The sequence below is a fragment of the Chryseobacterium sp. DT-167 genome (genome assembly GCF_058310155.1).
In genome coordinates this window covers 115,343-173,013 of sequence record NZ_JBZEEQ010000011.1, presented here as the reverse complement: position 1 = coordinate 173,013, position 57,671 = coordinate 115,343, and the positions used below count along the sequence as shown (strand labels likewise).

Genomic DNA, 57,671 nt, shown 5'->3' with positions numbered 1-57,671 from the left:
TGACAATTCGGATTGAAACCCACTGAAACGTACTGATTGCCACCATCATCATGACTCCAACCAAAGCAGCCATCGGAATTCTTTCAATGAAAGGTGCGCCAACAAGAATGATTATTAAAATAGTAATGGATGCAATTATCCCTGAAAGTCTGGCTCTTGAACCTGCATTTAAATTAACCAGAGTCTGTGCAACCATCGCACAACCTCCCATTCCACCGAAAAAACCGTTCGTAATATTCGCCAAGCCCTGAGCAATAGATTCTTTATTTGTATTTCCTTTTGAATTGGTAATTTCGTCAACCATTGATAAAGTTAACAGCGATTCAATCAAACCAACTCCCGCCATAATCATAGCGTAAGGAAAAACAATCTGTAAAGTTTCTAATGAAAAAGGAATGCCTGGAATATGAAAACTCGGTAGACTACCGCTGATGTGGGCAATGTCTGCAACTGTTTTAGTATTAATTCCAAATCCTAAAACAATTCCAAAAACGATTAAAATTGCGACTAAAGAAGCCGGAATGACTTTCGTAATTTTCGGGAAAAAATAAACAATGGCAATCGTCAAGGCAGTTAAACCCGACATTATATATAAGGATGTCCCTTGAAGCCAACCGACAACTCCGTTTGCATCAGTAATTTTGAACTGTTCGATCTGAGCCATGAAGATAATAACTGCCAAACCATTCAAAAAGCCATACATAACAGGTTGCGGAATTAATCTTACGAATTTCCCGAGTTTAAAAACACCAACCAATAACTGAAAAATACCTGCAAGAATAACGGTTGCAAAAAGATATTCTACACCATGAGCTTTTATTAAAGCTATCAAAACAACAATCGTTGCTCCTGCTCCGCCTGAAACCATTCCGGGACGGCCACCTAAAACTGCAGTGACAAGTCCCATCATAAAAGCAGCATATAAACCCGTCAATGGAGAAAGCCCCGCTAAGATGGCAAATGAAAGCGATTCCGGAATCATAGTCATTGCAACGGTAAACCCTGCTAAAAGTTCATTTTTATAATTGATCTTTTTTGAAAAATCAAAGAGCGCAACGGTATACTTCATTCTTTTAAATAATTACATTCATAAAAAACAATATAAAGCCGATTAAAATTCAACGATCGTATTTTAGCATTTTTCATGCATTTACCCCGTAATATTTACAATTTAACAGATCATTTTTTATTTTGACAAAGGTAGAAAGTAGCACTTACTTATACAATTTTTTGAAATGAAAGAATTTCGAAGCAAGGTCAATCCTTCATTTTGATATACTTAAATAAACAACTCCATAATGCACAAATATCAAAAACAAACACATTTAAACAACCCAATCTTCAACATAATTTAATTATCATTAACAATAATTAAATTTAAACACTTAGTTTATTGACAATTTTTCTGTATTTTTGAAAATGTGAAACAGATTTTGTTTTTGAGGTTTTTAGAAAATCATAAAATTTTCCTGACCAAACAGATTAACAGATAAAAATATTTAAATAGTACTATGCTGGTTTTAAATAAAAATCATGAATCTGACTCCACTCAGTAAATAAAATCTCAGTTACTGAATGTTAAAAAAAATTTTACTATAAAAAAATGTTATATAAAGTAATACATATCGGTAAAGCAATAAAGGAACTTGTAGATCAGAAAGAGATTGCAATGACAAGAATATGCAATTTCCTCAATAAAGATGAAGACTTTGTAAACAACGTTTACGAAAGCAAATCAATTGATACTGATATCCTTTTGCGATGGTCAAAATTACTGGAGTACGATTTTTTCAGGCTCTACAGCTCTCATCTTATTTTGTACTCTCCACCTTCGGCAGTAAATAAAACGAAAGAAAAAACAGGAAAGACACCACAATTCAGAAAAAATATTTACACCCAGGAAATCAAAGATTTCATTATTAAAAAAATTGATACCGGGGAAATGACCTATGCAGATGTTATCAGAGAATACTCTATCCCAAAGAGTACACTTCACAGATGGCTTCAGAAAAAATAAGACATTATGAAACCAAATTATAGTAAAATTTATCATGATCTTTTGCTTGCAGAACATCCTGAAAAACTGAAAGACGCAAAAATCAAAGAACTTCTGAAAAACATCAACACCAGTGAAGAAGTGATCAGGTTTAACGAAAAACTTTTCAAACAGTCAAAAGAAAGCCAGGAAAACAATCAAAAGCTGAGAACATATGATAAAGAAACAATGCTTAAAATCCTGATGTATCAGAAACAGCACGGTTTTTCGAGCAGTTATATTTCTAAGCAATATAAGATCAGCAGAACAACTATCGCTAAATGGAAGAAGATTTGCGAAGAAGACATTCAACAAAATCAAACAAAAAATACTACGCCCAAAACGTAGTATTTTTTTTGTAATAAAGGCAACAATCGAGAAAAGAACGGGGCAAGTCTGTGCCGGATTCGAACCGGATAACCTTGCAGGAATTGCCTGCTACGCTATTCCTCCCCAAATGTGGACGATGAAACTTTTCTCTACGACACTTTATATTTTAAAACAAGGCAACAATCAAAAAGCGTATTGTCGTGCTCTAACCAACTGAGCTACTCTTCCTATATAATTTTGTGTTTTGAAAATGTGGAAGAGGCAGGATTCGAACCCGCGACCCCGTCGTAATGAGCGAAGTAACACTATTCTACGGCACTTGTTTATTCTTAAACAGATAAGGCAAAAGGCGAAAAAGGTATGCTCTTTTAAGAGCGCCGCTCTTACCCATTTGGGCAGTGAGCCGACAATTCTACATCTACGAGAGACTTACGTTTTCTTTCAAAAACTTTTGTCCAGTTAGTTTTCAACCCAACCTCGCTAGTTCGGTCGCCCGAATTACGCTACCTTAGGACCGTTATATTTACGAAGTAACCTTTCTCTACGACACTTATCTGTAAATTTTTAAATTAAAAAAAGAGGCAAAAGGCGAAAAGGCAGACATGCACCTGATCCCTACTTTTATTCGGGAAATTGCACTTTTTCTTAGATTTTTGAGGTCTAAATTCTGACTCGAAGTAAGCCTTTTCTACGGCACTCTTTTTATTTTAAATCAAGGTAAAAATTATAGAATCCTTTTCAGTTCATTTGCTCTACCAACTGAGCTACTTTTCCTTTTGGGAAAAGACAGGACTCGAACCTGCGTCCCAATGTTTGGATATCGAAGTATGATTCTAGGACGACACTTGATTTTTATGTTTAATAATTTTAAAATCGAGCAAAAATTTAAAAGAGGCTTTTTCAATTTGGATTCGAAGGAACTCTTTCTTACGGCATCGATCGTTTTTTAAAGTAAGGTAAAAAATCAAACAGAGACTTACTGACAGAGCGCTACCAATTACGCCATCCCGAATCTTCGAGAACAGGACTCGAACCTGTATTGCTGTCCCTTAAACGAAGAAATTCTGTTTTACGACACTTACTTTTTATTTTTCCATTGGGTTTTTCTGTATTTTTTCCAATTTCTTTGAAACTTAATTTCTGTTGAATTAATCGTTTCATAGCCATGTGGAAAACACCACGAGCAACCCATCTCGTCTCCATATAAAATTCTGGAAACCTGGATATTTGAAATTTTCTTCGGGAAATCAATTAATCCATATTCATTGATACCGAAAGATTGTCTTAATAGTTTTAATTTTTTCATAAGTATTAAGTATTAACCTCAATACACTGCTTCTTTAAGACATTTTTTATAATTATTCATGGTTATTGTTTTTTGTTGTAGCAAAATTATTACGTTAGTGCGCATTCTTTTTACGTAGTTGAAATTTTTTAAATTAAAAACCAAGTAACAAGTTATAAGAGTTTTTGATATCTATTCAAATGTTAAGTATGACGATGGATCTCTTATGGTAACGACATTGGTTATTTAAAACCAAGCAATTTGCGAAAAGACTCATATTCAATTAAAAGTCGAAGGATTTCTTTTCTTACGGCATTGGTTTATTTGTTAATCTTCGTATTTAAAATAGAGTAGGTATTTATTCTTATCTCCTACTATGAAAAAATATTCGTAGTAAATTCCCAATTCATAGTATATTTCATTGGAATCACTAAACTTTGAAGTTAAAATGTTTTTAATATTTATCAAATTATTTAAATCTCTAAAAAATAATTCGATAAAAATATTTTCTCTTCTCTCATTAATTTCCAATTTGATGATTTCTCCATTTTTGAATAACCATTTTTTTAGAGATTTTTGAAAATCTCCGATACTGATATTTTCAATAGTAAATAAACATTCTTCTGGAAGATGAAATTTATTTCTCAAAAAAAAAGATTCATCCTTGTCTAATTCCATTTCAATTATTTCATATTCATAAGATAAATTACAATTTGGAGTATTTAAGTCTGCATATGTGTATAAAATTCCTTTTATAAAATCTAAAGTATTATTTTTCATGTTATAATTTTTATTCCTAGCCCGATCGAAGCGACATCCTTTTTCTAAAATGGCTTAAAAAAAAAAGCGCTAGCGAAAAAGATATAGCGGAAAACGGGAAATAGCTCCTAAAAAAATTGATTATTAATTTTTATTTTTAAAAGCAGTGCCTTTTACAGCACTACTTTTTTAATCATTTCTACCGCTGATTTTCGGTCTTCCAAAGCATTCAGTACATCGAAAATCTTGTCGGACCAACCTGCGATAAGGTATACATCATTTTTTCTGACATCCAACGGCTGTTTTCCGTAACCTGCCAAATCAAAAATATACAATTTTGCATTCGGGTTGAAACTTTTGTATTGATTCCATGAATTTTCAAAGGAATTTCTACCTCCGTTGCTATCCCAAAGCTGAGTATCGGTGAACAACATTACTTTATCCACTTTTTCACGTCTGTTCAGCAAATCTTCGATCACCAAATAACCGTTTGTGGAGTAACCCACCTCACCTTCACGCTTGTAGAACGCATCTACGTTTCTCAGAATACCGTTTTTAGGCATCGGAACTCTCTTCCAGGTGTCACCAAACATACCTGAAATCACGTTTTTGCACTGTGACTGCAACATCATCGACATCAACAGACCGATATCGTACAACAAAACCTTTGATTTCGGAGAAACAGGCTGTTGCATTGAACCCGAAACGTCTGCCGCGATCACTACCGAAGTATCGAAACCAAAACCTTTGATGTTTTTTGCACTCACCATTACTGCGTCTTCCAAAGCTTCTAAAATTGATGACAAATATTTTGAATCGATCGTTTTCAATTCTCTATACGCCGACAAAAATCTGAATGGCAATTGTTTTGAATTTCTCACCGCTTTTTCATCCGACAGATAGTTGCACACTTTGTACATTGCATCCGATGAAACGTTAACTTCCAAAATGTTTCGCAAGTTTCTCAACGTTGCCATATAACCCAATTTGTTGCTGAAAATCAATTCTTCCCACTTACTTTTGAAAGCTGATTTTCTTTCTGCTTCATCAGCAAATTTTGTCTGACCTAAAACAGAAAGCTCAACTTCCCAAGTGTATGGAGTTTCCAAGGCATCGTTTACGATTTTGTTGAAAATTGCCTGTTGATTTTCATCTTTTGCTTTTGGGTGAACCAAGAACAAAGCATCTTTCAAAGTTACCTCAGCTTTTCTGTTGTATTTTGCGAATTGGTATTCATCAAATTTATTGAAAGATTTTACCAAACCTTTTTGGATTTGCTTTGAAAGCTTGTTCAGTTTTTTTGTTTCTGTTCTTTCGTTGGCTAATTGGTAATATGCCAACAATTCTGTGATTTCGTCTGCTCTTTGAATGACTCCGTCAACGGTTCTGCTTACCAAGTCTGTACCTGAAGTTTGTTTTGCCAATTCGGTTGTCAAAACCAATGGAATTGAACGCAAGTACATATCTTTTCTTGCATAAACCGCCAATTTTGCAACGAATTCCGGATCGTTTTTCAAAATCAGAGATTGGATTCTCCTCAATCTGTCATTTCCTTTTTCATAGGTTGTGTTTGATAATCCTGTTGTAACAACAGCACTGTATAGTTCTTCTGCAGGCGTCATTGTGTACGCTTTTGCACCTTCGTAGTTTACAACTACTTTATTCTCTTTTCTTAAAAAATTAAATTTCATGGTTACTGTTTTTTGTTAAACATTTTGGAGGATTATCACTTCCTCTCTGATTTCTGATGCAAAGTAAGGACGGTACTGCGCGTTGTTTTTGCGTAGTAAAAGTTTTTGTAAAAATTTTATTTTTTTACCTAAATATGTTAAAAAATAAAAGAGACTGTCCTTTGGAGACAGCCTCTTTTTTGTTTCTTAATTTCTATTAAGCATTTCTTTTCTGCTATTCATATTTAGAAAAATCAACCGCAAATATGCATCGATTGACCTGACTTCCATTCTGTGCTCCGGCATTGGGCTCAAATTCCGTCAAGCTCCACAGATAACCATATTGAGATTCATAATAGAGAGATTCTGCTCCATACGGCCATCGGTAACGTACCGTATCATCGGCTCCATCAGTATAACGGGCTAATCTTGCATTTGAGCCATAAGAATTGCTCGGAGATCCGGTACACGAAAGCCATGTTCTGTTCCCTTTTCGAAATACTCCCTGGATTCCATGAGCATGATTATTTGTGAAAAGACTATTTTTTGGAGTTACTGCTACAATTCCTGTATTTTGAAGTGTCCCATTCGTGTCAACAGGAAAACCAAATACCTGAGGAACAATAGAAGCATCGGCACTGCCTGCATAGTATTGTCCTGTCCAGAACTGAGTTCCTTCGTCATTGACCTGAATAGTAGAAAACGGACTGGCATTATTGATTTTTTGATACCCTATCTGAGGCAGTATATATCGATAATTGAAGGCGTATAAATTACCATTGGCATCTTTACCGCATTTTTCATTGGTAGTATCACCTGTACTTACTTCAATTATTTTATTCAAATCAAAAACACGAACACCTAAATTTGTGCTGCTTAGATATATTTTATCCTTAAAATAAGCAATCCCACCTGCATGCACGTTCAATGGAGCGTACGAGCCATATTGTGAATAGGTTGTTGTATTTGCCGGAATATCAGGCTGCACCAACAGAATATGACGATACGTAAGATATGTACTCGAACTCGGACTGATGTCAATCAGAGTAATGCGGGAACCTTTATACTCAGCAGCATCTTTTGCATACCAGCTCACCAAAAGATAACGAACACCGTTTTTGGTGAAACCTGCAATTCCTTGGGGTCTCCAGATCGATGTAGTTTCATCATCGGTATTCCAACGGATTCCTCTTACTCTGTTTTCTTCTGGGATATTGAATCCGTAGACCTCGGTGTATGAATTTCCACCTATAGCCTGGCGGTTTTTATCAACCTGAGTTGGGTTTAGAAAACTAAAGCCCGAATTGATGTAAGTACTTGTATCCACATAAGCATTGACACTTACGTCCGTAGCCGCTTTACTGACGTTAATTTTTGAAGAAAGCTCTTCTTCCATTGAAGCCGAAGTGATTTCATTATTCTGGCATCCGATACCTGTTACTGCCAGCATAAACATCCATCCAAGAAATTTTTGTCTTTGAATCATGATTAATTTAATGTGTTTTAATAGTTTTTAAATTGCTTGCGAAACTATCAGATTCTCTTTTTATCTGGACCACGTCAGCATTAATTATGTATTAAATTTATGATTCCAGCACTACTCTCTACAATAAATAAAATCTATCTATCATTCATTTCAAATAAAGGAATCAACAGTTATGTATTTTTGGAAATCCGTTGTCTAGCTTTGTTTTATTAAAATTAAACTATGATAAAAGGATTATATGAAACTCACATACAGGTAAGCAATCTGGAAAACTCAATACAATTTTATACTGAAGTTTTAGGTTTGGAGTTTGCTCATCATGACGAAACCCGTCCGATTGCCTTTTTATGGATTGGAAAAAATAAAGAATCCATGCTTGGATTATGGGAACAAAAAGAAAATTTACAGACAAGACACTTTGCTTTTTCTGCTGACAAAGAAGATATTTTAAATTATTCCGTTGAGTTTTTGAAAAACAAAAATTTAAAACCTTATAATTTTTTAAAAGACGGGATTGATAAACCTATGGTTTTCGCTTGGATGCCTGCTTTGGCGATTTATTTTAATGATCCGGATGGAAATCAACTGGAATTTATTTCTATTTTGGAAGGTGATGGAAAACCGGAATTGGGAGTAGTTTCTTACGAGGAATGGTTGGAGAAAACTAAGTCATAATCAATAATTCTTTAATCATTTCAGAAAAAATAACGGTTTCACTAATCCACGTTTCATCATAAAAAAAGCAATAGCGATTGGTATAATCGGCGTGATTCATTAATCTGAAACTCAGTTTATTTTCATGTTCATGATTATTAAGAATCTCGCATTTTATTTCATCAGAAAATAAATCTATTGTAAAATGGGCATAGATTCTTCTGGCATTGAAATAATCCGTCTCAATTTCAGAAACCGATTTTTTAATATTGTAAAAATAAGCAGCACCAAGTTCAGTTGACAATGCGTTGGAAAAAATCTCAATTTCCCTATCATCATCTACAAAATACAAACATTCAAAACTTCCGCTCCAGGCCACTTTAAGTTTTGAATTGCTAAACAGCAGATGCGATTCAGAATCTCTATTATCATGTCCTTTATATTTCATGAGCTGAGATTCGAAATCGAAAAAAGGAAAGGCAGGCTTTTCGGGAACTAAACTGTCTAAACTTTTATAATAATTATTATTGACCGGACTTATGTTATAGAAATAATCACTTTCATATTGATCCTTGGAATACAGTCTTACATCAATTCTTTTATCAACATAATTAACAATTTCTCCGTTTTCATTAAAATTGACTTTCACCGAATAGGTTCCAAAGAGCGGCGTTATATACGACTCATGAATTTTAAAAGCCGATATTATTTTTTGAGTTGAAAAATCGCGCATTACTTTGGTGACTATTCTGGCATAATTATCAAAGACTGCTGTTCCTGTAAAAATAATTTTATTGTAATAATCGTAGTCCATCACAACAAAATCATATACGTGGTAATTATTTTCAATCCGGTGATGATAATAAATGACATTTCCGTTTAAAAAGGAATCGAGTTCCGAAACATCTTTCATCTCATGCTGAAAAACTTCCACACGGCTCATGTATATATTTTCTTCCCGTTGTTTCAGAGATTCTGCTGTACGGGTAATTCGCTTTTTCAGTTTTTTATTTTCAAAAATTTCCTGAGTATATTCAAAGAGAGATTTTGCTTCTTTTTCAGGAATACATTCGCCTAAATGATTCTTATAAACCGTCTTATAAGCTGTAACCGGATTCTGAACATCAGGAATTTCCGGTAAACCCGCTGCAAAATATTTCCCATAATCAGATTCGAAAAATCCCTTTCCTGAAATTTCACCGATTGTATAATGTATATATTCCCATCCATCGTCAACCTGAATATCATCCGATAAAATTTTTCCGTTTTCATCATACTCAAAACCATCCCAGGTAGAAAAATCCCTGCTGTGATGATAAGCATATTTTTTTGAAGATTCTATTTTGCCAGTATTCACATCAAGCCATTGAGAAAATATTTTCTTTCCCGTCACATCATATGCCTTTATTTTTCTTTTTTGAAGGATATTCCGCTCATAGCATTCTACATCCCATTTTGTAAATCCGTTTTTTTCTTCATTCAAACGATAGATTTCAACTTCATAATCCTGATGTTGTGTATCAATCGCTTTATTGTCCCGAATGAAATATTTTCTTTTGATAATGTTTCTGTTTTCAAAATAAATAATTTCCTGAAGAATATCTTTTATGTAGACTTTTTTAATGAAATTTTGCTCAAAAAAAGCCTGTTGAAGATCAATTCCTATGTATCCTTTAAAAACAGAATCTGTAAAGTAGCTACAGCTTTCAACTTCGTAGTTCTCCTCTGAAATGATATATGGAAAAAAAGAAAGATAAAAGGTTTTTGAAATTTCCAATGCATGAATTTCTGAAAATTCTTTTATTTTTTTAAGAATTTCTGTTTTTTTGAGTAAAGGCTGACCCGTCGAAAAATATTCGAAACTCAGCTCCTCCCCTTCAACGGAATAAATACTTTTTTTGTGGTAATAATCTTCTTTACTAAGATAAAATTGTGCCCTGCTTCTGTTATCAGGATCTTCAACCTTTATTTCCTCACTTTCCAGTTTAAATTTTGAATATCTTCGGAAGTGCAATAATTTGTCATCTCCACAATTCTTAACGCGTACTACAGTAACTGACGAAATAAAAATATTCAGGAATAAAATTTCCTCATCAAGAATATTTGCATCCAAAATATAAATTTCTAAGTTTAAAAGTTCACCCCTAAAATAAGTTTCTGTTTTCTGAAGCTCATCATTTTGATAGATATGTTTCATATACATTCTTTTTCCTGTGAACTCATCAGTCAATATTGTTTTTCGGTCTCTTGCAGTGTATACAATTCTTTCTTTCATGCCTGATAAAAATAATAAAATAACTTAAGTTTTCAATAACACATTTACAGATTAAACTGTCTCATCAAATACTTTTATAAAAAAATAAGATGGACTTTGCTTTCACAAAGCCCATCTCTATAATGACAGTTATTAGTTTTATTTTGCAAAGATCTCTTTCAGCTGAGAAAGGATATTACTGTTTCCGGAAACGGTGATATCTCCAATTTTGTCGGCGATTTTCTCCATATATTCCATTTCTTTCAGCTTCCAGAGGACTTCATTTTCTTCCATCAATTTTGCGGTGTTCAACAAACTTCTTGTGGAAGCCGTTTCCTCACGACGCATGATGCTGTTGGCCTGAGCTTTTTTCTCGGCGATCAAAACCTGATTCATGATTTCTTTCATTTCTCCGGTCAGGATCACATCACGGATTCCGGCGTCAGAAGCTTTCAGACCAAGATCTTCGGCTTTGTTACCCAAATTTTCAAGGATTTCTTTTCCTACAGAATCTTTTTTCACCAGCAATTCATCCAGCGTCAAAGCTCCAACGAATTCACGCAACGCCAACTGCATCAAAATATATAATTGCTTATCATATTCTTTATTTTCCATCAATGCTTTTTCGATGTTTTCCACCTGAAAACGCACATAGAAATTGATACGAAGCATTGCTTTATCTTTCGTCAAAAGTTCCTGACCGGCAATTTCCATTTGCTGCATACGCGTATCGATGGCTTTTACTTCAACAGAAATTTCGTTGTTCCAGAAATAGTAAGTTCCAGCTTCCAGAACTTTGGTTAATTTTCCGTCAATCAACAACAATCCTTTATATTGATTCGTCACAACAAACTTTCTTGTGAAATTTTTCAACTTCATATTTTCCAGAATTGTTTTAGAGATTTTTTCTGTGATCTCTACTTTCGTCAAGTCGACTTTTTGAAATTCTCTGTTCAAAACACCTTTCCAGAAGGCATACTGACCAACATTCAATACTTCTTTGAAGATTCCGTTTTCATACATCAGAGCTAACTCGCCGTCCTTAACTTCAACAACTTCTAGTAAGTTTTTAAGATTTTCATTTTTCAGTAAAAGATTAAGATCATTTCCCGTTTTAAACTGATCTTTTGTTTCAAAAATTTCTACAGATTTATTCCCGAAAATCCAATGATTACCTTCTTTTAAGATCTCAATTAAGTTTCGGTTTTTGAAAACCAAACCAATTTGATACGCTTTAATTTGTACATTATTTATCATCGTTTTATATTTAATAGTTATTAATTTTCATTAAAAAAGGAAAATCGAGATTCTCTCTTCCAAAAATGGCGGAAGGAAAGTTTTTCACAAAATTCCATTCATTTCAGAATAGTATTCATAAACTTATTTTCTAATGAATCAGATCTTGGGCGTGTCCCTTGCCATCGCTGAAAGCAACAACTCCGGGTCGCTACGTTCACTTCTACTCCTCGTTCATCGCCTTTCGGCTCTTCACTGCGGGGTATCCGTTACCATCGCTCACGCGGTAAATCGTCCTTCTTAGAAAACTCTGTCCAATTATTGACTATTCATCAACCGAATTTCATTTCCAGAAAAAATCTTTTCTTACAGGCTTTTTCAAAATGCTGATTCAACAACTGAAAAAAACTCAAATTTTCCCATGGTGAATATTTTTAACGAGATATTCAAACTCTAATAAAAAATAGATTTTAAGTCTATTTTCAACCTACATTAATAGTGTAGTGCTCTAACCAGACTGAGCTACTTCACCCGAAGTGAAGACAGGATTCGAACCTGTGCTAAAATCTATTGTTCTACCAATTGAACTATATTCCCATTTTGGAAATAGAAGGACTCGAACCTTCAACCTATAGAGCGATGTGAAATTTTTTGGAAAATTCCGAAACCTTCAAGTCAAGTTGAACAGAAAAAAATAATATTTCTCAACAAAATCTTCTGCAATGGTGCTATACAGAAACACTCAACAAGACTTGCCTGATATTTTGACTAAAATCTGTTTTCAAAATTTTAGTATTGTTTTGTTTTGATGATGCAAAGTAAGGTTGTTGTTGCGCAGTGTTTTTGCGTAGAATATTTTAATGTAATTTTTTTGTCATTGCGAACTGAAAGTAAAGCAATCTATTGTTATTTATTGAGATTGCTTCGTCGCTTCGCTTCTCGCAATGACAGGATAACTATAAAAAAAGCTCCCTCTATCCAAGGAAGCCATTGTTATATTTCTATATTGTTAAATTGTTACATTACTACTGTTGCAAACACCAATGTAAAATCTTCGCAATATTTTTCGCATCATCCACACCTCTGTGATGCGTGCCTTCAAGCTTGAAATTCAATTCACCTAAAGCTCTTGCCATTCCGACACTTTTTCTGATGGTCGGATGCGTTTGTCCGAATAATGTTTTCACATTGATATGATCATCACTCAAAGGATAATCGACATTGAATCTTCTTGCCTGATTTTGAAGCATATCCAGATCATAGTTTCCATAACTTGCCCAAGTCAGGTCTTCAGAATTGTATTCTGCTCTCAGAATATCCAAAGCATCTTCTAATAAAATACCTTCTTCATCAAGCATTTTCTGAGTAATGGAAGTCAGTTCCGTACAAAACGGACTTACTTTTGAAAATTGAGGTTTTACTAAAATTCCCTCATTGTGAGAAATCTTACCGGTTTTTGCATCCATGATACAAACTCCGATTTCTATGATTTCACTTTCCTGACCTCTCGGCGGTCGGTCATCCCAACACGTAGCTTCGAGGTCTATAATTAATATGTTGTCTGTTGTTTTCACTTTTTTAAATATTTTAAAGGTTGGAAGTTTGAAGTTCGAGACTGGAAGTGAATGCCATACTGTAAAAACTTCCTGCTTCCCGCTCCCACCTTCCTTACCAAAATTATTATTCCAAAATTTCTCTCAAAATTCTGGCTGCATTGTAAGCATCGTCTGCTCCGCTGTGATGGCTTCCTTCAAAATCCATATTCATAGCACGCAGGGCTCTTTTTAAACCCATCATTTTATGAAGTCCATTATAATGTTTGAATTGATGCATCACATTGATATAATTTTCTGAAAAAGGATTTTCGATACCGAGATGATCACACTGTTCCATTATCTGTTCTTTATCAAAATTTCCAAAACCTGCCCAGGTAAGCGAAGTTGAATCATATTCATCCCTGATTTTCTCACAGGCTTCTTCAAAATGAATTCCTCTTTCTTCTATCAGTTTTGGAGTTATTCCCGTAAGATCTGTACAAAATTTGTTGATTTTAGACCTTTCCGGAATAACATAAATGCTTTGTTTTTTGGAAATTGCTTTTGTTGTTCTGTTTAATTCGCAAATTCCTATTTCTATAATATCGACTTTTTGTCCAGCGGGAATCCTGTCGTTCTCCCAGCAAGTCGCTTCTAAGTCGACGATTAATATTTCGTTTGTTGTTTTCATTTTTTATTGATTTATTCTACATATTTTCTTTTCATCTGCATTCGGTTTTAAAGTTGGAGGAGAAAGCGGGAGGAAATACCCTAAGGAAGAATTGTTGCTAAAGCTCTGCAAAGATAAAACCATCAGTACGCATTCTATTTACGCAGTAAAAAAATAATTTCAAAAAAGCTCCCCGAAAGGAGCATTTTTAGTTTCTCGGAGCAAAAGGTGGCGTCCATTTTTTTGTTTTCATCAATTCCTTGACTTCTTCGTAGGAAACCGGATAAAAATTATGACAATCGACTCCAACATCAATGCTTAAAGCATTTTCATCATCAGATAAAGTTCCGTGTGAGTGACCGTAGAGCTGCCAAACGCCGCGATGTGAACCATTCCAAGTTCGCATGGCGTAGTGAAAGAGTATAATTTTCTGTTTACCCTGAGTTGCTTCTTCATCTTCAATGGAAAGCTCGTGATAATCTTTAATCCATTCGAATCTATCGGAAACCCGAAGAGCAGAATATTCGTGATTGCCTTTTATCAAATGGATTTTACCATTCAATCGATCTAAAATACCCTTTGTAACATCCGGTTTTCCTAAACTCACATCGCCCAAATGGTAAACAATGTCATTTTCTCCGATTTTCTCATTCCATCTTTTGATAAGTTCCTCATTCATGTGCTCCAAAGACTCAAATGGTCTTTCGGAAAATTTTATAATATTTTCGTGACCAAAATGATGGTCTGCTGTAAAAAATATATTTGGTTTCATTTTTTTGATTGTTATTTTAACTACAAAAATTCTACTCATTGTTCGTCATTATGAAAGAATCTAAGCTCGTATTTTTTAATCATTATTTCTACAAGCTTTGCTTAGATCCCTACGGAAAGACAAAGTGAGCGTTTAATAAATAAACTTTTTGCGATTTTTATTGTTCAATTAAACTTATAAAAAAGTTTCGATAATAAATTACCGAAACTATACTTTTAGAGTCATCAACTCTTCTTTTACAACGTCAATGACTAAAGAATTCAACTTTTTGTTGATCCTTTTCTGTTCTTCTTTTTCTATGGTTGTGAAAACTTTCGGGAAATCTTTTTCAAAATCTTCCAAAATATCCTGTGAAAAAAGACCAATCACTTTGCCAATCATCTTAGGTTCAAATTTACCAATCTTGCTAACAACGTTGTTCAACCTGTTTGCAGTTGCATACTTTTGGATTTCTTCCAAAATATTTTTGGCATTTTCACTGAAACGAACTTCTTTTTTAACAGGTCTGTCTTTTCTAACCATTTTAGATTTCTCAGTCCACTTTTCATTTTTATTTTTCAAAATGATCCTTGAACCGTTTCCAAAATATTTGGTTTTCAAAGTTTTGACAATCGTTCCCTCACACATATTATTTTCAATTTCAGGGAATCCCAACCAAGCCGGAATTTTAGAATCGAAAACATTCGGAAACTTCAAAGCCTCGTCCAAAGTACCTTGAAATAAGATCTTTGCATAGAAAAATCCGGTTTCCTCGAAAATTTGGTTGACCAAATCGGTATCCAGATAAGTAGTGCCGTTCAACTTAATGTCGAATGCGTAAAATTCGTTGTGAGGTGCATATTCAACACCTTTTTGAACTTTTATTGCATCTTTTACGGGCTCAACTTCTTTATGTTTGTAACCGCCACCGAATAGTTCACCATAGATCACTACAGTTTCCAAATCCGGATGGATCGTTTTCACTTTTTCGAACAATTCAATTACGTTTTTTCTGTAACGTTCCAACATTTGATGGGCGTTATAGAATTTTTCATCCTTCTCGATGAAAGCGGTTCTTTTTGCTATTTTAATCTCCTTTCCGTCGGTAAAGAAAGAGAAATTAGCACCGTGAACCTTCTCCTGCACGATGAAAACCTCATCCCCAAAACCCTGCAACCTGATCTGATCGATCACGCGGGTTTGGTAAGCATTTTCTATAGAGTTATATGTTTTGAAAATCATTATTTTAATTTTTTAATAGTTTTTGAAATTTTTTAAAAGGCTTTCAATGTTTTCCTTTCCAACAGGATTCATGGAGTGACAATAGAATTGTGGTAAGTCTAAATAATTATCCAAACAATATTCTACCAACCATTTTGCACAATCGTAACCTGTTTTTTCAACGAATTCCTGAGAATCTGGTTTTAAATAATGTTCATCTGCAAGGTCGTGGTCAAAAGAAATCATTTCCGGAAGTCCTTTTTCCAAAATCCTGTTGACAAACTGTTCGTAATTCCGAACAATATGCCAGTCTTTTCTGAGGAAAATATCCTGTTTTGTATAATGATATGCTTCAATAGGATATCTTATATCATCCAGAAATAATAATCTTTTTGTAAGTTCCATTTCTTTATTTTTTTAAAATATCATATAGTAATTTCGCTGTGTTAAAAGCATCATCTGCTCCACTATGCGCACTCCCTTCAAATTCTATATTTCTTGCCTGAAGTTCTTTCAATAGTCCGATTGGCTTTTCTCCGCTCATCAAACTTATCAACACTTTCAAATCAAGATATGTTTTACTAAAAGGAAATTTAACATCAAATTCTCTGCATTGACTTTCCATAATCAATTTGTCAAATCCACCATAACCAGCATATGTTCTTCTTAATGAATTGTATCTGTTTTTGATGTTTGAACAAGCTTCCTTAAAAGAAATCCCTTCTTTTTCCAACTTTTCGGGAGTAATTCCTGTCAATTGTATACAATATTCGCTGACTTTCGATTGTGTCGGCTTTATCAGGTAACTTCTTTTATCCTCAATACTTCCATCCGCCACATTGAGTTTACAGATCCCGATTTCAATGATTTCTCTTTTTTGATTTTCGGGGATCTGCCCTTTTTCCCAGCAGGTGGCTTCAATATCTATGACAATTACTTTATCGTATAAAAACATTTTACTTTAATTTTTTTGAACGGAAGCTGGATGCAGAAAGTTTATATAGGTTTTAGAAAACTTCCATCTTCCTACATCCCGCTTCCTACTTTATTACACCATCATATCAGCACAATTGGAACTTGCAAATGCGTAAGGTTTTGCTTTAAATATATAACCCATTCCCAGAATATATCCCATCGCATCTTTCAAAGCGACGTTGGATTTAAAATCCGGATCGGTGTTAATGTCTGCGTGTACCTCCATTTCCACATCATAATTTTCCAGAATAGAGCAAATGGCGTAGGCGATTTCTACAGATTTGTTAACCTCGTTCAGCATTCGCTCTTTGATACTGATATTCTGTATTTCTCTTTCTTTTCTGATAAAGGTAAACGCTCCTTTTCCCTCACGAATAAAGACAACTGCCGTAGCATAATTAATGGCGTCACCGTAAACGTGGGAGTCTGAACCCACACACACTTTCAGTCGGTGTCCATTTGCCTGTTCGCGGATGATGGCTTCTTCTACCAGCTGTGTGATAGAGTTTTGGAAAATTTTTCCGGTCATGTTTTGCCATGTTTGTTGTTGCGTTTCCATTTTTTCTACATGTTTTAAATTGTTTTATTTAAATTTTAATTTGTTAGTTATGAATCATTAATTTTTTAATTATTGACCATTCATTTTTTTGCACTCCGAACTGGACTCGAACCAATACCATCAGTTTTGGAGACTGAGATGCTGCCATTACACTATCGAAGCAGTTTTTGTTGATTCATCAGGACTCAAACCTGAACAACAAGAGTCAAAGTCTTGTGTGCTGACCAATTACACTATGAATCAATTTTGTGGAACAGACAGGAATCGAACCTGTACCTCTAGTTTTTCAGACTAACGTGCAGACCTGCTACCCCACTCTTCCAAGTTTATTAGTAATGAGTAATAGGTAATTAGTAATATTAAAAATCTTCAACAATTACTTATTGCACATTACTCATTATTTATATTTTGTACTCTATAAGGGAATCGAACCTTGTTTTCTGCTCGAAAGGCAGGCGTCCTGAACCGTTAGACGAATAGAGCAATTAACCAACTGACTAGGAATCGAACCTAAACAACAAGAGTACATTTCCTGCATGCTGCCATTACATTATCAGCGGTGTTTGTGGAAGTAGTAGGATTCGAACCTACTCAGCAATGAAGCAACAGATTTACAGTCTGCCCCGACTCTCCAACTTCGGCGTACTTCCCTTTTTTATGGGTAATAAGTAATTGGTAATGAGTAATTTTTCCAATTAACTTTTAACTCTAAATTTTGTGAAGAAAAACAAAGCCTGTCATTATTTTTTTAGTTTGATATAAGAACTTCTACGCTCGACAAACTTTTATTTTTTCTTCGGAACTAATCTCATTTTAGTTATTTGAGATGGTTATGGGATTCAAACCCACTCAGTTTTCACAACGGTTTTGCAGACCGCCCCGACTCTTCCACTTCGGCGAACCATCGTTTTTATGTGTAATCAGTAATTAGTAATTTTTAAACTAACTTCTAATTTCTAATTTCTAACCTCTAACTTCTATTAAAATAAAGTCTGTCTTAATTTTTTGTTTGATATAAGAACTTCTGCGCTTTGACAAACTTTATTTTATCTAAAAATTTATATTATGTTTAAAACTTCATTCATCCATATTCCAACCCCTTTTTTTGAGTTAAGAAAAAGCCTGTCTATATTGTGTTTTTGGCGTAAAGATCTTCTGCTCTCGACAAACTTTTTCTTTCTCTTTGAAACAATTAACATTTAGTTTTTTTTGCGATTCCGGAAAGGCTCGAACTTTCAACTTCCGGTTTAACAGACCGGTGCTCTACCATTGAGCTACAGAATCATTTTGTAATTTCGGAAGGACTCGAACCTTCAACCTTCGGCTTATGAAACCGATACTCTAACCTATTGAGCTACGAAATCGTTTGCACTCCATAAGGGAATCGAACCCTTATTTACTGCTCGAAAGGCAGCCGTCCTAAACCATTAGACGAATGGAGCAAATTGTCTGGAAAGCAAGATTCGAACTTGCGACCTCCCGCGTCCAAGACGGGTAAACAACCACCGTTATATTTCCAGTTTTGCAGATTCACTTCAAAATTCTTTTCCGAGAGACAGTCGGATCAGAAATTTTTTCCGTGAACCTTTGCGGTCTATGCGAGAATCGAACTCGCAGTGCCTGAGCGACAGTCAGGCAGGTTAGCCATTACCTCAATAGACCTTTTTTGTGACCTCGACAGGACTCGAACCTGTAACCCTCGGTTTAGAAAACCGATGCTCTATCCAATTGAGCTACGAAATCTTTGTAACCCCAGAAAGATTTGAACTTTCAACCCCCGGTTTAAAAGACCGGTGCTCTAACCATTTGAGCTATGAGATTTTATTGTAATCCCAAAAGGACTCGAACCTTCAACCTTCGGCGTATCAGACCGATGCTCCAACCTATTGAGCTATGAGATTTTCACTTTGGGTATCTCCGGGGATCGAACCCTGTTCTCCGGTTCCACAGACCGGCGCTTTACCAAATAAGCTAAAGAAACCATAAAAAAAAGCGCCTCTTTTCGGGAGGCGCTTTATATATTTTGACGTGTCGCTACATTAGCTGACCCATTTATATAAGCACCTTTTATCCACAAATTCACTATCAAGAATACACGCAAGTCCCATCGGCTCTTGTCCGTGTTGTCTTGAATACTGATTAGATATGTTATGTAATTGTTTCATTATATTCTTGTTGTTTAAAATTGTTTTTTGGAAAGATTAAAAACGTGTTGCTTTTAATTTTCGGTTGCAAAGTAAGTATGAAATTTTTTAACTCACAAATTTATTTTTTAATTAACTATCTGTAAATCAATTTATTATACTCTATTTTCAGCATAGAGAATTTCTGTCCGTAATAATTTACAGATATCTTAATTACCTAAATGACTGTCTCTCATCGGGTTATTGATCACGCTTTATTTTCTTATTAATTGTTCATTGTTGATTAAATAATTTTCACTTTTATGGTTATTTTTTTTCATTCTAAATAATTTCTGCTCTAAAAACACAAAAAACGCCCCGATCATCGAGGCGTTTCTGCAGTATTTTGATTAAATTTTTACGAGTTTACAGTAAATAATTTTCAAAGCAAGCACATTTCGCCTCATCCAATATCATCCATTCATATCCAAACGATCCCTTTATTGCTGGGCGATCGCATAGATTTAAACTGATATGTACTCTTTGTATTGTCATAATTTTATTGGTGCAAAGATAAATGTTTTTCTTAATTTTTTAACGATTTTTATGATTGACAGATGAAAAACTATAGCTTTGCGAACTTCAGTCGCATGTTTTATTGATCTTTACTTTTGTTATCTTCTTCATTTATTAATTTATCCAATTCTTCAAGATCAGGAAGTAGACTTCCCTGATAATCATACAAGCTTTTATGTTCTGAAGTTGCAATAATTACTATTTCCTTTGCTTCCATTAAAGAAAGATTAGGAAAAATCTCTCTAATTTTCTTTATTGCAAACAATGGAGTTTTATATTTATTCATAATTTCATCTACAATTTCGTAAGCGTTTTTTCCTTCGTAATTAAGGTGAAAATATTTATTTGAGTTATTCATCTAGCGATTTTAATTAAATTAATTCCTAAACATCCTATTCCTCCCCGTCTTATACCTCGAAATATCTTTCAAAATCACCTCATCATCGGGATTGAAATGTTTTAATTCATTGACGATTTCCGAACGCGTTGCAACTTTTTCCGCAATGATTTCGTAGGCGATATTTCTTGTTGTATTTTGAAGTTTCGGATCTTTTTTAAACTCATATTTTATCGCTTCAAGATAGGTAATCTTCTTATCCGAAGGTGTTTTCTTGTACAATTCCTGAATCTGCTGATCGAGTTTTTTAACATCAAAAATATTGGCAAAATAATTATTCAGGCAATTAAATGCATCACGATCTTCTTCCCAGCCTTTCAGCAAAATCTTCTGTGCTTCATCCGGCATTTCCATTTTTTTACGATAAATCAAAGAACCTTTTACCATCTGATTGTTGCCTACATAATCGTCTACAACCATTTGATAATAAGTATTTGCATTTTTTATGTCATTGATTTGTCTGTACAGATCTCCTACTTTTTCCTTTTGTTCGAGCTCTTTATACAAATCGATTGCTTTTCGATACTGTTTGGCTTTTTCGTAGCAGTTTGCTGCTTCAGATTTATTTTTTAATTTTTTAAGATAAATAACCGCTGCTTCATTATAAAAACCACCGTCTTCCAAAGTTTTTGCACCACGGTAATTGTCCTGAAGAAGATTGATGTACACTTTTGCAGCTTTTTTATAATTTTTTTCGGCGATGTACTTTTGAGCAAGATCTTCATACTTATTTCTGATTCTGTCGAAAAGCGAACTCTCAACATAAGTGCTTCCACCTTTTCCACGACGACCATTTGCACCCTGATTTTGTTTTTCTTTATCTTTTAAAGCCGTAATAACTAAAAGAATAATCACCGCTATGACAATAAAAATCACGAGATTTCCTATCACATTCCAAAACGTCGCATGAAATAACTCGGCCAGAATTCCAATAATTTTGAAGATTACCAGAATAAAAAATGCTGCCATGAATTTGTCTATAAACTTCTGCCTATTCATCTTTATCCGATTTTAAAATGGTTTTGTCTTCGCTGAACAAACGGTAAAGCAGAAGAACAACACAAATAATAAGAATCCACACAAACCAGTTGTAGCCGAACATTTCGATCAAAGGATAGAAAATATAAGCCAGCATCGCAACTAGCAAAATGACAAGAAAAATTTTAATTCCGCCCGGAACATTATTGCCTCCTATATTTAAAGATTTCCTTTTTACAATAAAATTATACAATCCTACAATACCTGTCATCAAAATGATTAACCAAATGATTTCCGAGAAAGAAATATCGTTTTTTGAATATGGCTTTTCACTCACCAATGATTCAGCTTTTTTACCTTTGTTAAGATCAATCGGTGGTTCTGCTATTTCTTTTGTTCCGTAAAGTCTTCCTAAAGAATCTTCAGTTAAAATCTGTTTCTTTTTCAGAACTGTTTTGATAATCCCTTTATCGGCAGGTTTTCCAGAACTTATTTTGGTTAAAGAATCTGTAATTTTTTTCTTTACTTTTTCTTCATTTTGAACTAAATATTTTACGATTCTTTGGCGGTAAACTTTTTTTAAAGAGTCTTTTGCTGTAACAACTTTATTTTCTATTGAATCCGCTTCTTTAGAGATTTTTTCAATAGGTCTTCCTCCATTTTTAATATATTCTTTATAAGTTTCTTCTTCAGTATTCCCTGTAAGAAGCATCAATCTCTCAGTAGCCAACTCTTGTCTTTTTCTTCCGTACATTGAATCGATCTTCATATCAATATCCGTAACTCCTGATTTGTAAGCAATAACAGGATTTATCTGATTCTTATCTTCATTTGAAATACTTCCCGATGAAGCCATCGGAATATTTTTTGAAGTTTCTTCCCTATTAAGATACATAAAAAGTCTACTGACTCCGATCAATATCAGAAACACCCAAAACACCCAACGGTATTTTTCAGAATATGCAGAACTTTCTCCGTTTGAAGAATTTCCGCCGAATAATTTTCCAAACCAACTGTTTCCAAACATAAATTTTGCAAAACCATCTCCTCTTGAAGTTCCCGTTACATCCAGCGGAATTCCAAGATCTACAGCCCGGTCGGGATATTTTTCTATGTATTTTAAATATTTTTCGATTTCTTTTTTATTTCCTGCCATTACTTTTTTCAGATCAAAAGGCAGGTCTTTCATCCATTCTTCTTCGGTTTGCGGCTTTTGAAGTGCTTCTAAAACTTTCTCATCATCCATTTCAACGGTGTAACCCTCAATATTCTGAGGAATTTTCACACCATTTGATGGTTTTCGGGTTTTATCTTTAGATTGATTTGGATTTTGAATTAATGAGATCCAGTCAATTTCTTCATTCAATTTTACGAATCCAAATTCCGGATGCATGATCAGAAACTCCGAATCAATATTTTGCCATTCTTCGGAATTTATTTTTGGATAAAAAGTGGTATTTTCAGGAATAAAAAATTTATTATCAACACATTGAAAATAAGAATTCTTTCCAATCTCAGACGGAGCCGTACTTTGAAAAATAAGGAAACAGCCATATAAAACATTCGGCTCGTTGGAAGGAACCGGGAAAGACTGAACATTATTTAAATCTATCCCTGAAATTTCCATCTCATGAAGCCATGTCAACGGTGAAGAACCCTTTATTAAAAGTCCTTTTTTAGAATAAGTATTTTTCGGAAAAGGTTTAATTCTAAGCTCCATATTCCCAAATTTGATCTATAAATCTTTCCAGACATTCAGCATACATTTCTTCCATTTTTTTTACTTTCAACAGCGTATTTTGAGGCAAATAATATTCAGAACCACCAAATTCTGTGTTGGTCGCCAATGCCAGAAATCCATCATCCGTGGATGGAATATAAAATTCCGGAATGTTTTTATTACTACTTTTAAAAGTCAGCATTCCTCGTGAATCGGTGATAATTTCGCTTCCGTCGGAAAATGTAAATCTGTTTTTATTCTGTTCTGCAAGAATTCTTATCTGATGCTTATTTTTATGCAATGTTATTGAATTATCATATAATTTAGTCAATTCATTATTGGAAATAACGAGATTTTTTTCCGTATTGATGCCGATATTGGTGAAATTGCTCAGAATTTTAATTCCGCTGGTAGATAACTTTTTAATTTCTGCTTCAACCTTCAACGTATTTTTATCCATTTCTTTATCCTTCTCAAATACTTCTTCTAAATGAATATTTCCATCAATATTTAGTTTATAACTATAAGGAATGTCATGCTGATGAAGGTAAAAGCTTTTATCAAAATACACCAATTTATGATTGACAGGAATTCTTTTTCCCGTCAAATTCAGTTCAGAATATTCTTTTGTATTTAAATTTAATTTAGAAATCAATTTTTTATCCGGTTGATACTGACACAAAATAAATTCCTGCTGCTTATTTCTCGCCAAAGCAAACTGCCCTTTCGGTTTTACAGAAATATTCTCAATTAAAACTTCACAGCCATGATGGATTTTATAATAATCATAATAGCTTTTGTTATAATAATTATCAGACAGATACGTTCTCAGCAATTGTTTTTTACTGCTTAAAATGTAAAATTCACCTTCATATAAAAAATTTGCAATTTTATTAACCGGCGCTGGAAATAAAATTGGATAATTAAAAGGGACATCTGCTCTTTTCCTATTGTTGGTGCTATTACTTTCTCTTCTTTGTCTTCGTTGAGGCGGGTTTGCCCAAAGTTCCTGCAACGGAAGCACAATTCTCTGAATGTGTTTTCTCGTTCCTTTATGATGCTTATAAAAATTCAGTTCGCCATCCGAAGAAGTTGTTACTAAAAATTTCAGCCGGCCTCTGTTTTCGTGAATGACTTTTTGAAGATTTTGATTGGTTAAATTTTCCTGATTCGTAATGAAAAAAACTTCCAGATCCTTTTCCGTATGTTCTTCATTAAAGAATTTTTCGAGTGATTGCGAAACTTCCAAAACCGGACTCACCTGATTCAGGTTTTCTATCACCTCGTCTACTTTATCCAGAGAAATCGGGATATTGGTTTGTCCCAACGCAAAAACTTTACATTCCGAATGCGCTTTCGGATGTTTGATCACCGCAATTGCCGATGCAAACGCTAAAACTTTTGGAGTTCCCCAGTTTTTCAGAGAAGTATCGATTAAAATAATTCTTTCAAAAATATTTTCCTCAGGCGGAATTTCCCGCTGAATGTACAACGCTTCGTTATTTGCGACACGATTCATGAAAACATCATCTTCATTGGCAAATTCGGACAAAAGCATTCTGTGAAACTCGCCTTTATTGCTCATATCCGAAATTCCTCCGATCGGCTGTTCACCGGGAGAAAGATGACGCATCGGGATTTTCAGACCGCTCCAGATTCTTTTAATTAAGCTTCCGACCTGAAAAGTTTTTGGCTCTTCAATTAATTCCTGAATAAAATCCTTGTCGGTTTCTACCGTGGTTTCTTCCTGTACAACTTCATCTTCCAGCTCAGGGATTTCCACATCATTTTTCATTGCTTTGATGATAGACTCTGTAGTCGGAAATTTTTCACTTAGCTGTAATAGATTTCCGAGATCATCTGTAACAAAAAGTAATGAGGGAAAAACCTTTTTTATCGCACTTTCAGCAATTTTATAAGGTCTTTTCGCAAATCTTTTTAAAATTAAATCTGCGCTTCCTGCTGAAGTTTCATTATGAGAATTCTTAAAAAGAGTTTGAAGTAAAACAATTTTGGTTTGTCCGACTTTATATGATTTTTGTAAACCATTTAAATTTTCTAAAAACTCTAAAATTAAATTGATATTGTTAATTCTTGAATTTTCCTGAATTTTTTTCAGATGATAAGAAAGACCATCAAAGTTTACATATCCATCCTGCAAAGCATACAGAACCAAAAGTAAAGAACCAAACGGAGGTAAACCTTGCGGTTGTAATTGTTTTAAAACTTCGATCACATAAGGTCTGTAAGCAATTGCCCCTACATTCGGAATTGAAATAAGGTTGTTTTCATGATATCCCGTGTCATCGGGAACATCCTCATCAGTTGTCCATTCCCAAAAATAATCTTTGTATGATTGGAAATATTGTGTTAATTCCATTCTTTTGATTTTTCAGTCAGACGAAATGAGCTTACGGACAATTTTCGGAAATCATTTTTATTAAGATACAAAACACTTCCGTTTTCGTCCCATAAAAGCCATTGATCCTGACCTGCATTATATTTTCTCTGTAATAAAGAACTTAAATTTTTAAACTCAAAATCAAAACCTGTCGGTAAAAGATGTCCGTCTTTCGTCCAATATGTTTTTCCCGGAAAACCAAGCAAAGGATTTCCCAGAAATAATGCTTTATCATTAATAATAATCCAATCCAGTTTTTCCAGTTTGAATTTTGGTAAAGCTATAATTGTGTCTCTAATTTCAGATATTGAACTTAATAAAGCTGCTGCAGGTTGCTCTTCTTCGCTTAGTTTTAATGTAATTTCAACTTTTTCATCGATTCCGAAAAAATTTTGGTTAGATGGAGGAAAAGTTAATCGCAATGCCTTATCAATAGGAGTCCACAGCAAAGCCGTTCTCACTTTTTTACTTGGAACCAAAGCATCTTTTCGAAATAAAAGTCCTTCTCTTAATTCATACAAAAGAAAATTAGGCAACTGCTGAATTTCTGACGAAACGGTCTGTTCATCAGTAAAACCTTTCAGCCAAATCACGCCCTCTTCCAACGCAATCTGAACATTTTTCCAGTCACGAATCGAGCCCAGAAAATCTTCATCTACTCTGGGAAGTTCTGCCCAAAATTCTTTTATACGCTCTGCAGAATCTTTTGCCATAGACTTTCGATTTCTTGTTGAATATACTGTTTCTGTTCCGGATTTTTGATCCAGTCGCAACGTGTTTGAAGATATCTCAATTTATCTTTAATTACATTTTGCTCCTCAAAACTCAGGTTTTCATTATTCCATTTTTCAACCAGAATTTTCACGTCTTTCATCACTTCTTCCGGATTCGGAGTTTTGTTTTGTAAAGCCTGTGGATGCGATTTTGGATTGTCGTCTTTTTCAATCGTCCTGTTGATGATTCCTTCCAGAATTTCGATTTGCTCTTCTGTATCCCAAATATGTTTCAAGACCCATAAATCTGATAGGATCGCTTCATTTCTACCACAAATTAAAGCACTTGCGGCGATAAGATTCTGTAATTTTACCGCTCTACGGTCGGAAATCGCGATTCCTGTGTTTCGGAGATTGATAATTGTATTTAAATAAACCTCATAAATAGGTTTTAAATCAACCGTTTTACAAAGATTCTGAAGCTCTCTGATTTCGTTTGAAAGGATTTCGGGAGCTTCTGTTTGGATGTTATTTTCAAGCTTTCTTCCCGCCAAAAGTACCTGCTGAAGAAGATCGGGATGCACGTAATCTACATTAATTCTGATCAGAAAACGGTCGAATAACGCATTCAAAGCTTCATCTTCGGGAAGAACATTACTTGCTCCCACAAACATCAACGCAGGAAGATTCTTCGTTTCTTTTCCTCGTTTGAAAATCTTTTCATTCAAAGCCATCAAAAGGGAATTCAGAATTGCTGAATTGGCATTGAAAATCTCATCCAGAAAAACCATTGACGCTTCCGGCATCATTCCTTCTGTGTTTGTCAATAATTCTCCTTCTTTTAATTTTCTGATATCAAAAGGTCCGAAAATTTCATTCGGTTCTGTGAAACGTGTCAACAAATATTCGAAGTTTTTGCCGTCTTTTACGGTTTTTGCCAATGTTCTTACAATAGCAGATTTTGCAGTTCCCGGAGGTCCGTATAAAAATGCGTTTTCTCTTGCCAAAAGACAGATTCCCAATAAATCGACGACGTCATTTTTCCCAACGAAAGTGTCTTTAACGTAAGTAAGAACTGTGTTTAATTTTTCTATATGTTGAGTCATTATTTTTTTGTTTTATATTTTTGCTTGCTTCTTTGTTTGACGCAAAGAGCGCAGAGTTTTTTTACAGCTAACTGTTTTTAAGTTCGCAAATCAAAGATTCATCGATTCCTTTAAAATCAATAAATTGATTGAGATAAAGGCGTTTCACTAGCAAAGCAAACAAAGGTTTTTAATCATTAATTATTTTTAATTCTCTCCAAAAAACATCTTTATACATTCCAAATTCAGCGACCAGCAATTGATTGATGTATGGAATTTCCGCCAAAGAATAAGCTTTCTTTTCCACGATTCTTTCAAGATATAATTTTCGGTAGGTTTTGTCTTTTAATTCTTCTTCCCAGTTGATATTTTCCAAATTGAGATCAAATCCGATGGCACAATAATGAAATTGGGCTAAAATATTTTCCAGCATTTTGACCAAAGCATCTTCAGGATCAGCACTTTGTAAAACAGAAATAATCTGCGGTAAAAATCTCAACGATAAATCGGCTGATAATAGGGATGAAACATCTCTTTTTCCTTTAAATAATGGAATTAATTTATTTAAATCTTTCGCCGTATTTTCTCTTATTAAATGCAATTGTGCACTGTGATACACAACTTTTGCCGCCCATACAGCCGTTTCACGGTCACAACTGATCTGATCGGATAAAAATTCTAACCGCTCTTTTTCGAATTCGGATTCAAAATAATCTGCCGCATCCTGTTCTTCTTTTTTGGAGATCACATGAAGATCTGTGAAGATTGTAATGCATTCCTCTTTCCGAAGCAAAAATAAAGTGTCTAAAAATGGGGATTGGTTTTTCATCATCTAACAAAAATAAAATTATTTCTCTGAGTATAAAATTTTTACATGAATGATTGATCATTAAGTTATATCTTTTTAAAAATCTGAAAAATTGAGACTCTTTCGAAGGACAAATATTGTGATTATTTTGAAAGGCTGAAATGTTGTCGAATGTTCTAGCCCCGATTGCAGTGAAAATCCTTTTTTGAAAAAAAAGATTGCAACGGAAAGCGGGAAACAGCTCCAAAAATACATTTTGATTTAGATTAATCAAATGATTTGAAGACATTACATATTTATTATCTTTGCGATTCAAAAAAAATTATGAGTGTTCACATCAGTGCCAAAAAAGGAGAGATTGCCAAAGTAGTATTGCAACCCGGAGATCCGCTACGTGCAAAATATATCGCTGAAAATTTTCTTGAAAATGCTAAATTGGTAAGCCAGACCAGAGGCATTTTTTATTACACAGGCCTTTATAAAGGTAAAGAACTCACTGTCGGAGCAAGCGGAATGGGCTTCCCTAGCATAGGAATTTATTCTTTTGAACTGTTTACGGAATATGAGGTTGACACGATCATCAGAATTGGAACCTGTGGAGCTTATACAACGGATCTGAAAGTTTTTGATATTCTGAATGTGGAAAATGCAGCAAGTGAAAGTACCTACGCAAAATTCGCATGGGAAATTGAAGAAGATATCATTTCTCATCAGGGAAATATTTTTAATATCATCAATGAAACAGCAAAAGAAATGTCTTTAACGGCAAAAGCTACAAATATTCACAGCAGTGATATTTTCTACAGAAAAGATCCGAATATTCCGGCAATTGCTACAAAATATGATTGTCCGGCTGTAGAAATGGAAGCATTTGGATTATTTGCCAACGCAAAACATTTAGGAAAAAATGCGGCAACGATTCTTACCGTTTCTGACATTATTCCGACTCATGAAAATATTTCGGCAGATCAGAGAGAAAAGGCTTTGAAACCTATGATCGAACTGGCTTTGGAAGCTGCCTGGAAAAGCATTTAAGAAAATTAAATTTTAAATCGTATAAAAAAGAGCTTTACATTAATTTGTAGAGCTCTTTTTTATATTCTGAAAAAATTTCGGGCGACTTCTGTAGTTTCATCGGCTACTTCGGAAATGCTGATCTTCTTTAAACTCGCAATCGTTTGTGCAACGTAAGGTAAAAATGAAGGTTCGTTTCTGCGATTTTGCATTCGGGGCATATTTTTCGGAAGCATAAAAGGCGCATCGGTTTCAATCATCATTCTCTCGAGCGGAACGTATTTGATGACTTCTTCCAAATATTTAAATCTATTTTGATCACTAATTGCTCCTGTAAATCCTAAATAAAATCCTTTATCCAGATACGTTTTTGCTTCATCTAAAGTTCCTGTAAAACAGTGAACAACAGCTTTTGGGAGTTTTGATAAATATTCGTCTGTAATTTCATTAAATCTTTTAAAAGCTGATCTTTCATGGAGAAAAAGAGGTTTATTAATTTCGATTGCTAATTCCAGTTGAGCCCGATAACATTTTTCCTGAATGGGTCTGGGTGAAAAATCCCTGTCGAAATCCAATCCGCATTCTCCCATGGAAACGACGTGGTCTTGTTTTAATAATTTCCTTAATTCATTAATGCTTTCATTATTAAAAGATTTTGCATCATGAGGATGAATTCCTGCCGTTGAGAAGAGAACATCCTGATAATGCTCTGCAATTACAGCTGATTCTTTGCTTGCACGAACACTCGTTCCTGTGAGAATCATCCAGTGAACCCCGTTTGCGAGAGCAGTATTAATAATTTCATTGTGTTCATTATTAAATTGTTTATTGGTTAAATTGATACCAATGTCGATAAATGTGTTCATTTCTTTTTTGTTTTATCATTATTTATAAAAAAATATCTTTTTACATTTGCTCTGTTTACACAGTTTCTAAAAGATTTTTCTGAGTAAAAGCCTTTATACTCAGACATTGTTCCTCCATATGCTTCTTTTGTAATTTTAGCCCAGATTAATTTTCGTCTTTTCCTTCTTTTTTTGAAAAATCTGACAGTTTCTTTGAGCTGATCTTCAATTTCGAATTTCTCAGTTCTCCTCCATTTTTTATTGCCGTATTTCTTTAAGTATGGCGGAATTTTACCCCATTCAAAACATCTAAAAGTTCCTTTGTTGTAAATATTTTTCATGAGTTAATTTAAGAATGGTAATTACAGGATAAAGAAAAGTTCTCCGTTTGTTGTCAAAATTTTTGTCAATTGGGCAAAATTAAATGAGGGGTACGCAATCTTTTTACGTAGAAAAAAAATTATTCATTAATAAAAACTTCCAAAAAACCAATCAATTGATTTCCACCATGACTCCAGCGAATTCCATGACCCCCTTTTTCCCTGACTTCATAAACCAGCTCATGCTTGTAATGAAAAAAAACATTCCACCATGTTTTGTTGTTGAGAATGTAATTAATTTTTTCCATTACGATTTGCTGTTTCTGTTGGTTATTTCCCTTTACTTCACCCCAGAATTGATCTTCCATTCTTCCGACATGCTTTTCCCAGGCTCTTTGTGCGATGGTAATTTCATCATTAAAAGGTTTTTGGCAGGCTTCAAGCAGCACTTTTACGGATGGTGGAATTGCATTCTCGTCCCGTATACTTGCAGAAGTCATGCGCTGACCCAAAATATTTAGCCAGTGCTCAAAAGGAATTTCTTCGAGTTGCTTTGTTTTAACCTCATCAGAGTACTGACCTTCAAGAATATTACTAAATATATTGAAGCTTTCAGCACGATCGATGATAATCTCTTCGTTAAAAAAAGGCTGATCCCATTCTAAATTATTATCCTTAAATTTTTGAATATTTTCACTTAAATGACAGAGGTGCTCATCAGTCAGCATTAGATGATATTTTGCCCGCCACTCCCGGGAAAATAAAGGAATATATTTTTGGAATAAATTCATGGATGAAAGTTTTACTTTGAAATAATATTGTTGCTTGCGGTACAAAGATCGCTAAGATTTTTGAACTGTTATTTGTTTTTGTCAATCTGAGCAGGGCAAGGTGGCTTTGTCTCTATATTTTCTACAGTTTTTGTGATATTTAATATACCATTTCAGAAAACAGATTTACCATGAGCTTGTTAAGAAACATCATAAAAATTTACACAAATAATGTATTCATAGAAATATGATATAAAAACTCTTTTAAAATTAAGGTTGTCACGGTTTTGGTATTCATAATTTGATTAAATTTACGACTATATCCTGAAGGAGAATAAACATTAGTCCAGAATACCTATGACAAAAAAAAATGCCACGATTTATGATATTTCAAAGAAGCTGAACGTAAGTGTGGCAACTGTTTCCAGAGCATTGAATGATAACCCGAGAATAAGCCAGGCTACCAAAGATCTGGTAATGAAAACGGCGAAGGAAATGAACTACAAGCAGAATAATCTCGCCAAAGCATTAAAAAGCGGTGAAACCAAAAATGTGGGTATCATTGTTCCTTTTGTAAATACCAATTTCTTTTCATCTGTCATCCGAGGGATTGAAGAAGAACTTTCTCCTCACGGCTATCATGTGATTATCTGCCAAAGCCATGAAGATGTTTTGATCGAAAAAAAACACCTCAATACGTTACTGAATGCTCAGGTTGACGGAATTTTTATGTCGGTTTCCCGAACTACTGTTGATACGGCACATATTGAGCATATCTTAAATACGACCAACACGCCCATCATATTTTTTGACAGGAAAAAAGACATTCCCGGAATAAGTACCGTGACCATTGATGATTACAGAGCCGGCTACATGGCAACCGAACATTTGATTGATGAAGGATATAAAAACATATGTCATTTTTCCGGAGATCAGAATCTTGAGATCTACCAGAACCGTCTGAATGGTTATAAGCAAGCTTTAATTGATCATCAGTTTCAGGTAAAAGAAGAAAATATCATCTCTACCGGAAGCTCGATTGATGCAGGAATTGAAGCCATTAAAACGTTGTGGGACAGAAAATCTATTCCTGATGCTATATTTTCAGCCAGTGATTTTGCGGCGTTGGGAGCCTGCCAGGAATTGAAAAAACGTAAGATTAAAATTCCTCAGGAAGTTGCAGTGATTGGTTTCTCAAACGAACCTTTTACTCAGTTTATGGAGCTTCCGATGAGCTCGATGGATCAGACTCCTCTGATTATGGGAAATATGGCAGGACAGGTTTTTCTGGATAACATTAAAGATAATTCTTCCGGAGTTTCTATTGAAAAGAAGGTCGTGCTTGCACCAAAGATTTGTGTGAGGAAGTCTTCGAAGAGGAAGTGATTTTTTAATGCTTTTTATAATCAGCTATATAGAATCTTTACCATTACGTATAACCGCATCTTTGTCATTCCGCAGAAATCTCAACGATTTAAACCACTTTGCTTAGATTCCTCCGGAATGACAAACTAAGTTTAATTACAACATCCTACATCACTTTCAAAGACGAAAGAGAATATTATTATTTTATTTTTTTTACTTAATTTTTATCATTGTTATGCCGCATTTTTGTCATTCCGTAGGAATCTCAACAGTGCTTTTTCCGAGTATGATTTAGATTTCCGCAGGAATCTAAACACTGTCCATCATACTATGTTGAGATTTCTGCGGAATGACAAATGAGTCGTTGATTTTAAAGGGACAATTAGAAGCGAATAATGATTAATTCTTTAATAGTCTTTCGATTAGTTTAGTCTGCATTTCAATCAGCTGATTCATTTGTTCCTGATTTTTAACTAAGTTTTCCAAAAAGTTTTCACCTATTGTATTATTAATGGTAATTGTGCTAGAAGAATTTCCAACAGCAGAATTATTATTTGTCTCAATATCATTAATTACGGTATCTCCTTCTAAAAAGTATTGTGGTTCTATTTTAAAAAAATCAGAGACTTTCTGCATAAAAAGAAAGTCTATTTTTTCAATAGTTCCATTTTCTATTTTACTGAGATAGCTTTGCGAAATATCAAGCTGATGCGCCATATCTTCCTGGGAAATATCTTTTTGCTCTCTTAATTTTTTTATTTTAAACCCAATCGTATTACTCATAATTATAATAATTGAATCGTAAAGATAATCTTTTTACAGGAAAATTTTTATTCCAAATGGAATGACATTTTATTCCATTTGGAATTGTTGGGTAGGGATGTAGATATTATTTTTGGGGGAAGTTTTCGCGAAATACTTTTAAATCAAAAAAAATATTAATTTTAAATTTTTAAACTATGAAAAAATTATTGTTAGTAACAATGATCGCAGTTGCTGGAGTTGCAAGTGCAAAAGACAATGAAAAGGTAAAAAATGACAAAAAGACTAAAAAAGTTGAACAAAAAGCACCTTTTCAACAGTGTGGTGTTACCATTACCTATTATTCAGGAGGTAAAGTTACAGGTATAAAGACTGTATACTCAGATCAACCAACTTTAGAAGCATGTCAAAATTGGCAAACAGGAGTTAAAGTGGCATTATGGGCACAAGGATTTATTCTTTCCTAAATGTTATAATTAAGTTTAATACCCTTTCAGTGTAACTGGAAGGGTTAATTACATAATCATGAAAAAAATTGTTTTATTATTTTTATTTTTTGTTTCTGTATTTCATTTCTCACAGCAGATTCATGTAAAATATTTAAAAGTTTTGTCTGCATTTGCAACCTCGCATGAAGATCTTTATATAAAAGATGGTCAGACAATATCAATTCACGACTCTATTATTATCAATAATAATTTACATGGACAATGGGAAATGGCTATCAATATTGATAATGGAAGAAAGCCTTCTAAGCAATATTTTGTATCTGATCTCAATAACGAAACTGAAAGAAATTTCTTTTTTACAGCTAATGTAGATACTAAAGATTTTTTTATTTATGATCACGTTCCGAAACCAAACTGGAAGATAGAAAATGATCAAACGAAAACTATTGCAGGATATAAGTGTATAAAAGCCATCGGAACTTTTAGAGGATCAAAAGTTATTGCCTATTTCACTAAAGATTTACCTTACTCAGCAGGTCCTTTTAAATTCTACGGTTTACCAGGATTGATCTTAGATATAAGAACCGAAAGTAACGATAGTGAAATTTGGAAAGCAGAATCGGTTGTTGTAGATGACAAAACAAAAATTGACTTCAAACCAAAATTTCTTAAAAGAGAGAAAGTAAGTGTAAAAGAATATGTGGAAGCAAAAGAAGCTCACATGAACAAAATTTTCGCAAAAACCGACGATATTTTATTAAAATCTGCACCCAATGTGAAGATTGAAACCAAACAAAGATTTACGGTTGAACAGAAATACGAGTGGGAAGAATAACATGTTAATTAATTTTGTTTCATCATTCATCGCTTTACGTTAAAAAAATCCTTAAAATTTAATATAATTTTCTTTTTTGTTTTTATTTTTTTCTATCTTCGTTTTGCTTTTATATTAAAAATATGAGATTTTACTCATAATATATTAACCTTAAAAAACAAAATGATGGGATTAACAAATTTGAACTCCACCCATTTGAGCAGTGCAAAGATCACTGCAGCACAGGATGCCATCGCGGCATTGGAAACTGCTCTTACAGAAATTACAGTCAACCTTTCAGCTGAAGACCGTAAACGTTATGGAAGCATCAACGAGCAAAACAAACTCTTTGTGAACAAAGTCTACGACTACAATCACAGCCAATCTAACCTGAGCTCTCCGGAAGTAGACTGGGAAGAATTTGACAAAGATCACAGCTCCCGAAACAATATGGAAGCCATGATCAGCAGACTCGAAAGCATCATCACAAGATTGAATAATGCCAAAACACTTCACGATTACGACAACTATCAGTCGGCATTGGTCGATTATTCTTTCACAACTTACAAAGCGGGAACGTCAGCACCGGGATTTGAAGACAAGTACAAAGATCTGAAACAGTTTTTTGTAAAAAATTCAACCGCTACGGCTCCACCCGAGGAAAAAAAGTAAAACAGCAACAACCAGCCACCCCTCCCATTGAAACGGAGGGGTATTTTATGCTTCCAAACCGTCTTTTAATATATTCGATACGTTATTGAATACTCGGGAGAGGCTTTTTACTCCTTCCGATACATCTCGGATAGCTTCGGAGACGTCTTTCAGCTATCCGGAGACGTTATTTAATGGTCGGGAGCGGTTGTTGACTTCTCTAGATACGTTCAGTATAGGTCGGGAGTGGTCTTTTACCTGTCCGGACATATGTTTTACCTGTCGGGATAGGTCTTATAACGTGTCTGGATGTATCAATCACCCCATCGGAGGCATTAGTAACCTCGCCGGACTTCTGATGAACGTATCGGAATAGGTTGTACAACGTATCGGAACCTTTACAGAACGTATCTGGACTTCTTCGGAACGTGTTCGGATAGGTTTTGGATGTGTCGGTTGGGGTTGGGGACGTGGAATTTGGGGTCTGGAATGTGAAATTAGAATTTTTTTCTCTGGTTTGAGAATCTTGAATGAATAGGCACGAGCGGGACGCTTGCGACAGCGTGGGGATAATCCATTCAAAAATTATGGTCATAAGGAGTATGGCGTAGATTTTTGGGATGTTCTTTAGCGATTTCAGTTAATTCTTTCTCATAATTAATAAAAAATTCACTACATTGAAATTTCAATTTCTCGACAAAATTCACAATTTCATTTGATGTTACCACTGTTATTACACTCATTCCATTTTCTTCAAAAGATTTATTGGACAAAAAGTTTGAGATATTTTTTTGCTCAATCTCAATTTCATTGTCATAATTTAAGTGTGATTCATATAATTCTCCATCTACAGCTATTATTGGAATATAAATGTTACAAAATTTTTTGTTCGACAAGTTCGATTGATTAACAAGGTATTCTATAGCTTTTAAGACACTTTGACTGGCAGCATAAGAACTATCATTTTTATCTGAAAAAGCAGTAACAACATTGTAACCATAATCAGAGATGTTAGGAAATATTAATGGAGATTGATAATTTTTATTTTTATTTATTTTTTGCAAAAGTTGTAATGCATTTCTACTACCAAAAGTTAAAATTCGTTCCTTTTGAATTTTGTATGATGAAGATTTCTTTAGAACTATCCAGGGCTTACCTGTTATTTTTTTGCATTCTATTACGAATGTAATGTTAAACCAAACATCCTCTACCACTTTAGTTATAAATGCAATAATATCCGTCTCTCTATATTTATCTGTCTCTGAATCCCGAAATAATACAGATTGGCCAATCTGAAATCCCGATTCATTAAACGCTTTAGCTACTTTCATTTCAAAAGGAAAACCTCCCTTATTAAGCCACTCTTTAATATTATTAATCTTCCCGCTCATTTATTTTTTATATCAATCTATGAAATTAATATTCTAACCAGCATCTTCAAAATTAAAATATGATGATGAGGCAATTGAATCTTATTTTAATTTAAAACTTTTTAAATCGTAATTAATAATCTTTTGGTCTTTCAATGTTAATACATAGTCAACTTCAAATAATTCCTCTTGTCCTTTAAAATCACTCTCCAATTCGTAACTTAATCTGGGAACGAACTGAGAATCAAATTCAAAATCTTCAGTAGAAGGATTATAAGTATAACTATGCTCATATTCTGAATAATCATTCTCAATTTCTCTTTCTATTTCTACTAGAAATTCTTGTAATACAGTAAATTTTATATTCAGTAATATTGTTCTATCTTCCTTTTCATAAACAAAATATTTTTCCTTTGAAAATTCTATAAACTCTGATCTATCGATATATCCTGTAGCTTTTTCATTATAGTCTAACGAAACTGTTTCAACAATTCCTTCCTCAAATGTAGAAAGACCATCCCAAAATAAACTTTGCAAAATATTTATATCAACATTTTCATTTATCCAATCATCATTAATAAATTCAATTATTGATGAATGCTGCTCACTAAAATTCGAAATATTTCTATAAAATAATATTTCTACCTCTTCACTTTTAGCTTCTTGTATTAAATCTTTGTCTAAAGAAAATTTATCTGTTCCACAAAAATCAGATGCATTATCTGATATTAGAATCACTTTTTTCTCATCTGTTGCTTTGGCATAATCTAAAGTTGACAACCACAGAATTCCATCTCTAAATTGTTGTCCGTCTGCACCAAGAGGCTTCTTTTTTAAAATAGCTCTATCAACTAGCTCGGGTAAAAAACTATTTTGGAATTCTAAAATATTATCTTCTTGTATTTTTAGTTTATGTTTTAAAAAAATTATATAATTTTCAACTTCTTTTTCTACATCAATATCTGCAATAGGTTCGATTTTAGTTTCAACTAGTGTTGATTCTAATTTTTTTATTCTAGTTTCTATTTCAGTAATTTTTTCAATAAGGATATTTCTATATAAATTAGAAATTTCCTTTATCACAAGTGTCGACAATATAATTTTTGATCTAGTTTTAGTAACATAATCAATAAGAATTTCAAAATCCTTACTTTTAAGTTTTATATCTTTTCTTAAGATATTTGTATCAATAATAATATCCATTTACTTTTATCTTATTATTTTATAAATATACAAAGTTTGCTATTTAAGAATATATTTATTTTAATAATTAATCACTTTTATAAGAAAAAAAAGAAAATGCTCCCTACCGAAGCAAGAAGCATTTTCAACCCTAATATTTAATATAATTAACCCATTACAGAGAGACTCCGCGTCTCCATGGAATGAAATCATTCTGATTAAGAACGTCCGCTTTGGTTTTTACTTCGCCGCTGGCTACGTTGATGATGAGTTCCAGAAGTTCGTCTGCTGCTTCGGGAATTGTTTTTTCTCCGCTGATCACGGTACCTGCATTGAAATCAATAATGTCTGACATCTTTTCTGCCAAAACCGTGTTGGAAGAAATCTTCACAACCGGCGTAATAGGATTTCCCATCGGAGTTCCAAGACCGGTAGTGAAAAGTACTACTGTTGCACCTGAACCAACTAAAGCCGTTGTACATTCGGCATCATTTCCTGGAGTACAAAGAAGATTCAGACCTGGTTTTGTGGCGTATTCTGTAAAATCTAGAACGTCTACAATCGGGGCAGCGCCGCCTTTTTTAGATGCTCCTGCAGATTTCATGGCATCGGTAATTAAACCGTCTTTGATGTTTCCGGGAGACGGATTCATATCAAATCCTGATCCTGCCGCAACCACAGAGGCTTCAAAATCTTTCATCAGTTTCAGGAACTTTACACCGTCTTCATCGTTGATGCAACGGTTGACCAACTCCTGCTCTACACCACACAATTCCGGGAACTCGGCCAACATGGTTGTTCCGCCAACTGCCGCCATAATATCGGAAACTTCGCCTAAAACTGGGTTGGCAGAAATTCCTGAGAAACCATCTGAGCCACCACATTCCAAACCAATGTTCAGTTTGGTAATGGACGCTGGTTTTCTCTCTATTTCGTTGGCTTTTTTGATACCTTCGTATGAATCTTTAATAACACCGGTCAGCATTTCATCGATGGTACCCGATTTTTGCTGTTCGTAAACGACAATTGGTTTTTTATTATTGGGAGCCAATGCGTGCAATGAATCCATGAAAATCTGTACCTGAAGATTCTGACACCCTAAGCTGAGAACCGTAGCTCCGGCAACATTCGGGTTGTTGACGTATCCTGCGAACAGTCTTCCCAACGCTTCAGCGTCCTGACGGATTCCGCCACACCCGCCTTGGTGCGTGATGAATCTTGCATCGATATTTTTGAATATTCTTGTATCCGGTTCTTCTTCTTCCACCTCAACAGTTGCGCCACCATTCAATAAAGAACGCAGTAATAACTGATGTTTGCTCGCTTTATCATGAAGCAATTCTTTTTCAAAAATATCCTTCAGCGTTTCGATATTCTTGTTTTCGCAGAATACCAACGGGAAGAACAACCAAACGTTTTCTGTTCCTACTTGTCCGTCTTCACGGTGATAGCCCATAAAAGTACGGTCTTTCCACTTGTCAACATTGGGTGGAGTCCAGCCCAAAGTATCGGTTTTGCCGACCACTTTTGCACTCTGGTGCTTTACGTTTTCGGTAGTAATCACTTCGCCCTGTCTGATGGATTGGTTGGCTTTCCCAACGATTACGCCATACATGATGATATGGTCACCATCCTCAAAATCTACGGCAGCGAATTTATGTTTTGCTTTAATATCTTTAAGAATCGTATAATCTGTACCGTCTAAGTGCACCGATTCTCCGGCAGGCAAATCCATCAACGCTACAATGACGTTGTCTTTGGGATTTACTTTCAGTACTTTCTTTTGCATGATTGTTTAAGAATAAAATTGAATAAAATTTTTGTAGGCAGTTTCCATATCATTGTGATCGATTTCGTACAATGCTTTTGCTACTGCGGCTTTCAGACCCTCTACGTGTGTAAGGTCGGTATCCCAGAACAGTTTTTCGCTTAATGCCTGTTCTGAAACTACTTTATAATCTTCGCTTTTCCAGATTTCTTTGAATCTGTTCACGATGGCTTCTTCGTCATTCAACGGAAGAGATTTTTCACCAAAACTTCCCTGATAGAATCTGATTAAACTTGCCAGAGAGAATGTTAAATTCAACGGAAGCTTGTTATTTCTTTCAACATAAGTCAGCAAACTTGGAACGACTCTCACTTTAAATTTAGAAACAAAATATAAAGCAATGCTTGCCAAATGATGCTTGATGAAAGGATTTCTGAATCGGTCGAAAACTTCTTCCGCAAATTCCTTCAGTTCAGTTTCGTCTAAACCTAAAGTCTGATTGACTTCATTAAAAATAGAATCGCTTAAAAATGTTCCGATAAACTGGTCATCGATGGCTTCTTTTACGATTTCTTTTCCTGCTAAAATGGCCGGAGCCAACATCAATGTATGTCCGCCATTCAGAATTCTAACTTTTCTCAAACGGTATGGCTGGATATCATCCACCACCAAAATCTGTTCGTTGATTTTATCAAATGGAATTCTCTGCTTTAAATCTTCCCCTCCCTGAATCACCCATAAAAGGAATGTTTCAGAAACTACCATCATCGGATCTTCATAATCCAACTGGTCTTCATAAGTCAAAGCATCATCTTTTGGATAACCCGGAACAATCCTGTCTACCAACGTGTTATGAAAGTAATTACTTTGTTCAATCCATTGCACAAAATCTTCTTCTAAATTCCAAAGTTTTGCATATTTTAAAATAATACCTTTTAAAACAAAAGCATTATCTTCAATCAGTTCACAAGGAATAATTCTTAACCCTTTATCTGCTGCTCCGTTGAAATGCTTGTATCTTTCATGAAGTAAAACTGCAACTTTCGCAGGGAAATTTTTGTGCGGACCTTCGTAGGTATTTTCAGTTTCGTCGTATGTAATTCCTGTTTCAGTTGTATTTGAAAATACAAATTCAAGTTCTTCTTCTTTTGCCAAATCTAAAAAACTGCTGTAATCTGTATAGGGATTGATCGATTTCTGAATGGCAGAAATCACGCATTTCTCATCGATGATTTCTCCTTTTTTGATTCCTCTTGAAAATAAAGTGTACAAATTTCCCTGTTCTTCAAGTTTATGAACTGAACCGTTTGGTGTAGGCTGTATGTTGACAATTCCTGCATTGAAACCTGCTTCTTTATTTAATTTATCAATCACATAATCTGTAAATCCGCGCATGAAGTTTCCTCCCCCGAACTGTACGATTTTGATTGGTAATTTTGTATCTATACCGCTGTTTTGGCGGTTTAATTTCTGTTTTGTCTGATTTTCCATCTTCTTGTTGATGATTTTTTTAACGCAAAGTCCGCAAATGTTTTTTGGACAAAATGCTGTATATTTTTAAGTTCGCAAAGGCGTTTGACTACGTCTAATCTTCGATTTCACTTAAAAAAGAACTCAAAGTTTATTCTTTTTAAATTGTAATTTATTTACTAATCACTTTATACTTAGGAACCAATGATTTCATTACGACCCATGCAATAAGATAAGCGACTGCACAGATTGAGAAAATGATCATATATCCTTTGTCAATTCCGTCTGAAACGACTGCTCCGGACTTTTCTAACTGCTCAAAGAAACCATCCGGCAAACGGTCATTGATATACTGAGGATATTTTTCCAGTAAAGGAACTCCGTCTACTGTTGACCATGCTTTGTGAGCGTGATCAAATAAAACTCCTGAAGATTTATTAATGATAAATGATCCGATTCCTCCTGCCATTCCGCCAATTCCTGTGATGGTTGCAATTGCCTTTTTCGGAAACATATCGCCAACTGTTGAGAAGATGTTTGCAGACCAAGCCTGGTGCGCCGCTCCTGCAACCCCAATAATTAAAACCGGAAGCCAATACGTAATCGTACCTAATGGTTGTGCTAATAATGCCAGTAAAGGGAAAAATGCGAAAATCAACATCGCTTTCATTCTTCCTGTGTAAGCGTTCATTCCTAATTTTTCAACAAAATATTTTGGAAGCCATCCACCGATAATCGACAGCAAAGTAATCATGTACAATACGAATAATGGCAGTGCACTCTGAGTGGAATCCATTCCGTAAACCGAACTTAAATAAGCCGGAGTCCAGAATAAAAAGAACCACCAAACACCGTCTGTCATGAACTTTCCGAAGGCAAAAGCCCAAGTCTGTCTGTAGCTGAAACATTCTCTGAACGTAAATACTTTTTCCGGAACTGAAGTGTCTTCATTCGGAAGATCGTCCTGATCCTGATTGATATAATTTAATTCATGTTCATTAACTCTCTTGTGTAAATGAGGCTTTTTGTACACAAATACCCAAAGTCCCATCCAAACAAATCCTAATGCACCAATGATGATAAACGCCCATTCCCAACCCATTGATTTTGCAATGAAAGGAATAGTTAATGGTGCTGCTAATGCTCCAACTGTAGCTCCTGCATTCCAGATGCTGGTAGATAAAGCACGGTCTTTTTTGGGGAAATATTCTGCCGTAGTTTTGATCGCTGCGGGGAAATTTCCAGCTTCACCAATCGCCAATACGAAACGTGCAAAAATGAATAAAGTTACACTTGTACTGATGATTGCAGAAGTGTTGGAAACTGTTGCAATCAACTCTTTAGAACCATTAAAACCAGCTGTCCAGTTTCCGGTAAGGACTCCTGAAGTGGCGATTCCACAGAATGCATGTAAAACTGCACCGATTGACCAAACTCCGATTGCCCATAGGAAGCCTTTTTTGGTATCCATGAAATCCACGAACTTTCCTGCGAAAAGCATTCCTACTGCATAAAATATAGAGAATAATGCCGTGATATTTCCGTAATCGTTGTTATTCCAGTGAAATTCCGGTGCGATAAAATCTTTCCACGTCAAAGATAAAACCTGACGATCCAGATAATTGATCGTGGTGGCGAGAAATAAAAGAAGACAAATCGTCCACCTGTATTGTGTCGGCTTAATAGATTTAACTGAACTCATAGTCAATGTATTTATTTTAAAGTCTGAATGATATCCAGCACTTTTTTGGTTTCAATTTCTATTGTCGCATAGTCTTTCGCAAGCATCAATTCTTTGCTTACCAGCTTGCTTCCCATTCCTACTGCAGAAACTCCGGCTTTGAACCAGCTTTCGATGCTTTCCTTCGTGGTATCAACACCTCCGGTCGGCATAAATTTCAGATTTGGGAAAACATCTTTGATAGCACTCATAAATCCTGGTCCTAAAGCATTTCCTGGGAATAATTTAATGAAAGTTACGCCTGCTGTTTCAGCTGCAATGATTTCTGTCGGAGTCATACAACCCGGACTGTACAACAAGTCTTTCGGAATTAAAAATGTGGCAACTTCCTGTACAAACCCCGGACTGATGAAAAAATCTGCACCTGCTTTGTAATACTGTTCAGCTTGTTTTACATTTTTGATAGTTCCGATTCCCAAAAGCATTTCAGGCATTTCTGCATTACGAACTTCTACCATTTTTGTGAAATTGCTCAACGCTGCTTCTCCACGGCTGGTATATTCTACTGCACGGATTCCTGCTTTGTAAAGCGATCTCAATATTTCTAAAGTTACCATTTCATCAGCATTATAATACAGAGGCAAAGCGCCCTGATTGATGATGGTGTTTGTAACCAATTGAATTTTTGTCATTTTTTTAATTATTTTATTTGAAAATAATCTTTGATGGGGTTTTATCCATCCTTTGGTATGCTGTCCCGTTGGGGACTTTGTTAAAACTTGATTTTCTTCTACTAATTTAGGTTAAGAAGAAATATTTTATTTGATAGGGTTTTATCCTATCCTTTGCTAAATCGTCCCTTTGGGACTTCAATGCTATTTTTTGAACACAGAGTTCACAAAGATTTTTTCCGGTTAACTGCTTTTAGTTTCACAAAGCCGCTTCGCTTATAAAAGACAATTAAAATTTTAATTGATATCCATTTTTATTTTGAAGAACTCCTTGAGCCAATCGCCAGAAGCCAAAAGCCAACTACCTTTTGATTCTTCCTCCGGAATTTCCTGCCATTACTTCAAGAATATCTTCTGCGCTGCAATAATTGATATCTCCTAAAATCGTGTGCTTTATCGCACAGGCTGCGTTGGCGAATTTCAATGCTTTTTCATCATCGAAATTTAGTAAACCATAAATCAAACCTGCGGCAAAGGCATCTCCCGTTCCGATTCTGTCGACTACGTTGTCTATTTCTAAAAATTTGGTTTCAAAATAATTTCCGTTAATCAAAGCTCTTCCCTGCGTTTGCTGAGAACTTGCGGTAACCCCGATTCTTATTTTGTCGAAAATTTTATGAATTGATGGACATTGTTTTTTTAATTCTTCACAAGCTTCCATGAAACCTTGCTGATCTGATGAAAACTGAGTTCCCAGAATTTCATTAATTTCATTGACTCCACCGATGAAAATCGTTGAGTAAGAAACCAATTCTTTTAAAACCTCGTTTCCGTTTTTGCCATATTTCCAAAGATTGGAACGGTAAGCCGGATCCGTTGTTACTTCAATTCCCATTTCACGGGCGGTCAATAAACCTTCTTTTAAAGTTTCATAAGCGCCTTCAGAAATTCCGGGGCTGATGCCTGTCCAGTGGAAATAGTCGCAATTTTCGAGAGCTTTTTTCCAGTCGATCTGTTCGGGTTTGATATTGGCAAAAGAACCGTTCAGTCTGTTGTAAGCAATTCTGCTCGCACGAACCGATGCACCTACTTCAAGGAAATATAAACCTAAAGGGTGCTCATTTTTATTGATGAAAGTCGTGTCGATCCCGAAACTTTTGATGAAAGACAATGCAGATTCTCCCACAAAATCGTCAGAAACATTACTGATATGCGTCACATCGCAACCCATTGTTGCCAATGAAGAAGCTACGTTGAGCTCAGTTCCGCCAAAGAAAAATTCCATTTCGTGGCTTTGTCTCATCGTTTTGTTTCCGGGAGGTGAAAGCCTCATAATTACTTCACCGAATGTGACTATTTTATTGTTCATTTTCTTAATTTAAATAGATTTTATTCTATTTTTAATTTTGATATTTCTTTTTGGAAGCACAAAGGCTTTTAATTTTAATATTTTTTAAGACGTAAAACACTTCGACAAGCTCAGTGTGACATTCCTAATACTAACCGCTAGTTTCAACGCTGTCATGCTGAGCTTGTCGAAGCATTTCGCGATTTCCAATTTTAATTATTTAAAAATCGAAATAATTTTTAGCATTATGATAACAAATATCGGAAATTGTTTTTCCAATTAACTCCATATCATCCGGTAATTCACCGTTTTTCATTTCTTCACCGAAAAGATTACACAATACTCTTCTGAAATATTCGTGTCTCGGGTAAGATAAGAAACTTCTCGAATCTGTCAACATTCCTACGAAACAGCTGATCAATCCCATGTTTGAAAGGGCATTCATCTGCTTGATCATTCCGTCTTTCTGATCCAAAAACCACCAACCCGAACCAAACTGTACTTTTCCTTTGATACTGCCGTCATTAAAATTCCCGATCATTGTAGCGAAAATTTCGTTGTCGGCTGGATTTAAGTTATATAAAATTGTTTTGGTCAGTTTGTCTTTTCCGTCTAAGGCGTTTAATAATTTAGACAAAGTTTCAGCCTGTACGAAGTCACCGATAGAATCCCATCCTGTATCCGGACCCAGAATTCTGTGCATTCTTTCGTTGTTGTTTCTTAATGCCCCCAAGTGGAACTGTTGAACCCATCCGAATTTATGATATGTTTCGCCTAAGAATAATAAAATGGCAGTTTTGAACTGATTTACCTGTTTTTCAGCAATTACTTTTCCTGAAATTTTATCATTGAAAATTGCACTCACTTCTGCTTCTGACGCTTCTTCGAAAGAAATATTGTTCAATCCGTGGTCGCACAATCTGCATCCGTTTTCGTGGAAATATTCTACTCTTTTTAATAAAGCATCGCACAAAGTCTGGTAAGAATTGATCTCAATTCCTGCTGACTCGCCCAATTTAGAAATATAATCTGCGAAGTTGTGGTTTTCAATCAAAATCGCTTTATCCGGACGGAAAGCGGTACTTACTTTGATGCTGAAATCACTTTTAGCCAAATCCTGATGATAATTTAAAACATCGATCGGATCTTCTGTTGTACATAAAGATTCTACGTTCATCATTTTCAACAAACCTCTTGTCGACTTTTCCGGAGCCTGAAGCTGTGCCGTGATGTTGTCGTAAATATCTGATGCGTTTTTTTCGTTCAATAATTCATCGATTCCGAAATAACGCTTCAATTCTAAATGCGTCCAGTGGTACAGAGGATTTCTCAACGTATACGGAACCGTTTTTGCCCAAGCTTCAAATTTTTCTTTGTCTGATGCATCGCCTGTGATGAATTTTTCGTTCACTCCCATGGTACGCATTGCACGCCATTTGTAATGGTCGCCCGCAATCCAGACTTTAGAAATATTTTCGAAAACCGTATCTTCAGCGATATCTTTTGGAATCAAGTGATTATGATAATCGATGATCGGCTGTTTTTCTGCGAAATTGAAGTATAATTCTTCCGCGTATTTATTTTGTAATAAAAATTGATCTGTAATAAAAGATTTCATTCCTGTAAAATTCTTGTGTTATTCATTAGCAGGTTTCCCGATGGTCGCCAAAATACCTCCGTCCACATAAATAATGTGTCCGTTGATAAATTTACTTGCATCTGAAGCTAAGAAAATAGCCGTCCCTGCAAGATCTTCCGGGTTCCCCCATCTTCCTTCCGGAGTTCTGCTGATGATAAAATCGTTAAATGGATGCCCGTCTACTCTGATGGGTTCTGTTTGGGTCGTCGCAAAATATCCGGGACCGATACCGTTTACCTGAATATTGTGTTTTGCCCATTCTGTTGCTAAATTTTTAGTAAGCATTTTCAGTCCGCCTTTTGCAGAAGCATACGCTACTACATTGTCACGGCCCAGCTCACTCATCATAGAGCAAATATTGATGATTTTACCGGATTGTCTTTTGATCATGTGTTTCCCAACCAATTGAGACATGATGAAAGGACCGGTAAGATCTACATCGATTACTTTTCTAAAGTCTGCGACATCCATCTCTAAAGCCGGAACACGTTTGATGATTCCTGCATTATTGACCAAGATGTCAATTTTCCCATGTGTAGCAAGCATTAATGATACTTTCTGAGCGGCTTCACGTTCATCTGTGACATCAAAAAGATAACCTGTAGCGCTATATCCTTTGCTGTGATAATAGTCTAAGGCTTCATCTAATTTTGAGGGAGTTGTACTTGTGATTGCCAGTTCAGCACCTGCAGAGGCAAGACCTTCAGCCATTGCCATTCCTAATCCGTGAGTACCGCCGGTTACAACGGCTACTTTTCCGGATAAATCGAATAAATTCATGTAGAAAAAATTACTTTAGTTCGTTAGTTTTAACAGCGTCCATATCGCCATAATCCATATTCTCTCCTGCCATTCCCCAGATAAATGTGTAGTTGGAAGTACCAACTCCTGAGTGAATAGACCATTCCGGAGACAAAACCGCCTGATTATTTTGCATGAAAATATGACGGGTTTCCTGAGGCTGCCCCAAAAAGTGACTCACAGTCTGTCCTTCTTCCAAATCAAAATAAAAATAAGCTTCCATTCTTCGGGTATGTGTGTGAGAAGGCATCGTGTTCCAAACACTTCCTTCATGTAACTCAGTCATTCCCATTTGTAGCTGGCAGGTTTCCAATACGCTGTTGACGATCAGTTTATTGATCGTACGTCTGTTGGCGTATTTTGCTTCACCTAATTCTACAATTTCGGCTTCATTTTTAGTGATTTTCTTTGTAGGGAAATTGTGGTGCGCAGGTGCAGAATTGAAATAGAATAAAGTCTGACCTTCATTTCCGTTTTCAAAAACAACATCTTTTGCGCCTTTTCCTATATATAAAGCTTCCTTATTTCCAAGCTCGAAAACCTCTCCGTCAACAGTTACCTTTCCGGCAGCGCCCACGTTGATAATTCCCAATTCTCTTCTGTCTAGGAAGTTTTGTGCCTTCAGATCATCAGTAGGTTCAAGTTTCAATGTGTTTTTTACAGGCATTGCACCCCCTACGATCATTCTGTCGTACATAGAATACACTACATTGATTTGATCTTCATTAAATAAATCATTGATCAAAAACTCCCTTCTCAGGTCTTCAGTTGTATATTTTTTTACATCTTCAGGATGATGGGCGTATCGAAATTCTGATTTTGTCATACTCTAAATTTTAAACTTAAATTACGGTTTATTAAAAACCTGTTAAACATTGCGTAATCGATTGCATTGAATTACACCGAAATTGTACAGAAATACTTGCCGTTAAATATATATATAATAAGTATTCCGTTAACAAAAAATTCATTTAATTTTCAAAATACTGAAAATCAATTTAATAAAACCAACAAAAGAAAGATTTTTAAGAAAATTTAAGAAAATTTGCGATGTAAGCTTTAACGAAATTAAGATCAAACGCTTACAAAAATAAAAATCGTGCCATAAAAATGTAATTCACAGTAGCTAATGCTATATGTATAACAATACTTTGTTTTTTATAATCAGAAGATGTTAAATTTTTGTAATTCAATGTTATTTATAAAATATAGATTTATTCTGACAGGAAAAAGATGATAAAAATCACAAAAAAATTAAAATTAAGACTGTTGAGTATATATTTTGGGAGTTTCTAAGTAGGAAAATCGTCATGTTTTTGCAGTAATTTTAATTGTTTTTAATCTTAAACAGTTAAGATTTTAATTTTTTAGCAAATTGTCTACAGCATACAGAATATAAAATAACCTATTAAATATCAATAACTTATATTAAATCAAGTATCTTATATTTTGTATTCTTAAACAAATTACACAATCAAATTAATGAAAAAATAATATTTTTTTCTTTGTGTATTAAAAAATAATATTAGTTTAGAAGCCACGATAATTATGTTTTGTGAAAATTACGCAATCGATTGCACTATAAAATGCGTAATGACATTTGAAACAATACAGAGTACTTAAAATCCACAAAAAAACTAATCAGAAGGTATGCAAAATACCTTCTGACCATACTTTAAAAACTATAAGGATATAATAATGAATAAAAAAGTACAATCAATTAAGTGGTTATATCTGTCTGTCTTCCTGCTTCCCGTACTCGCTATGGCACAGGAAAAAGGCAAAGAAAAGGAAACCAATATTGACGAAGTGGTTTTGGTAGGCTATACCAAAGTCTCTAAAAAAGATGTTACCAACGCTGTATCATCTGTAAAGGCAGAAGCAATCAAAGATATGCCATCAACCAATGCCGCTGAAGCTATTCAGGGAAGAATGGCCGGTGTAAAGGTAGCGTTAAGCGAGGGTGCTCCGGGTGCTGATGTAGACATTGTTATCAGAGGAGGTAACTCTATTACGGGGAGCAATGCGCCTCTCTACATCGTAGACGGAGTTCAGATGGATAATGCGCTGTCTATTTTATCACCTAAAGAAATCGAATCTATTGAGGTGCTGAAAGATGCTTCTTCCACCAACATTTATGGAGCGAGAGGCGCCAACGGTGTGGTATTGATTACCACAAAAGGGGGACGTAAAAGAGCTAAAACATCCATTAATTACAACGGATTTTTGGGAGTAAGGAAAATTCAGAATACAATTGATGTATTAGATCCTTACCAGTTTGTACTCTATCAGTACGAAGTTTACAATAAGGGCGGTGTACAGACTGACATTGATGCATTTAAGGCCAGATACGGAACATATGATCAGATAGCAACCAAATATAAGGACATTAAAAGAAGAGACTGGCAGGATGAAGTTTTCGGAAGAGAAGCCTTCAACTTTACTCATAATCTTGCTGTTACAGGCGGATCAGACAATTCATCTTTTTCATTATCATTAAATAATGTACAGGAAGACGGAATTATGATTGGTTCAGGATTTAAAAGAAATATGGCCAACTTCAAGTATGATTATGATCTTTCCAAGAAAGTGAGCATGACCCTGAATGCCCGATACAGCAGACAGACAATTTTTGGAGCTGGTACCTCTTCCACCGGTTCACAAAGTAATAACAGATTAAGGAATGCCGTAAGATATCAGCCATTCGAGGGCGGATCTACAGTGAATGTTGATGATTTTGATCCTTTATTCGCCAATGAGACCAATCTTGTAAATCCTGTTCTTTTAGCAAACAACGAGATTAGAGAGAACGGTAGGAACGATTTACTTCTTAACGGAGTTTTGGAATACAAGATCAGTAAATATTTTACTTTCAGAAGTGTTATAGGATATGTACAGAGGGATGAGCAGATTAATCAGTTTTCAGGTACTATTACCAGCCTTGCAAGACAGAATAATGACCAGCCTGTAGTATTTTTAAGCAAAGCTCAAACGAGAAGAATTACCAATACCAATACATTAAATTTCAGAAAAACATTTGGAAATCATAAACTGGACATATTAGCAGGACAGGAAACAGTGAAAACAGACGGAGAATCGTTGGCAATGACAATAAAATGGTTCCCAAAATCCATAAATGCCGAAGAGGCATTTGCCAACATCCAGTTAGCTTCACCACCGTCCGGATTGGTACAGGATGCACCAAGAGCAGGAAGAGCACCTGATAGATTAGCATCGTTTTTTGGAAGAGCCAATTATATTTTCAGAAACAAATATATCTTTACAGCATCCATGAGAGCAGACGGATCCAGCGTATTCGGACCGGGAAACAGATGGGGGTATTTTCCTTCAGGATCTGTTGCGTGGAAAATTGCGGAAGAAAATTTCCTGAAAGACAGCAAAACCATCAGTGAATTAAAACTTCGTGCAGGATATGGGTTGTCAGGAAACAATAGAATCGGGGCATTTTTATATGATACCTTCTTTACAACATCATCCGACTATGGATATGCCTTTGGAACCAATGTTACACCTGGTGCTACAACAGGAAATATCATGGCAAACAAAAATGTAAAATGGGAGACAGCAACTTCTAAAAATATCGGTTTAGACTTTGGGTTATTCAAAGGAAGAGTATATGGTAGCTTAGATCTGTATCAGACAGATACTAAAGACTTATTGCTTTTGGCACAGATTCCTAAAGACAGGGGTTACGAATATCAATATCAGAATTCAGGAAGTACCACCAATAAAGGTATTGAATTCTCTGTAGGAAGTACCATTATCAATAAAGATAACTTTACCTGGAAGATGGATGCCAATATTTCATCAAATAAAAATACCATCAAAAGCTTAGGAAGCAGTGCCGCAGCAAGTGCTTATTCTTATACGTATCCTTCAGGTTGGCAGAATAATTTAAATGACTTCCTTGTACAGGTTGGTAAACCGGTAGGTACTTATTGGGGATATGTAACAGCCGGAAGATACGAAATCAGTGATTTTGATTATAATGCCGCTACACAAGTATACACTCTGAAAGCCGGTGTACCGAATGCTTCCGCAGCAGCTAACGGCTCAAAGGCTATACAACCCGGAGATCTTAAGCTTCAGGATCTGAATGGTGACGGTATCATTGATAATAAGGATATGACCGATCTGGGAAATGCACAACCTAAGTTCTACGGTGGCTTCAGCCAGACTTTCCGTTACAAAAACTGGGACATGAGCTTACTCTTCAATTTCTCTGTCGGGAATAAAGTGTATAATGCCAATAAAGTTGAATATTCAACACAGTATCAATACAGAGACAATAATATGCTGGCTGAAGTAGCCGACAGATGGAGATGGTTCAATGATGCCGGGGAAAAAGTAAATGACCCGACCGCATTGGCTGCATTAAATGCCAATACTACCATGTGGACTCCACCTGCAGGTGCCTATTTTCTCCATTCGTATGCGATTGAAGACGGATCTTTCTTAAGATTAAACAATGTTACATTAGGATATTCTTTGGGTAAAGATTTCATCAAGCAGTTGGGGCTTTCAAATTTCAGACTATATTTTACCATGAATAATGTATTTACTGTAACAGGATATTCCGGGTACGATCCGGAAGCCAATACAAGAAGAAATCCTTTGACACCCGGTGTAGATTATGCCGCTTATCCGCGCAGCAGATTTATCTTATCAGGAGTAGATATAACTTTTTAAACCTAATATTATGAAGAAAAATAAATTTTTAGCTATTATATTCTCAATTGTAGGACTCATATCTTTTAATTCATGTGAAGACTATCTGGATGTAGAAAGCTTATCAAATACTGCTGAAGAACAGCAATTCGATTCCGCCTCTGATACATTTTCAGCGTTGGTGGGAGTTTACAACGCTACTATGGGAGACAATACCTATGGTCAGAGAATGAATCTTATCCTTACACAATCAGGAGACGACTTTAGAACCTCAGGAGATTATAATGCCAACGACAGAAGAGGAATCAGCTGTTTTGGTGCAATACCAACCAATACAGAACTCTTGAGACCATTCCTGGACACCTATGCAGGGATTGAAAGAGCGAATCTTGTGATTAAAAACATCCCGCTTTCCAAAGTGTACCAGACAGGTTCTGCAGCAGACAAAAAACTAATGGACAGGTATCTTGGCGAAGCTTTGACGTTAAGAGCTCAATTTTATTATGACCTTATTAAAAACTGGGGTGACGTTCCTTTTCAGGACGTTCCTTCTGCTGACCTTCCTGACTTGTATCTTGCAAAAACAGACAGGGATGTTATTTATGATAAAATTCTTGATGATCTGTTAGAAGCAGAAAGCCTTGTTCCTTGGAAATCCGAAGGTGGTACAACAGCGCAGAGAATATCAAAAGGTGCCGTAAAAGGCTTGAGAGCAAGAATTGCTTTAGCAAGAGCAGGATATTCTTTAAGAAGAAATCCACAGCAGATGTTAAAGGGTTCAAATCCGCAGAAATATTATCAGATCGCATATGATGAGTGTAAGGATATCATGAATTCCGGTCAGCATCAGCTGAACCCAAGCTACGAAGGATTATTCAGATCATTACATACCAATACTCCGGATGCAACAAATGAAGTGATCTATGCTATAGGAGCCTTTGGAGGAAACTCAAGAACAGACAGTAAAATTGGTTACTACAACGGCTTGAGACATGATGATACAGACTGGAAATCATCAGGAGGAATCAATGCAATTCCTGTATATTTTTACGAGTTTACAAAATATGACCTAAGAAGAGATGTGAATGTTGCCATCTTCAGAGTAAGCACAACAAAACAGCAGGAACTTCAGACATCCATCAACTGGAATGACGGTAAATTCAGAAAATCATGGACGTCTATTACAGGAACCTCTCAAAACCTTGGAATTGACTGGCCATTATTAAGATATTCTGATATTCTGCTGATGTTTGCCGAAGCAGATAACGAACTGAATAACGGACCTTCTGCACAAGCTGTAAACGCAGTTTTAACTGTAAGACAAAGAGCTTATGCAGGAAATTTAGGACAGGTAGGAACGATTCCTACAGACAAAATAGGATTCTTTAATTACATTGTTAAAGAAAGACAATTAGAGTTTGGCGGAGAGGGACTTAGAAAATATGACCTGATCCGATGGAATTTATTAGAAACTAAAATTAATGAAACAAAAGCCAAACTTACCCAGTTCATGAACGGTACAGGAGCTTATGCCACCGTTCCGGAATATATTTTCTATAAAAAAGTAGCATATACTCCTACCAAAACTGCTCAGCAAAACGTTACAGATATAGATTTCTATACCACGACCGGAGTTGCAAAATCAGATATTTTCTACAATCCTAATCAAAGTGTGGCAACACCTTCCGGGTATACAAAGGTCAACTGGAGACTTGCAATGACACAGCCATACATCAGCGGAGATCCTGTGAAAAGCTATGCACATTACTTTCAGCCAAACAGAAAAGAACTGCTTCCGTTGGCTTTAGATGTTGTAAACTCTAACTATAATCTTACCCAAGATTACGGTTACTAGAATAAAGATACATTCATATTAATTTTAATACAGACTTTCTCCTTCACCGGAGTAAAGTCTGTATTTTCCTAATGAAATTAAAATCTATGAGGATTTCCGGTTTTTACAGAAAAATAAAATTCTTATCAATTTTTTCAGTAGTCATCATCAGTCTTCTTTCTTTCAGAATTAATGAGGTCAAAACCATCGTAGTTTCGAAAGACGGAAAAGGTAATTTTACTACCATTCAGGACGCCATCAATTCTGTTGAAGAAGGAAAAACGCTAAGAACAAAAATCATTGTAAAACCAGGAACTTACAGAGAAAAAATTACAGTTTCAGCTGCAAAAAGCCCGATCAGTTTAGTTGGAGAAAAAGCAGAAAATACCATTTTAGTGTATGACGATTATGCCTCAAAACATAACGCTGAAGGAAAAAACATAGGAACTACAGGTTCATCAACCATCTTTATTTTTTCTGATAATTTTTCGGCTAAAAATTTCACCTTTCAAAATGATGCAGGGCCAGTCGGACAAGCCGTTGCGGTTCTGACGACAGGAGACAAAATTGCATTTGAAAACTGCCGATTTCTAGGATTCCAGGATACGCTTTACACAAAAGGAACTCAGGACAATCCTGATAAAACTAAGATTTCAAGAAATTATTTTAAAAACTGCTATATCGAAGGTACTACCGATTACATTTTTGGCGCCGGAACTGCGGTTTTTGAAAACTGTACCATTTATTCCAAAAAAAATGCATCCTATATTACCGCTGCCTCCACTCCAGAAGGAAGTGAATTTGGATATGTGTTTATTAACTGTAATTTAACAGGAGATGCTTTGGCAAATTCTGTATATTTGGGAAGACCTTGGAGACCTTTTGCGAAGACTGTTTATATCAACTGTGCAATCGATTCCACAATCACATCTGAAGGTTGGCACAATTGGGGAAAAATCGATGCTGAAAAGACTACTTTTTACGCAGAATACAATTCTAAAGGCTTTGGAGCAAATGCTGAAAAAAGAGTTTCATGGTCTCATCAATTGACAAAAGAGCAAAGTAAAAAATATACAGCAAAAAATATTCTGTCAGGAAAAGACAACTGGAATTTCAAAAAAGCCAATCAGTAAATCATTCCAAATTTATTATCATGAAAATTTCTTTTTCTTCACTATTACTTTTGGGATTTTTACCTTCACAAAGCTGTACGAGTCAGGTAAAAACTTCAAACAATTTTGAAACTATGGTATCAGGAAAGCTGATCAGTTTTCCCGGCGCAGAAGGTTTTGGAAGATTTACCACAGGCGGACGTGGCGGAAAAGTTTTATTGGTAACTAAATTAACAGATGACGGTTCTGAAGGAACTTTAAGACACGCTTTAGAACAAAAAGGTTCAAGATATATTGTTTTTAAAACTGCCGGAACCATTTATCTGGAATCTCCGCTCAGAATTAAAGAAGGCGACGTCACCATTGCCGGACAAACCGCTCCCGGAGAAGGAATTACTGTTGCCAACTACGAAACTTTTGTCGCAGCAGACAACGTCATCATCCGTTACATGAGATTCAGAATGGGTGATAAGAAAAAGTATGAAGGTGATGCATTAGGAGCGAGATTTATTAAAAATTTAATTGTTGATCACTGTTCGATGAGCTGGTCAACAGACGAGACGGTTTCTATTTATGTAAATGAAAATACTACGCTTCAATGGTGTGTAATTGCAGAAAGCTTAAGAAATTCTGCCCACCAGAAAGGTGCTCATGGTTACGGTGGAATTGCAGGCGGAAAATTCGCATCCTTTCATCATAATATATATGCTAATCACGACAGCAGAAATCCAAGATTGGGAGAATATGCAGGAAGTAAATTCGCATTAACTGATCTGACCGATTTTAGAAATAATGTGATCTACAACTGGGGACACAACAATGTGTACGGCGGAGAAGGAATGAATGTAAATATGGTCAATAATTACTACAAACCAGGAGCTGCATCGATAAACAAAAAAAGGATAGTTGCCATCGACAAAAATGAAAAACCGGAAACTGAAATTTACAAGATCTGGGGAAAATATTACATCAACGGAAATGTAATGGAAGGAAGTCCCGAAGTTACCTCTGATAACTGGAACTTAGGCGTTTTCAATCAAATGAAATCTGCATATAATCTGACTGATGCTGATAAAAATTTAATTAAAATCAATCATCCACACGACATTCAGAATAATGTAATGACGCATTCTGCCAAAGAAGCTTACGAAAAAACAGTAAAAATCGGAGGGGCGAGTTTAGTAAGAGATGCCGTAGATTTACGGGTTTTGGAACATGTAAAAAACGGAACATTTTCGCATAAAGGTTCGCACGGAAGCGACAACGGAATCATCGATTCTCAGGAAGATGTAGGAGGGTTCCCTGATTTAAAACCGGGAAAAAGTCCTGCAGATTCAGACAATGACGGAATGCCCGATGAATGGGAAATCAAAAATAATCTTGATCCGAAAACGGCAAACGCTAACGGAAAAGATTTAGATAAAAATTATGATAATATTGAGGTGTATATGAATAGCCTCGTTAAAAAAATAACCGAAAATCAACGATAGTCGCTGAACTTTAAGACTTAAAGGTTATCTAAAATAAAAATAATGTCAGTACAGATAAAATTAAACATATTTAAAATATTTCTAGCGGGAGCAATTTTCGCTGGCGGTTCATCTTTCGCCCAAAAAAATGTGATCGAGAAAATCCGTAAAAACCCGAAAGCTCCGTTTTCTTACGCTGAATTATCAATAAAAGAAGGCGGAAAATGGCAAGGCAACGAATACATAGGCGGAACTTTTAAAAACGTCAATGAATTAACACTTCCTGCAGAACATACCGACCATTCTTATTACATCAGATACGAAGGAATCGGTTTGGAGAACAATCAGATTGGCTACAGATTATATCTTGACTGGAGAAACGCCACAGATATTTTCGGTAAAAAAGTCAATACTTTGGTGTTGCCGGAAGCTGGACAAGACGGTTTTGAATCTTATCATCACGATTCACCTTGGGGACAGGATATTTTGAAATCAGGCCGTACCATCGGGATTGGTTCTTACGGAAGATATGATGATCAGAATGATTTTGTGGAAACGTTTAAAACTGTAAAAAGCACCACCGCAAAAGTCGTGAACGAAAGCGATAAATCTTTTGCAACCATCGATTACAAAGGCTGGAAAACCTGGGGGAAAGCAGTTGATCTTCAATCGAAGCTGACGATCTTTAACAAAGACCGTTTTGTAAAGGTTGATTTAAATTTAAATGAAACCATTTCAGGCTTATGTACCGGAATTGTGGCATTTAAAGATATTCCCATGAAAGAGGCGGTCAGTAAAAACAAAAAATGGGGTTACATTGCGACTTACGGAATGCAGACTTTAGCCAAAAAAGAAGATAATTTGGGAATGGTGGTTTTCTACCCTATTGAAAATTTAGATAAAATTGTAAAAACCAAATCGACTCACGTGGTAGTTTTCAAAAAGACCAAAAATGTTTCGTATTACTTTATGGGAGCCTGGTCTCAGGAACCCAACGGAATCAAAACCGAAGCAGAATTTTACAAAGATTTAGATAAAAAATTAGAGATTTTAGATAATAACAATCAACTTTAAAATTGACTTACAATGAGTTTTATTCATCAAAAATTAAAAATATACGCTGTTGCCGTTTTAGGCTCGGGAATGTTTCTGGCTTGTGCGCAGACAAAAACTGCAACGGCTGCAAAAGCTACAACACAAACTGCAAAATCCGAAAAAGTAGTTCCTACCAACCTGAAATGGTCTGAAAGAATGATGCTTTCTGAAATGCAGAGATTCCCTGAAGCGTGGATGCTTGATTTCAGCAAAAGCCCGAAATGGACCTATCCTTCAGCAATTGTTTTAGATGGTGCTGAGCAACTTTACATCAAAACAGGAAAAAAAGAATATTACGATTACATCAGTGGCTTCGGAGAAAAACTGATCA

Annotated in this window: 49 protein-coding genes and 16 tRNA genes (2 of these 65 running past the window's edge); 14 read left to right on the top strand and 51 right to left on the bottom strand. The window is 35.2% G+C overall.

Translation table 11 applies throughout. The features are described from left to right. Positions 1-1,069, bottom strand: the 5' portion of a protein-coding gene (locus tag AC4FQ5_RS15225; RefSeq protein WP_491144636.1) for a SulP family inorganic anion transporter. Its footprint begins 470 nt before the window's first position; only the first 1,069 of its 1,539 coding nucleotides appear in the window; it begins with the start codon at positions 1,067-1,069; the stop codon falls past the left edge of the window. 534 nt (positions 1,070-1,603) lie between these two features. On the opposite strand from AC4FQ5_RS15225, the gene AC4FQ5_RS15220 reads away from it, so the two are divergent. Continuing rightward, a complete protein-coding gene (locus AC4FQ5_RS15220) occupies positions 1,604-2,017 on the top strand; it encodes a transposase (RefSeq protein WP_491144635.1) in 414 nt (137 codons plus the stop codon). Between the two features lie 6 nt (positions 2,018-2,023). Further along, complete coding sequence (locus AC4FQ5_RS15215; RefSeq protein ID WP_491144633.1) at positions 2,024-2,383, top strand: helix-turn-helix domain-containing protein; 360 nt, start codon at positions 2,024-2,026, stop codon at positions 2,381-2,383. A gap of 1,060 nt (positions 2,384-3,443) precedes the next feature. On the opposite strand, the gene AC4FQ5_RS15210 is transcribed toward AC4FQ5_RS15215, so the two are convergent. The 4 genes from AC4FQ5_RS15210 to AC4FQ5_RS15195 all read right to left on the bottom strand — a co-directional run bounded on the left by AC4FQ5_RS15210 (position 3,444) and on the right by AC4FQ5_RS15195 (position 7,565). Continuing rightward, entirely contained in the window at positions 3,444-3,671 is a 228-nt protein-coding gene (locus AC4FQ5_RS15210) for a phosphate ABC transporter substrate-binding protein (RefSeq protein ID WP_491144631.1), read from the bottom strand. A 306-nt stretch (positions 3,672-3,977) separates the two neighbouring features. Continuing rightward, entirely contained in the window at positions 3,978-4,430 is a 453-nt protein-coding gene (locus AC4FQ5_RS15205) for a hypothetical protein (RefSeq protein WP_491144630.1), read from the bottom strand. 152 nt (positions 4,431-4,582) lie between these two features. Continuing rightward, a complete protein-coding gene (locus AC4FQ5_RS15200) occupies positions 4,583-6,100 on the bottom strand; it encodes a TROVE domain-containing protein (protein ID WP_491144629.1) in 1,518 nt (505 codons plus the stop codon). 214 nt (positions 6,101-6,314) lie between these two features. Next, positions 6,315-7,565 carry a hypothetical protein gene (locus tag AC4FQ5_RS15195; RefSeq protein WP_491144628.1) on the bottom strand — a complete coding sequence of 417 codons (1,251 nt, stop codon included), beginning with the start codon at positions 7,563-7,565 and terminating at the stop codon, positions 6,315-6,317. 222 nt (positions 7,566-7,787) lie between these two features. Here AC4FQ5_RS15195 and AC4FQ5_RS15190 point away from each other — a divergent pair, with 222 nt between their 5' ends. Next, the gene (locus AC4FQ5_RS15190) at positions 7,788-8,240 is read left to right on the top strand and encodes a VOC family protein (RefSeq protein ID WP_491144626.1); all 453 of its coding nucleotides are present in this window, start codon (positions 7,788-7,790) and stop codon (positions 8,238-8,240) included. On the opposite strand, the gene AC4FQ5_RS15185 is transcribed toward AC4FQ5_RS15190, so the two are convergent. The 32 genes from AC4FQ5_RS15185 to AC4FQ5_RS15030 all read right to left on the bottom strand — a co-directional run bounded on the left by AC4FQ5_RS15185 (position 8,230) and on the right by AC4FQ5_RS15030 (position 28,245). Continuing rightward, positions 8,230-10,494 carry a hypothetical protein gene (locus AC4FQ5_RS15185; RefSeq protein WP_491144624.1) on the bottom strand — a complete coding sequence of 755 codons (2,265 nt, stop codon included), beginning with the start codon at positions 10,492-10,494 and terminating at the stop codon, positions 8,230-8,232. The genes AC4FQ5_RS15190 and AC4FQ5_RS15185 overlap by 11 nt on opposite strands. 138 nt (positions 10,495-10,632) lie before the next feature. Further along, the gene (locus tag AC4FQ5_RS15180) at positions 10,633-11,730 is read right to left on the bottom strand and encodes a slipin family protein (RefSeq protein ID WP_491144622.1); all 1,098 of its coding nucleotides are present in this window, start codon (positions 11,728-11,730) and stop codon (positions 10,633-10,635) included. A gap of 516 nt (positions 11,731-12,246) precedes the next feature. Then, a tRNA-OTHER gene (locus AC4FQ5_RS15175) sits at positions 12,247-12,306 on the bottom strand. Between the two features lie 428 nt (positions 12,307-12,734). Beyond that, positions 12,735-13,283 (bottom strand): 3'-5' exonuclease, encoded by a 549-nt coding sequence (locus tag AC4FQ5_RS15170; RefSeq protein WP_491144620.1) that lies wholly within the window; start codon positions 13,281-13,283, stop codon positions 12,735-12,737. 106 nt (positions 13,284-13,389) lie between these two features. Next, positions 13,390-13,935 carry a 3'-5' exonuclease gene (locus tag AC4FQ5_RS15165; RefSeq protein ID WP_491144618.1) on the bottom strand — a complete coding sequence of 182 codons (546 nt, stop codon included), beginning with the start codon at positions 13,933-13,935 and terminating at the stop codon, positions 13,390-13,392. 187 nt (positions 13,936-14,122) lie between these two features. Next, on the bottom strand, positions 14,123-14,686 hold the full coding sequence (locus tag AC4FQ5_RS15160; protein ID WP_491144617.1) for a metallophosphoesterase: 564 nt from the start codon (positions 14,684-14,686) through the stop codon (positions 14,123-14,125). A gap of 207 nt (positions 14,687-14,893) precedes the next feature. After that, complete coding sequence (locus tag AC4FQ5_RS15155) at positions 14,894-15,907, bottom strand: RNA ligase, Rnl2 family (RefSeq protein WP_491144616.1); 1,014 nt, start codon at positions 15,905-15,907, stop codon at positions 14,894-14,896. 12 nt (positions 15,908-15,919) lie between these two features. Beyond that, a complete protein-coding gene (locus AC4FQ5_RS15150; protein ID WP_491144614.1) occupies positions 15,920-16,291 on the bottom strand; it encodes a cyclic-phosphate processing receiver domain-containing protein in 372 nt (123 codons plus the stop codon). Positions 16,292-16,295: 4 nt separating this feature from the next. Next, positions 16,296-16,841 carry a 3'-5' exonuclease gene (locus AC4FQ5_RS15145; protein WP_491144613.1) on the bottom strand — a complete coding sequence of 182 codons (546 nt, stop codon included), beginning with the start codon at positions 16,839-16,841 and terminating at the stop codon, positions 16,296-16,298. A 93-nt stretch (positions 16,842-16,934) separates the two neighbouring features. Beyond that, positions 16,935-17,420 carry a ribonuclease H-like YkuK family protein gene (locus tag AC4FQ5_RS15140; RefSeq protein ID WP_315054581.1) on the bottom strand — a complete coding sequence of 162 codons (486 nt, stop codon included), beginning with the start codon at positions 17,418-17,420 and terminating at the stop codon, positions 16,935-16,937. 91 nt (positions 17,421-17,511) lie between these two features. Further along, positions 17,512-17,582 (bottom strand) — tRNA-Trp (locus AC4FQ5_RS15135). Positions 17,583-17,590: 8 nt separating this feature from the next. Next, positions 17,591-17,663: transfer RNA gene (locus AC4FQ5_RS15130), tRNA-Gln, on the bottom strand. A 6-nt stretch (positions 17,664-17,669) separates the two neighbouring features. Beyond that, positions 17,670-17,742, bottom strand: a tRNA-Phe gene (locus AC4FQ5_RS15125). An 89-nt stretch (positions 17,743-17,831) separates the two neighbouring features. Further along, positions 17,832-17,903 (bottom strand) — tRNA-Glu (locus AC4FQ5_RS15120). A gap of 83 nt (positions 17,904-17,986) precedes the next feature. Next, a tRNA-Tyr gene (locus AC4FQ5_RS15115) sits at positions 17,987-18,070 on the bottom strand. Between the two features lie 174 nt (positions 18,071-18,244). Continuing rightward, positions 18,245-18,326 (bottom strand) — tRNA-Cys (locus tag AC4FQ5_RS15110). 306 nt (positions 18,327-18,632) lie between these two features. Further along, positions 18,633-18,704 (bottom strand) — tRNA-Asn (locus tag AC4FQ5_RS15105). Positions 18,705-18,710: 6 nt separating this feature from the next. Next, positions 18,711-18,784: transfer RNA gene (locus AC4FQ5_RS15100), tRNA-Met, on the bottom strand. A gap of 5 nt (positions 18,785-18,789) precedes the next feature. Continuing rightward, positions 18,790-18,862 (bottom strand) — tRNA-Glu (locus AC4FQ5_RS15095). A 6-nt stretch (positions 18,863-18,868) separates the two neighbouring features. Continuing rightward, a tRNA-Pro gene (locus tag AC4FQ5_RS15090) sits at positions 18,869-18,940 on the bottom strand. A gap of 70 nt (positions 18,941-19,010) precedes the next feature. Next, positions 19,011-19,082 (bottom strand) — tRNA-Asp (locus tag AC4FQ5_RS15085). 7 nt (positions 19,083-19,089) lie between these two features. After that, positions 19,090-19,163, bottom strand: a tRNA-Arg gene (locus AC4FQ5_RS15080). Positions 19,164-19,167: 4 nt separating this feature from the next. Then, positions 19,168-19,241 (bottom strand) — tRNA-Lys (locus AC4FQ5_RS15075). A 6-nt stretch (positions 19,242-19,247) separates the two neighbouring features. Then, positions 19,248-19,321 (bottom strand) — tRNA-Ile (locus AC4FQ5_RS15070). 7 nt (positions 19,322-19,328) lie between these two features. Beyond that, positions 19,329-19,396, bottom strand: a tRNA-His gene (locus AC4FQ5_RS15065). Between the two features lie 802 nt (positions 19,397-20,198). After that, positions 20,199-20,477 (bottom strand): hypothetical protein, encoded by a 279-nt coding sequence (locus tag AC4FQ5_RS15060; RefSeq protein WP_491144612.1) that lies wholly within the window; start codon positions 20,475-20,477, stop codon positions 20,199-20,201. An 18-nt stretch (positions 20,478-20,495) separates the two neighbouring features. After that, positions 20,496-21,515 carry a tetratricopeptide repeat protein gene (locus tag AC4FQ5_RS15055; RefSeq protein WP_491144610.1) on the bottom strand — a complete coding sequence of 340 codons (1,020 nt, stop codon included), beginning with the start codon at positions 21,513-21,515 and terminating at the stop codon, positions 20,496-20,498. Beyond that, positions 21,508-23,214 (bottom strand): APC family permease, encoded by a 1,707-nt coding sequence (locus AC4FQ5_RS15050; protein ID WP_491144608.1) that lies wholly within the window; start codon positions 23,212-23,214, stop codon positions 21,508-21,510. The genes AC4FQ5_RS15055 and AC4FQ5_RS15050 overlap by 8 nt, the downstream gene beginning before the upstream one ends. Beyond that, positions 23,204-25,594, bottom strand: a complete 2,391-nt coding sequence (locus AC4FQ5_RS15045; protein WP_491144606.1) for a hypothetical protein — start codon at positions 25,592-25,594, stop codon at positions 23,204-23,206. Before AC4FQ5_RS15045 ends, AC4FQ5_RS15050 begins: the two co-directional genes overlap by 11 nt. Next, on the bottom strand, positions 25,585-26,328 hold the full coding sequence (locus AC4FQ5_RS15040; protein WP_491144604.1) for a hypothetical protein: 744 nt from the start codon (positions 26,326-26,328) through the stop codon (positions 25,585-25,587). Before AC4FQ5_RS15040 ends, AC4FQ5_RS15045 begins: the two co-directional genes overlap by 10 nt. Beyond that, a complete protein-coding gene (locus AC4FQ5_RS15035; protein WP_491144602.1) occupies positions 26,301-27,434 on the bottom strand; it encodes an AAA family ATPase in 1,134 nt (377 codons plus the stop codon). Before AC4FQ5_RS15035 ends, AC4FQ5_RS15040 begins: the two co-directional genes overlap by 28 nt. A gap of 169 nt (positions 27,435-27,603) precedes the next feature. Next, complete coding sequence (locus tag AC4FQ5_RS15030; protein ID WP_491144600.1) at positions 27,604-28,245, bottom strand: hypothetical protein; 642 nt, start codon at positions 28,243-28,245, stop codon at positions 27,604-27,606. A 300-nt stretch (positions 28,246-28,545) separates the two neighbouring features. Between AC4FQ5_RS15030 and deoD the strand changes: the two genes are divergently transcribed. Beyond that, entirely contained in the window at positions 28,546-29,256 is a 711-nt protein-coding gene (gene deoD, locus AC4FQ5_RS15025; protein ID WP_491144598.1) for a purine-nucleoside phosphorylase, read from the top strand. Positions 29,257-29,315: 59 nt separating this feature from the next. On the opposite strand, the gene AC4FQ5_RS15020 is transcribed toward deoD, so the two are convergent. The 3 genes from AC4FQ5_RS15020 to AC4FQ5_RS15010 form a co-directional block, all read right to left on the bottom strand. Then, positions 29,316-30,101: a TatD family hydrolase gene (locus tag AC4FQ5_RS15020; RefSeq protein ID WP_491144596.1), complete on the bottom strand. Its 786-nt coding sequence runs from the start codon at positions 30,099-30,101 to the stop codon at positions 29,316-29,318. Continuing rightward, complete coding sequence (locus AC4FQ5_RS15015; RefSeq protein WP_491144594.1) at positions 30,098-30,421, bottom strand: hypothetical protein; 324 nt, start codon at positions 30,419-30,421, stop codon at positions 30,098-30,100. Before AC4FQ5_RS15015 ends, AC4FQ5_RS15020 begins: the two co-directional genes overlap by 4 nt. 119 nt (positions 30,422-30,540) lie before the next feature. Beyond that, positions 30,541-31,191 carry a tRNase toxin domain-containing protein gene (locus AC4FQ5_RS15010; protein WP_491144592.1) on the bottom strand — a complete coding sequence of 217 codons (651 nt, stop codon included), beginning with the start codon at positions 31,189-31,191 and terminating at the stop codon, positions 30,541-30,543. A 336-nt stretch (positions 31,192-31,527) separates the two neighbouring features. Between AC4FQ5_RS15010 and AC4FQ5_RS15005 the strand changes: the two genes are divergently transcribed. Further along, entirely contained in the window at positions 31,528-32,556 is a 1,029-nt protein-coding gene (locus AC4FQ5_RS15005) for a LacI family DNA-binding transcriptional regulator (RefSeq protein WP_491144591.1), read from the top strand. Between the two features lie 378 nt (positions 32,557-32,934). Here the strand turns inward: AC4FQ5_RS15005 and AC4FQ5_RS15000 are convergent, their stop codons facing one another. Beyond that, entirely contained in the window at positions 32,935-33,318 is a 384-nt protein-coding gene (locus AC4FQ5_RS15000; protein ID WP_491144589.1) for a helix-turn-helix domain-containing protein, read from the bottom strand. 176 nt (positions 33,319-33,494) lie between these two features. Between AC4FQ5_RS15000 and AC4FQ5_RS14995 the strand changes: the two genes are divergently transcribed. From AC4FQ5_RS14995 to AC4FQ5_RS14985, 3 genes are all read left to right on the top strand, one after another. Continuing rightward, entirely contained in the window at positions 33,495-33,764 is a 270-nt protein-coding gene (locus AC4FQ5_RS14995; protein WP_491144587.1) for a hypothetical protein, read from the top strand. A gap of 58 nt (positions 33,765-33,822) precedes the next feature. Further along, positions 33,823-34,581 (top strand): GLPGLI family protein, encoded by a 759-nt coding sequence (locus tag AC4FQ5_RS14990; protein ID WP_491144585.1) that lies wholly within the window; start codon positions 33,823-33,825, stop codon positions 34,579-34,581. A 165-nt stretch (positions 34,582-34,746) separates the two neighbouring features. Continuing rightward, positions 34,747-35,232: a hypothetical protein gene (locus AC4FQ5_RS14985; RefSeq protein ID WP_491144660.1), complete on the top strand. Its 486-nt coding sequence runs from the start codon at positions 34,747-34,749 to the stop codon at positions 35,230-35,232. Positions 35,233-35,789: 557 nt separating this feature from the next. Here the strand turns inward: AC4FQ5_RS14985 and AC4FQ5_RS14980 are convergent. The 10 genes from AC4FQ5_RS14980 to kduI form a co-directional block, all read right to left on the bottom strand. Further along, on the bottom strand, positions 35,790-36,602 hold the full coding sequence (locus AC4FQ5_RS14980) for a hypothetical protein (RefSeq protein WP_491144583.1): 813 nt from the start codon (positions 36,600-36,602) through the stop codon (positions 35,790-35,792). Between the two features lie 81 nt (positions 36,603-36,683). Continuing rightward, positions 36,684-37,784, bottom strand: coding sequence for a PIN domain-containing protein (locus AC4FQ5_RS14975; protein ID WP_491144581.1), 1,101 nt, complete (start codon positions 37,782-37,784; stop codon positions 36,684-36,686). A gap of 154 nt (positions 37,785-37,938) precedes the next feature. Then, positions 37,939-39,552: a UxaA family hydrolase gene (locus AC4FQ5_RS14970; protein ID WP_491144579.1), complete on the bottom strand. Its 1,614-nt coding sequence runs from the start codon at positions 39,550-39,552 to the stop codon at positions 37,939-37,941. Between the two features lie 6 nt (positions 39,553-39,558). Next, positions 39,559-41,022: a tagaturonate reductase gene (locus AC4FQ5_RS14965; RefSeq protein ID WP_491144577.1), complete on the bottom strand. Its 1,464-nt coding sequence runs from the start codon at positions 41,020-41,022 to the stop codon at positions 39,559-39,561. Between the two features lie 151 nt (positions 41,023-41,173). Further along, positions 41,174-42,703 carry an MFS transporter gene (locus AC4FQ5_RS14960; RefSeq protein ID WP_491144575.1) on the bottom strand — a complete coding sequence of 510 codons (1,530 nt, stop codon included), beginning with the start codon at positions 42,701-42,703 and terminating at the stop codon, positions 41,174-41,176. Positions 42,704-42,714: 11 nt separating this feature from the next. Continuing rightward, complete coding sequence (locus AC4FQ5_RS14955) at positions 42,715-43,374, bottom strand: beta/alpha barrel domain-containing protein (RefSeq protein WP_491144574.1); 660 nt, start codon at positions 43,372-43,374, stop codon at positions 42,715-42,717. Positions 43,375-43,714: 340 nt separating this feature from the next. After that, on the bottom strand, positions 43,715-44,722 hold the full coding sequence (locus AC4FQ5_RS14950) for a sugar kinase (protein ID WP_491144572.1): 1,008 nt from the start codon (positions 44,720-44,722) through the stop codon (positions 43,715-43,717). Positions 44,723-44,921: 199 nt separating this feature from the next. After that, the gene (gene uxaC, locus AC4FQ5_RS14945; protein WP_344829767.1) at positions 44,922-46,319 is read right to left on the bottom strand and encodes a glucuronate isomerase; all 1,398 of its coding nucleotides are present in this window, start codon (positions 46,317-46,319) and stop codon (positions 44,922-44,924) included. A gap of 18 nt (positions 46,320-46,337) precedes the next feature. Beyond that, complete coding sequence (locus tag AC4FQ5_RS14940; protein WP_116094809.1) at positions 46,338-47,120, bottom strand: gluconate 5-dehydrogenase; 783 nt, start codon at positions 47,118-47,120, stop codon at positions 46,338-46,340. Positions 47,121-47,130: 10 nt separating this feature from the next. Beyond that, positions 47,131-47,967, bottom strand: coding sequence for a 5-dehydro-4-deoxy-D-glucuronate isomerase (gene kduI / locus AC4FQ5_RS14935; RefSeq protein WP_491144569.1), 837 nt, complete (start codon positions 47,965-47,967; stop codon positions 47,131-47,133). Positions 47,968-48,839: 872 nt separating this feature from the next. Between kduI and AC4FQ5_RS14930 the strand changes: the two genes are divergently transcribed. From AC4FQ5_RS14930 to AC4FQ5_RS14905, 6 genes are all read left to right on the top strand, one after another. Next, a complete protein-coding gene (locus tag AC4FQ5_RS14930) occupies positions 48,840-51,851 on the top strand; it encodes a SusC/RagA family TonB-linked outer membrane protein (RefSeq protein WP_491144567.1) in 3,012 nt (1,003 codons plus the stop codon). 10 nt (positions 51,852-51,861) lie between these two features. Continuing rightward, complete coding sequence (locus AC4FQ5_RS14925; RefSeq protein ID WP_491144566.1) at positions 51,862-53,685, top strand: RagB/SusD family nutrient uptake outer membrane protein; 1,824 nt, start codon at positions 51,862-51,864, stop codon at positions 53,683-53,685. Between the two features lie 71 nt (positions 53,686-53,756). Beyond that, positions 53,757-54,797, top strand: coding sequence for a pectinesterase family protein (locus AC4FQ5_RS14920; protein ID WP_491144564.1), 1,041 nt, complete (start codon positions 53,757-53,759; stop codon positions 54,795-54,797). A 20-nt stretch (positions 54,798-54,817) separates the two neighbouring features. Then, the gene (locus AC4FQ5_RS14915; protein WP_491144562.1) at positions 54,818-56,266 is read left to right on the top strand and encodes a pectate lyase family protein; all 1,449 of its coding nucleotides are present in this window, start codon (positions 54,818-54,820) and stop codon (positions 56,264-56,266) included. 42 nt (positions 56,267-56,308) lie between these two features. Further along, the gene (locus AC4FQ5_RS14910) at positions 56,309-57,319 is read left to right on the top strand and encodes a DUF4861 family protein (protein ID WP_491144560.1); all 1,011 of its coding nucleotides are present in this window, start codon (positions 56,309-56,311) and stop codon (positions 57,317-57,319) included. A gap of 12 nt (positions 57,320-57,331) precedes the next feature. After that, on the top strand, positions 57,332-57,671 hold the start of the coding sequence (locus AC4FQ5_RS14905) for a glycoside hydrolase family 88/105 protein (protein WP_491144558.1). It continues 920 nt past the right edge of the window; 340 of the gene's 1,260 nt are visible here — the first part of the coding sequence; the start codon lies at positions 57,332-57,334; the stop codon falls past the right edge of the window.

Coding starts and splice junctions, on each gene's coding strand:
- AC4FQ5_RS15150 (WP_491144614.1), bottom strand. CDS start 16,291: ATGGAACTTACAAAAAGATTATTATTTCTGGATGATATAAGATATCCT.
- AC4FQ5_RS14950 (WP_491144572.1), bottom strand. CDS start 44,722: ATGAACAATAAAATAGTCACATTCGGTGAAGTAATTATGAGGCTTTCA.
- deoD (WP_491144598.1), top strand. CDS start 28,546: ATGAGTGTTCACATCAGTGCCAAAAAAGGAGAGATTGCCAAAGTAGTA.
- AC4FQ5_RS14955 (WP_491144574.1), bottom strand. CDS start 43,374: ATGACAAAAATTCAATTGGTTACAAACACCATCATCAATCAGGGCGCT.
- kduI (WP_491144569.1), bottom strand. CDS start 47,967: ATGACAAAATCAGAATTTCGATACGCCCATCATCCTGAAGATGTAAAA.
- AC4FQ5_RS14980 (WP_491144583.1), bottom strand. CDS start 36,602: ATGAGCGGGAAGATTAATAATATTAAAGAGTGGCTTAATAAGGGAGGT.
- AC4FQ5_RS15015 (WP_491144594.1), bottom strand. CDS start 30,421: ATGAAAAATATTTACAACAAAGGAACTTTTAGATGTTTTGAATGGGGT.
- AC4FQ5_RS15220 (WP_491144635.1), top strand. CDS start 1,604: ATGTTATATAAAGTAATACATATCGGTAAAGCAATAAAGGAACTTGTA.
- AC4FQ5_RS14915 (WP_491144562.1), top strand. CDS start 54,818: ATGAAAATTTCTTTTTCTTCACTATTACTTTTGGGATTTTTACCTTCA.
- AC4FQ5_RS14970 (WP_491144579.1), bottom strand. CDS start 39,552: ATGCAAAAGAAAGTACTGAAAGTAAATCCCAAAGACAACGTCATTGTA.
- AC4FQ5_RS14910 (WP_491144560.1), top strand. CDS start 56,309: ATGTCAGTACAGATAAAATTAAACATATTTAAAATATTTCTAGCGGGA.
- AC4FQ5_RS15045 (WP_491144606.1), bottom strand. CDS start 25,594: ATGGAATTAACACAATATTTCCAATCATACAAAGATTATTTTTGGGAA.
- AC4FQ5_RS15215 (WP_491144633.1), top strand. CDS start 2,024: ATGAAACCAAATTATAGTAAAATTTATCATGATCTTTTGCTTGCAGAA.
- AC4FQ5_RS14920 (WP_491144564.1), top strand. CDS start 53,757: ATGAAATTAAAATCTATGAGGATTTCCGGTTTTTACAGAAAAATAAAA.
- AC4FQ5_RS14965 (WP_491144577.1), bottom strand. CDS start 41,022: ATGGAAAATCAGACAAAACAGAAATTAAACCGCCAAAACAGCGGTATA.
- AC4FQ5_RS14960 (WP_491144575.1), bottom strand. CDS start 42,703: ATGAGTTCAGTTAAATCTATTAAGCCGACACAATACAGGTGGACGATT.
- AC4FQ5_RS15030 (WP_491144600.1), bottom strand. CDS start 28,245: ATGATGAAAAACCAATCCCCATTTTTAGACACTTTATTTTTGCTTCGG.
- AC4FQ5_RS15050 (WP_491144608.1), bottom strand. CDS start 23,214: ATGGAGCTTAGAATTAAACCTTTTCCGAAAAATACTTATTCTAAAAAA.
- AC4FQ5_RS15060 (WP_491144612.1), bottom strand. CDS start 20,477: ATGAATAACTCAAATAAATATTTTCACCTTAATTACGAAGGAAAAAAC.
- AC4FQ5_RS14975 (WP_491144581.1), bottom strand. CDS start 37,784: ATGGATATTATTATTGATACAAATATCTTAAGAAAAGATATAAAACTT.
- AC4FQ5_RS15145 (WP_491144613.1), bottom strand. CDS start 16,841: ATGTTTTTATACGATAAAGTAATTGTCATAGATATTGAAGCCACCTGC.
- AC4FQ5_RS15195 (WP_491144628.1), bottom strand. CDS start 7,565: ATGATTCAAAGACAAAAATTTCTTGGATGGATGTTTATGCTGGCAGTA.
- AC4FQ5_RS14930 (WP_491144567.1), top strand. CDS start 48,840: ATGAATAAAAAAGTACAATCAATTAAGTGGTTATATCTGTCTGTCTTC.
- AC4FQ5_RS15000 (WP_491144589.1), bottom strand. CDS start 33,318: ATGAGTAATACGATTGGGTTTAAAATAAAAAAATTAAGAGAGCAAAAA.
- AC4FQ5_RS15140 (WP_315054581.1), bottom strand. CDS start 17,420: ATGGAAACGCAACAACAAACATGGCAAAACATGACCGGAAAAATTTTC.
- AC4FQ5_RS15210 (WP_491144631.1), bottom strand. CDS start 3,671: ATGAAAAAATTAAAACTATTAAGACAATCTTTCGGTATCAATGAATAT.
- AC4FQ5_RS15205 (WP_491144630.1), bottom strand. CDS start 4,430: ATGAAAAATAATACTTTAGATTTTATAAAAGGAATTTTATACACATAT.
- AC4FQ5_RS14985 (WP_491144660.1), top strand. CDS start 34,747: ATGGGATTAACAAATTTGAACTCCACCCATTTGAGCAGTGCAAAGATC.
- AC4FQ5_RS14990 (WP_491144585.1), top strand. CDS start 33,823: ATGAAAAAAATTGTTTTATTATTTTTATTTTTTGTTTCTGTATTTCAT.
- uxaC (WP_344829767.1), bottom strand. CDS start 46,319: ATGAAATCTTTTATTACAGATCAATTTTTATTACAAAATAAATACGCG.
- AC4FQ5_RS15190 (WP_491144626.1), top strand. CDS start 7,788: ATGATAAAAGGATTATATGAAACTCACATACAGGTAAGCAATCTGGAA.
- AC4FQ5_RS15035 (WP_491144602.1), bottom strand. CDS start 27,434: ATGACTCAACATATAGAAAAATTAAACACAGTTCTTACTTACGTTAAA.
- AC4FQ5_RS15005 (WP_491144591.1), top strand. CDS start 31,528: ATGACAAAAAAAAATGCCACGATTTATGATATTTCAAAGAAGCTGAAC.
- AC4FQ5_RS15160 (WP_491144617.1), bottom strand. CDS start 14,686: ATGAAACCAAATATATTTTTTACAGCAGACCATCATTTTGGTCACGAA.
- AC4FQ5_RS14925 (WP_491144566.1), top strand. CDS start 51,862: ATGAAGAAAAATAAATTTTTAGCTATTATATTCTCAATTGTAGGACTC.
- AC4FQ5_RS15200 (WP_491144629.1), bottom strand. CDS start 6,100: ATGAAATTTAATTTTTTAAGAAAAGAGAATAAAGTAGTTGTAAACTAC.
- AC4FQ5_RS14995 (WP_491144587.1), top strand. CDS start 33,495: ATGAAAAAATTATTGTTAGTAACAATGATCGCAGTTGCTGGAGTTGCA.
- AC4FQ5_RS14940 (WP_116094809.1), bottom strand. CDS start 47,120: ATGAATTTATTCGATTTATCCGGAAAAGTAGCCGTTGTAACCGGCGGT.
- AC4FQ5_RS15180 (WP_491144622.1), bottom strand. CDS start 11,730: ATGATAAATAATGTACAAATTAAAGCGTATCAAATTGGTTTGGTTTTC.
- AC4FQ5_RS15165 (WP_491144618.1), bottom strand. CDS start 13,935: ATGAAAACAACAAACGAAATATTAATCGTCGACTTAGAAGCGACTTGC.
- AC4FQ5_RS15185 (WP_491144624.1), bottom strand. CDS start 10,494: ATGAAAGAAAGAATTGTATACACTGCAAGAGACCGAAAAACAATATTG.
- AC4FQ5_RS15020 (WP_491144596.1), bottom strand. CDS start 30,101: ATGAACACATTTATCGACATTGGTATCAATTTAACCAATAAACAATTT.
- AC4FQ5_RS15010 (WP_491144592.1), bottom strand. CDS start 31,191: ATGAATTTATTCCAAAAATATATTCCTTTATTTTCCCGGGAGTGGCGG.
- AC4FQ5_RS15155 (WP_491144616.1), bottom strand. CDS start 15,907: ATGATTTTCAAAACATATAACTCTATAGAAAATGCTTACCAAACCCGC.
- AC4FQ5_RS15040 (WP_491144604.1), bottom strand. CDS start 26,328: ATGGCAAAAGATTCTGCAGAGCGTATAAAAGAATTTTGGGCAGAACTT.
- AC4FQ5_RS15055 (WP_491144610.1), bottom strand. CDS start 21,515: ATGAATAGGCAGAAGTTTATAGACAAATTCATGGCAGCATTTTTTATT.